Origin of the sequence: Alcaligenes sp. HNGD-HTN06 (assembly GCF_049932565.1) — a bacterium.
In the GTDB taxonomy this organism is placed as follows: Bacteria; Pseudomonadota; Gammaproteobacteria; order Burkholderiales; family Burkholderiaceae_B; genus Alcaligenes; species Alcaligenes ammonioxydans.
Map to the genome: position 1 here is coordinate 113,812 of NZ_CP187782.1, position 57,671 is coordinate 171,482.

Sequence of the window (57,671 nt, forward strand, 5' to 3'; positions counted from 1 at the left end):
CTGGGAGCTCAAACGCATCATGCGCACGGGAACGGTGGCGTCCATTGATAACCGCAACTGGGAGCTGCGGGATCACCACGAGCCGGTACGACGCCTGTCGCAGTCGCGGGCGATTGCGCTGGATATGGAGTCGGCCACGATTGCCGCCAACGGTTTCCGCTTCCGTGTGCCGTATGGCACCTTGCTGTGTGTGTCGGACAAGCCTTTGCATGGCGAGTTGAAACTGCCGGGCATGGCCAGCGAGTTTTACGCGCGCCAGGTTGGCCAACATTTGCATATCGGTATCCGGGCACTGGAGCTGCTGCGTGACATGCCTAAAGAAAGACTGCATTCGCGCAAGCTGCGCAGCTTTCTGGAAACGGCATTTCAATAATAGTTTGCCGGGGCCGCCTCTGGCGGCCAGTCAGAGCGGGTAGAAACCCGGTTTTGTCGTCATGCCCAGTTTGGCGGCCCGGTATCAGGCCGTACTGTCCCCAAGGATCAGGTCTTTTCGGCTCTGCTCAAGGCATCCGGCAGCGGCGGGCAGGAGGTCGGTCAGGATCGCATCCCTTCTGACCTGTCGCTGCCCCTTTTTCAATCGGCCCAGACCAGCTGCTTAGCGGCTGGCGGCAATCGCGTCGCGTGCCTTCTGCACCAGATCCTCACCAATGGTCTTGGTCCATTTCTCAACGACGCCTTCTGTGGCTTTGGCAAAGGCTGCGTGTTGATCTGGCGTCAGGGTGGTGATCTTCACGCCGTGGCTCTCGATTTCTTTGAGCAAGGAAGGGTCCTGGGGCGTGATGCCTTTACGGGCGATTTCGATTTCGCGCTTGCCAGCCTCGATCGCGGCTTCGCGTACGATCTTCTGGTCTTCTTCGCTCCAGGATTTCCACACCTCGCGGTTGACCACAAACACCAGTGGGTCAGACACGTAGTTCCACAAGGTCAGGTATTGCTGCTGCACGTCGTACAGTTTGGCGCCGGCGTAAATGGACAAGGGGTTTTCCTGGCCGTCCACGGCCTTATTGGCCAGGGCGGGCTGCGCATCGGCCCAGCTCATTTGCGTGGGATTGGCACCCAGTGCGCTGAACGTGTCCATGTACAGGGGCGAGCCCACCACACGCAGTTTCAGGCCCTTCATGTCTTCGGGTTTGCTGACTTCGTGCTTGGAGTTGCTGAGCTGGCGAAAGCCGTTTTCCCCCCAGGCCAGCGGCACGACGCCCGCTTTCTCAATGTAGCCGAACAGGTCCTTGCCCACTTCGCCGTGGATCAGGGCGTCGGTGGCCTTGGAATCGGGCTGCAGGAAGGGCAAGGAAAACAGGTTCAGTTGCTTGATCTGCGGGGACCAGTTGATCGTGGAGCCCACCGCCATATCAATCATGCCCTGCCGAATGGCAGTGAACTCGCGCGTCTGGTCGCCTTGTACCAGCGAGGTGCCGGGGTAGATCTTGATGTTGATGCGCCCGTCGGTGCGCTCGCGCACCAGGTCGGACCAGATCACCGCCCCCTGGCCCCACGGGAAGGAAGTGCCCACCACAATGGATAGTTTGTACTCGGATTTGTAAGCGGCCTGGGCCGCTGGAACCACGGCCACAGTGGCAGCCGTACAGGCCAGAGCAGCCAGAATATGACGTATTTTCATGGATCAGGTCTCCCTTTCGATGAGTGGATGTGCAGTAATGCGGTTTTAGTTAAAGCCTAGGTAGCGGGGTAGCCACAAGGCGATGTCGGGCTCGATGATGACTAGCAGCATGGTGGTACCCATACCCAGCAGCAGCCAGCCGACCCAGCGCAAGGTGCTTTCCATTGGTACACCGGCAATCCGGCAGGCCACCATCAGGTTCACGGCGACCGGTGGCGTGAACTGGCCCAGGGCTACGTTCAGGGTCAGCAGCACGCCAAACCAGACGGGGTGCCAGCCAAAGTTGTAGGCGATCGGCATAAACAGCGGAACAAAAATCAGGAAGATTGAAATGCCGTCCAGGAACATGCCCAGCACAATCAGCATGACGATCATCAGGGCCAGAATGCCGTACTCACCCAGACCGGAGTGGATGATTGCATCTGTGACCGGGTCAATAATGCTCAGGGTGGACAGCGCCCAGGCAAAGATGCCGGCCAGTGCGACCACCATCATGATGACAGCCGATAATTCGGCCGCTTCGCGCAAGATCAAGAACAGGTCGCGAAATTGGATGGTGCGATGGATAACCATGCCTACGAACAGGCCGTAGAACACGGCCACCACAGCGGCTTCGGTGGGGGTGAACAGACCCAGGCGCATACCACCCAGAATGATGACCGGTGCGATCAGTCCCCAGGCGGCTTCGCGCAAGCTGCGCCAGAAGGGCGGCCGGGGCAGTTCGGCCTCGGCCAGGCCCAGTTTGTGGCGGCGCGAGAGCCAGATCGCCGGGATGATCAGGCCGATACCGGCCAGAATGCCCGGGAACATGCCTGCGGCAAACAGGGCGGGAACCGAGGCTTCAGGCACCAGCACCGAGTAAATGATAAAAGCGATGGAAGGCGGGATCAGGATGTCGGTGGCGGCACCGGCGCCCACAATACTGGCGGCAAAGGGGCCAGGGTAGCCGGCGCGCTTCATGGCGCCGATCATGACCGCACCCACCGCGGCGGCACAGGCCGGCCCGGAGCCGGAAATCCCCCCCAGGAACATGGCCACTCCAATCGCCACGACGGGTAACATGCCTGGGCCACGGCCGACCAGGGCAACCGCAAAGTTCACCAGGCGACTGGCCACCCCGGAGCGGTCAAAAATAGAGCCCACCAGAACGAACATGGGGATGGCCAGCAGGGGGTACTTGGCCAGGCCGGCATAAAAGCTTTGTGGTACGGCCATCAGGCCAAACCAGTGCGTATCCAGATTGGACATCAGGATGGCAAAAGCCCCGCCTATGCCCAGGGACACGCCCACGGGCACGCCTGCCAGCATCAGGCCGATGAAGATGACAAACAGCAAGGTAGCAATCATGACTTGGCCCGCCAGCGACGCATCCACATGCCCAGCAAGCGCAGGCTCAGGGTGGTGGACAAAATGGGCAGCCACATGCTGTACCACCAGGTCGGCACGCCAATCGAAGGAGAGGTATCGCCCCATTCGAATTCATCCAGTGCCATACGCCCGGACAGCACGGCCAGGCCAATGAAGAACAGCAGGCTCATGCCAATGCCGAACAAGGCCAGCCGGCGTTGACGGCGCTGAGTCCCCGCATCAGCAAAGACTTCGATACGGATATGGAGGTGTCGTACACAAGCGCTGGCCCCGGCATTCATGGTCAGGACCACCAGCAAGAAGATGGAGATTTCCTCGGTCCAGGCAAAAGAGCTATCGGTCAGATAGCGCACAAACACGTTGGCAAAGGTAATCAGCGCCAAGGTCGCCATGATCAGGACCGAAGCCCAGTCTTCCAGTTGCAAGGGAACGCGTGGACCTGGTTCGGTCGGCGCGCTGGCGGGATGGGTAGATATATCTGTAGAACTTGAATCCATGAGGTCTGTCAGATCGGGCAATAAAGCTACATGCTAGCGGTCAGGGACGGGGCTGGCAGTGAGTAATTTCCCCCGGTGCAAACGCAGCCGCGGGCCAGGATTGGCCGGGGACGAAACGATAGGGATAGGGGCGAATACACACGCGATAGGGGGTGGTGTGTCGCCTGGCTGATGAGGTGTAAAACCTGGCCCGGCACGACAGATAGGCCTGTGTGTGGCGCTCTGGAAGAGCCCGGCAGGGGTGTTGCCGGGCCTGCTGTGCGGGTGTTCAGCAAGGGTGCAGGCGGCCGGTAAGGCTGCCTGGGCTAATGCAAGCTGGGGGACAGCTTACTCTTTTTTGCGATCTTTTTTCCCTTTTTTGCCTTCTTTGTCCTTTTTGGAGGACTTTTTGTCCTTGTTTTTATCCTTATTTTTGGCCTTTTCTTTCTTCTTCTTTTTGTCTTTTTTGCTCTTTTTGTCCTTGTCGCTTGAGTTTGACGTGTCCTGCAGCGTAGCGTCAGGTGCCTCTTGATCCCTTGTGTCTTCTTGCAGCGCCGGGTGCTCATCAGTCTGCGGGTCCGCTGCGCGTTGCCTGGACGAGACCGGTGCCCTGCGTGCCTGCTCCATTTCCGCATCCAGCTCGGCGGCGACCTCGCGCAGCTCTTCTGCAACTGCTTGGGCACGGTCCTCGGGCAGCGCGATCATGGTGCCCCGACATTGGGGGGCACCACACAGACAGCGATAGTTCTGCTTGAGCTCCTCGGTAATGTCATCGTCGATGACCAGCGAGTAGTCGTACAAAAGCTCTTCCCCGGCCGGGATATCGCGCATGGCCACAATGAAGACACGCGAGCCGTCAGCATTCTCGTGCCCTTCACAGTTGGGGGCGCAGGAGTGATTGATCCAGCGTGAATCGTTGCCCCCCTGGCCACCGTCCACGATCTTGCCGTTGCTCAGGGCAAAGAAAAAGGTGTGAAAAGGCTCGTCGGGATTGACTGGAAACAAGGCATCGGCCTGTTCGGGCGTCAGTCGCTTGCCGGCGTATTGCAGGATGCGTGTCCCGGCAGGGATATCGCGTAGCGCAAACACGCCATTGCCATGCAGTTTGGATGGTTTGACGACGTGCCAGGGTTGGCGTTGAGTGACCATGGGGAATCAGCCTGTAAAAGGGGATAAACTGGACGGCGATCTCTATCTTACAAAACATGCAGGGCTACGCAACCATGTCACTTGAAACGACCGCCCACAACGGCGCGCAAATCTTGCTCGAAACCTTGATCGCTCAGGGTGTAGATACCATTTTTGGTTATCCTGGCGGAGCGGTGTTACCGCTCTATGATGCTCTGCATGCCCAACCGCGAATTCGTCATATTCTGGTCCGTCACGAGCAAGCTGCGGTGCATGCAGCGGAAGGGTATGCCCGCAGTACCGGTAAGCCCGGCGTGGTGCTGGTGACATCGGGCCCGGGTATGGCCAATACCACCTCCGGTTTGCTCGATGCCTTGTGTGATTCTATTCCTGTCCTGTGCATTAGTGGACAAGTGGCGACGACGGCAATTGGTACCGCCGCGTTTCAGGAGTGTGATGCCATCGGCATTTCACGTCCTGTGACCAAGTGGAATGCGCAGGTACGGCGCATTGAGGATGTGGCTTCGCTGACCGCCAAGGCCTTGCGCCTGTGTACCCAGGGTCGTCCTGGCCCGGTACTGCTGGATTTTCCTAAAGACATTCAGATTGCTACCTTGCCTGCTGCCAGCAGCGAGGCACCTGCCCAGGACGAGGCCGACAGTCTGCTGGCCCGGGCAGCGCCGGCGCCTGCTCAGGAAGCGGCCATCAAACGTGCCGCTGCCATGATTGCGCATGCGCGACGCCCCGTGTTTTATGGTGGTGGCGGGCTGATCAATTCCGGTGCGGATGCCAGCCATGCCTTCACCAGCCTGGTGCAGGAAACCGGCGCTCCCTGCACGCTGACCTTGATGGGCCTGGGTGCTTATCCTGCGCGTGATGAGCAGTTCGTGGGCATGCTGGGCATGCACGGGACGCTGGAGGCCAATCTGGCCATGCACCATGCCGATTTGATTATCTGCGTGGGCGCGCGTTTCGACGACCGCATTACCGGCCGCCTGTCCGATTTCTGCCCGCACGCCAGCAAGATTCATATTGATATCGACCCCGGTTCCATCGACAAGGTGGTGCGTGCTGATGTGGCTTTGGTGGGTGATTGCTACCCCTTGTTGCGCGCCTTGCGCAAGGAACTGTCCCACCACGACTTGCCCGAAGGCCGTCTGAATGACTGGTGGCAACGCATCGGCGTGTGGCGTGCGCAGGAATGCCTGAAAGTTACCCCGCGCAGCGATGCCATTTTGCCGCAAGATTTGCTGCAGCGCCTGGATGCGCACCTGGAAGGTCGCGACGCCATCGTGTCCACGGACGTCGGTCAGCACCAGATGTGGGCAGCGCAGTACATCAAGTTTGATCGTCCCCGCCGTTGGTTGACCTCAGGGGGGGCGGGCACCATGGGTTATGGCATACCCGCTGCTTTTGGGGCGCAGATTGCACATCCGGACAAGCTGGTGGTGTGTGTCAGTGGGGACGCGTCGGTACTGATGAATATTCAGGAACTGGCCAGTGCGGTGCAGCATCGCACGCCGATCAAGGTGATTCTGTGCAATAACCGCCACATGGGTATGGTGCGTCAGTGGCAAGAGCTGATTCATGATGGTCGTTATAGCCATAGCTATAACGAAGCCATGCCGGATTTTGTGGCCTTGTCGCGCGCCTTTGGTTGGGAAGCCGAGCGCGTGGAGCATCCCGATCAGCTGGATGCGGCGCTGGAGCGTTGCCTGGCCCACGACGGCCCGTTCTTTCTGAACGTGGAGGTGCTGGCGCTGGAGAACTGCTTCCCCATGATGCCTGCCGGCTATGGGCATCAACAGGTGATGTTGTCCGAAGATAACTGGTATGTAGAAGAATAAAGTGCCTGGTGGGGACACGGGCGTAAAAACCCCTATGTCCCCGCCCGGGTACTGCGCATTAAATACACTGATCCATTCAGACAGGAGGGGCATGCATGATGTACCGTCACATGAAGAACCGTCTTTTGGCCGCGGGATTGATGCTGGGCTTGGGCCTGGCGATGGGGGTGGCGTCGGCCCAGACCCCACTGAAACTGGCTTACGCCTTGTCCACCAGCTCCCACTATGGGGCCGGTGCCAAGGCCTTTGCCAGCGCACTGGAAAAGGATGGCAATTACACCATCGAGGCCTTTCCGAACAGTGCCTTGGGCGGCGAGCGCGAAGTTATTGAAGGCTTGCAGCTGGGTACGATTGATCTGGCCATTGTCTCTACCGGCGCAACCCTGAACTTTGTGCCCAAGACCGGCGTGTTCGATATTCCTTTTCTGTTTCGCGATCTCCAGCATGCCCGTCATGTGCTCGATGGCAAGATTGGACAGGACATGCTGGCGGAGTTTCCCAAGCGCGGAATTGTGGCACTGGCCTGGGGAGAGCAAGGCTTCCGTCACCTGACCAATAATGTGCGTCCTGTCACTACCCCGGCCGATGCCAAGGGCTTGAAGATCCGCACCACAGAAAACCCCATTCATATCGCGGCTTTCCGGGAAATCGGTATTTTGGCGACCCCGATGGCCTGGCCCGAAGTGGCAACCGCTTTGCAACAAGGCACGATTGATGGGCAGGAAAATCCCTTGTCAGTCATTGTGTCGGCCAAGCTGCCGCAATTGCAGAAGTACCTGTCGCTGACGGCGCACGTGTATGGCCCTGCCCTGGTGCTGATGTCGCCCGCGGTGTATGACGGCCTGTCCGATCAGGACAAGCAGCTGATGCGCGATGCCGGCATTTCCGCGGCCCAGGCCATGCGCGATTATGTGGACGATATTGAAAAAACCGGCGTGGATGCGGTCAAGGCCGAGGGCATGCAGGTCAATACGGTCGATCACGCGGCGTTTGCCAAAGCGGTGGAGCCGGTTTACCCCCAGTATTACAAACAGTTCGGCCAGGAACTGGTCGAGGCCATTCGTCAGACTCCCTAAGCGATCCGCATCATGAAAGCACTGCTGTTCATGCTGGATAAGGGCGTGTTCCGGCTGGTGTCCTGGGTGACGCAGTTATTGCTGCTCTCGGCGGTGGCGGCAGCGTTTTATCAGGTCGTGGCCCGCTTTGTTCTCCAGTCGCCTGCCGACTGGAGCGAAGCCTGGTCGCGCGCCGCCCTGATCTGGACCGTCATGCTGGGATTGTGTCTGGCCTTGCGCCAGGGGGCCATGCTCAGTGTCGATGTGGTGCGATTATGGGTGGGCACGCGAACGCAGCATTGGCTGGATGTGGCCGTGCTGCTGTCTTGCCTGGGCTTTTTTGGCCTGCTGGCCTGGTTGGGGGGACAGATGGCATGGCGGGTTCGCTTTCAAACCATGCCCAGTCTGGAGTGGTCCATTTCCTGGGTATATATTGCCATTCCGATCGGGGCGGTACTGGCCATGCTGGGGCTGCTGGCCCGATGGATGGAAAAGCCGCCGGCGGCCGTGGTGGACGCCACGCAACTCTGATTCAAGACTTGATGGCAGGCTTGTAAGGCATCCCCGAACGGGGCAAGCCAGACGGGACGCTGCTTAGACCGGAGACCCTATCGTGTCCCAGATCATGCTGGTATCGATGCTGCTGTTTTTTGTATTGACGGTGCCCGTGGCCATTGCTGTGGGGCTGGCCAATATGGTGGGGGTGGCGTGGGACGGGCGTATGACTTTTCTGGTTATCGCCCAGCAGTTGTATGCGGCCTTGGATAAATACCCTCTGGTAGCGGTGCCCTTCTTCATTTTGGCGGGCAACCTGATGGAGGCCGGTGGCATGTCCAACCGCATGGTGGAGTTCGCCAAAAGTCTGGTGGGCGGCGTGCAAGGCGGTTTGGCGTGCAGCTGTGTGCTGACCTGCATGATCTTTGCAGCCGTGGCCGGTTCCAGTGTGGCGACCACATTTGCGGTGGGGGCGATTTTGATTCCGGCGATGGTGCGTCATGGTTACCCGGCACCGTTTGCAGCATCTTTGCAGGCCTCGGCGGCGGAGCTGGGGGTGATCGTGCCGCCCTCCATCCCCATGATTTTGTTTGCGGTGTCCACCGATACCTCGGTAGGCGAGCTGTTTGTGGCCGGCCTTGGTCCCGGCTTGCTGATTGGTTGCGCCCTGATGCTCTATGTCTGGTTGTATGCCCGCCGCCACGGCCTGGGTTTGCAGGATGGGCACGGCCGGCTGGGAGTCTGGACCGCATTTCGCCAGTCCTGGCTGGCCTTGTTGATGCCGGTCATCATTCTTGGCGGCATTTACGGCGGTGTCTTCACGCCCACCGAGGCCTCGGCGGTCGCGGTCGTCTATGCCCTGGTCGTGGGGCTGTTTGTCTACCGCAGCGTGAGCTGGCGGGACCTGTCCAAGGTGCTGCACCGTTCGGTGGTATCGACAGCAGTCATCATGTTTATCATCGCCAATGCGGGTGTGTTTGGCTTTTTGCTGAACCGCACCGGCATCCCGGCCGCTTTCGGGGCGTGGCTGGGGGACGTATTCAGCAGCCCCGTCCTGTTTCTGCTGGGGGTCAATGCCGCTTTGTTTGTCGTGGGCATGTTTATTGAAACCTCAGCCTCCATCGTGGTGCTGGCCCCGTTGCTGCTGCCGGTGGCCATACAGTTTGGTATTGATCCTGCGCACTTTGGCGTGCTCATGGTGGTCAACCTGGCGTTGGGCATGGTGACCCCGCCCTTTGGCGTGAATCTGTTTGCGGCCTGCTCGGTGGCGGGTATTTCCCTGGAAAAACTGGTGCGGCCCCTGATCCCGTTTGTGCTGGTGGTGGTGGCGTGCTTGATGCTGATCAGCTATGTGCCAGAAGTCAGTTTGTGGGCTCGGGACCTGGTGTACCGTTGATAAATTGTCTGCCTTGTTGAGCATTGTCCATGACGTATTTTGCCCTCTTGCTGGTGCACCTTCTGGCTGCGATTTTTTTTATTGGCACGGTCTTTTTCGAGGTGCTGATGCTGACTCCCCTGGCGCGTCAGGTGTCCCGCCCGGCCATGCGGGAATTTGAGTATGCCTTGGGGCGGCGGGCCCGCCGCATCATGCCCTGGGTTCTGTTACTGCTTTATGGAGCAGGTTTGAGTCTGGCCTGGCAGCATCGGGCCCTGTTTGAGGTGGGTGGCGCCCGTGCCTGGATTCTGGGCTTGAAAATCACCCTGGCGCTCAGCGTATTTGGGCACTTTCTGACGGTCATGGTGATGAGCCGGCGCAAAACCATGACGGCGCGCCGGTCCCGCATTATTCACCTGAGTGTTTTTGTTCACGTTTTATTGATCGTGGTGTTGGCCAAGGCGCTGTTTTACTGGCCGCTTTGAGGCGTGGGGTCAAAACACAGCAGCCCCACGGATTCGTCCTGCAGCTCTTGTCCTTTAGCAGGGTTCTTCAAGGACACGTAGACGCGTCCAGTGCGTGTATCCAGCGCCAGACTGTTGGTGAGTTTGTCGGTGGTGGCAGCGGCCACCGGGCGCAAGGTATCCAAGGAGTAGACGGCCACCCGTCGCTCGCTACGCTCGGACACGTAGGCCAGGCCCGCCGCCGTATCAAGACGGATTGCCAGCGGATTGCCCTGAACGGGCTGAGCCGCGAGAATCTGCCCGTCCGTGGCATCGAGCATCAACACTTGCTGGCGTGAGCCGCTCCAGTCGCGCTTGGGTAAAAGCCGTTGTTGCCAGGGGGTAATGGAATCCAGCCCTTGGTCAGTTACGTACAGGCGGCCCTGATAGTAGGCCAGATTGATGGGTTGATGCACGCCGGGCAGGGTCCAGCGTTCTTGGATACGCAGGGCCCGGGTGTCGATCACCACGATTTCCCCTGCCATGGTGGACACATAGAGTCGCCCGCCTTGCTCATCCAGCGCCAGCCCGGTGGGATAAAAGCCCAGGTCGGGAATACGGGTCTTTAGCGCGAGGTTCCGACTATCCAGCACGAAAAGCACGCTCTGGCCGGCAGACAGGCCGGGGACAAACAGCAGGCCCTGGGACTTGTCCAGAATAAGGCCGCGCAGGTCATGTTCATAGCGCTTGCCATCCGGTCGGAGCTGGCTTAGCTGTACTGTGTGCAGCCTGCGATTGCGCTGTGTATCGATTACGCTGATGCGTCCTTGCAGGGAGTGCCCCACGTACAGACGATTAGCCTGATCGTCCAGAGCCAGTCCGAAGGCGCGATAAGGCAAGAGCAGGCGGCTTTGTTCCTGCAAGGTGGCGGCGTCCAGCTGTACCAGGCTGCTCGGTGGCGCGTCGTCGTTGAAACCACCGGCCACGGCCGCATAGACGGCGTCTTGGCGAGGGCTGTAGGCCAGCTCGTAAACGCCCGGCCCAACGACTGTCTGTACGTGGCTCGTGGTGGGGCTGCACAGGCGCTGGGCCTGTACTGGCAAGGCCAGGGCGCTGCTGGTGGCCAGCAGCGCGAAGATCCAATGGGTTTTCATAGAAACAATCCTTAGTATTGCAGCGTGTAGGTCAGCGCGTAAGTACGCCCTTGGCCGCGGAAATCCAGCACGCTGGGGGCAATGATGCCGCTGTAGATCAGCTTGGCCTGCTGGCCCCACCGTGTTTCATAGGATTTGTTGAACAGGTTTTGAATCCCCAGCGACAGCGTGCCCTTGACCTGTGCGCTGTGATCGAACTGGTAGCGTCCCAGCAGGTCCACCAGGGTCAGACTGGGCAGGGATTCCTGTTGCTGGCCGCCCCCGACACTGGGGATGTCGCTGCGCAGTTTCATCGAGTGGGCTACCTGCGCGCGGACTGCCCAGTTACTGCCCTGCTTGCCGATATAGGCGGTAGCCTTGGAGGGGCTGGAGTAGTAAATGCCGCGCCGCTGCCAGCGGCCGTCTTTCAGCTCTTCATTGCGAATCAGCAGCAGGCTGGCCCCGGTGCTCCAGCCGTGGTTCAGGCGCAGATCCAGTTGCCCTTCCAGACCGTAGTTACGCACTTTGGAGTCCACCAGCGAGATATTCAGCGTGTTGCGGTCCAGGGCGATCGACTTGTCAGATTGCGAATGAAACAGAGCGACCTGGGTAGAGAGCGGGCCATCGTTGTATCGCCAGCCCACTTCGGTGGAGCGGGTTTTGATGGCTGCCATGCTGGAGTCCGCCACGCTGATGTGGCGACCCAGCGCCCAGTGATTGTCGATCAGTGAATAGCTGGCGCCCGTTCCGTAGTACTTGGCGGGGTCTGCCAGCTCGAACCCTTCGGAATAATTGGCCCACACTTGCTGGGCCGGGCTGAGCTTGTAGATCAGACCGGCATTGAACAAGGTCGTGCCGTAGCTGTTGCGCCCGCCTGGAATGGCATCGGCCGACTGTCCGTAGCCGGCCAGAACCAGACGTTGTTGTATGCCCTGAACAAAGTCGTCCACCTGCACACGGACGTGTTGCTTGCGCAGCCCGGCGCTCAGACTCAGCTTGTCAGTCAGATGCAGGTCAGCCTGTGCAAAGGCTCCCAGTATGTGATTGCGAAAGCCGGGGTAGCGCGGCAGGCGGGCCACCTTGTCAAACTCCAGCCCCCCACTATCCATCGCCTTGTTGATGTCGAACATGGTCTGGGTGGCCTTGAAGGTTTCGTGATCGTAATCCACGCCATAATTCAGGCTGAAGCGGTCCCAGTCCTTGTTGAGCATGGCTTTCAGGCCGAATGTCTCGGTTTCCTGTGTGGACACACTCCAGTTGTAGATGCGTTTGCCGGGGACGAGCGGGTTGGCGTCTGAATCCGGGTAGGGATAAAAACGCATGGACTCATTGCGATAGTAGGCCTTCAGATACAGATCCTGGCCGCCCAGCACATCACTTTTGTAATAGTCGGCCGCCAGAATCTGGCGTTCGGTGCGGGGTTTGTAGTTCGAGTCAAACCCGCTGCGTATATCCAGTTCAGAGGGATTGAGGATATTGTCGTTGGGGCCCGGGCGCAGCCATAGCGCTTTGCCCGGTTTGAAGCCGGAGTCGTAATACTGGGCCAGCAGGCGCAGTTCGCCCGCCTCTTGCAGATCCACATTCAAGGTGCCCATCAGGTCCAGAGAGCGGTTCCACTGCAGGTCTGTCTGGGTAATGTCGGGCAGGACACGATCGCCCTGGCTGTCATAGGCGCCGCCATTGCGGGTCAGAGACAAGGCCAAACGCCCTTGAACGGTCTCGTTGCCGCCTTCGACGGACTGCGACAAGGTGGTGTTCAGGTCATCGCCTGCTTGCAGACCGCTTCGTACTCCCAGCTCGGAGACAAATCGTGCCGGACCGGGTTCGGCGCGTTTGGTAATGATATTGATGATCCCGCCTGTGGCATTGCCGCCGTGAATGGCTGTGGCTCCCGACAAGACCTCGATGCGTTCGATATTGAAGGGGTCAATCGAATCAAACTGCCGGCTCAGTTGACGCGAGCCGTTCAGGGAAATGCCGTCGATCATGACCTGCGTGGGTCGGCCCCGCAGGTACTGACCCGCATTGGTGCGGGATTGTCCCCCCAGGTCCAGGCCGGGGATCAGTTGCCCGAGCATTTGCTTCAGGGACACGCCGCCTCGGGTCTGTTCCGCAATCTGCTCTGAGTCAATGACCCAGACGGTGTTGGCTGTCTCATCAATGGATTTTGGGGTGCGCGAGGCGACAACGGTCACTGCGGCCAGTGTTTCCCCTTGCCGGATGGGAGCGTCCTGGGTCTTGGGCTGTGACGGGGCAGTCTGCAAAGTGTAGGAGCCAGCGCCGACTTGACGGGGTGCCAGCCCCGAGCCATTCAGGACGCTTTGCAAAGCCTGGGTAGCGGTGTAGCTGCCGTGTAAAGGAGGTGCCAGGCGGTGCTCGACCAGATCTTGAGTGAAAATAACTTGTATGCCGGCCTGACTGGCAATCTGGGTTAGCGCGGTGCCTAAGGGCTGGGCGGGCAGATTGAAGTTCAGAGTCTGGGCATGAGCAGCCGTGCTGATGCTGACCACGGTCAGGGCAGCCAAGGGGGTAGAGAGCGTCAGGCGCATGAACAAAGTACCTTGAAAAGGAGGACTGATAGAGCGAAGCCGTTTTAAAACAGCCGTACCCCTACCTCCTTTACAAATAATTACTTTTTGGCGGGCAGCAGCAACAGGCTGCCATCAGCCTGTTGTTGAAGCTCGACCGACCAGACCTTGGGCAGCAGGGTGGGCAGTTGGTCCAGAGCTGCAAGCTGGAAAACGGCGCTGACTCGGCGTTGGGCCAAGGCCGGGTCAGATACCCGCAGGGTTTGAGGCAGATAGGCTTGCAGTTGATGGACGGCTTGTTCCAGAGGCAAATCGTTGATCAGCAGTTGACCGCGTTGCCAGGCCAGCAGCGTGTCGGCCTGCACCGTTTCAATCGGCCCTACTCCGGCAGCATCGACTTGTAGCCGTTCATCCGCCTGCAAGATATGGTTGACGGTCGGCTGATGGGCCTGGTCGCGCACCTGTACCCGCCCCTGCTCTACGGTCACGACAAGAGCGTCGGGCTCGTGTTCAACTGCAAAGCGCGTGCCCAGCACGCGCACTTGCACGGTGCCCGCCTGCACCTGGAAAGGACGCCAGGCTGAGTGGCTGACATCGAAATACGCCCGCCCCTGCTCCAGCTGGATGTCCCGGCTGCGTAGTCGCCAGGTGGCAGACAGGCGGGTGTTGCGGTCCAGGGTGGCGACGGAACCATCGAACAGGGTAAGGCGTTGCTGAGTATGGGCCGTAGTGCTGATCGTTTCGTGCCGCCAGGCCGGGTTCCAGTACCATAAGCCGGTTGCCATCATTGCCAGAACCAGCAGGGCCGAGCCGGCCCGACGTTTCTCTCGTTGTCGTTTACGCTCGCTGGCCTGCCGGGCCAGTTGCTCCAGATCGGGCAACGGAAACTGCTCCCGCAGCGTTGTCTGATGCTGGCTGAGCAGCTCGTCCAAGGGGGAATCAGCGGCGTGATCGTGAGTGGGCGGAACCGGATCAGCGGTGGAATTCATTTAGCAGCGCTCCATGTGGCGACGGCAGTGTTCCATGCCCAACCGTATATGTTTTTCAACGGTTTTGACTGAGATGGCCTGCAGACGAGCGACTTCTGTTTGGCTGATATGGTGAATTTTGTGCAAGATGAACACTTCTTTGCAGCGAGGCGGCAAACTGTGAATCGCTTGCATCAGGTGATTTAATGCCTGACGGGCGCTCACCTGCTGTTCGGGTGTCGCTGCCGGGCATGGGTGGTCTTCGGGACGCAGGTGAACCTCGTGATGGCTGCAGCGACGCTGGTCGCTGCGGTAGCGGTCGATCGCCAGATGGTGCAGGATGCGGCGCAACAAGGCCAGAGGGGAACGAGGTTCGGGGCGCGAAGGGCGCTCTAGCAAACGCAGGCAGACGTCGTGCAGAACATCTTGCGCAAAATGCTGAGCACCAAAACGTCGGCGTAATTGACCCAGCAGATCCTCGTAGTGTTCACATAAGGCATCGACCAACGCATTGCGCCGATGGTGGGAAGAAGCACGGGGTTTTGTCGGCATGGGCGGAAGATGCCTGCGGGGCAAAAGTAGAGTTGGAATTAGTAAAGCAAATAAAAACGATTCTTATTTTAATATAAGTCGGCTGACCGTCAAAACACGGGTGTATCCGGTGGGTAGGCATCATGAGACGGGACATGAAAAAGGCCTCCCGAGTGGGAGGCCTGGTTGCTGCGGATAAAGCGGGCTGAACAATCAGTCTGCCGTGTTGGCCGCTGTCTTTTTTGCAGCTGTCTTTTTAGCGGCGGTCTTTTTGGCCGCTGTTTTCTTGACGGCGGTCTTTTTCGCGGCTGCTTTGGTCGCCGTTTTCTTGGCCGCCGTTTTGCGGGCCGGTTTCTCGGGCCGCGGCTCGAACTCAAAGCCGATCTTGCCGTCGGCCTGACGAACCAGGAAGGCCTTGAACTTGCGATTGGTGCGCGAGGACACAAAACCATCGAGCAGGTCTGTCTTACCCTCGCCCAGCAATTTGGCCATCTGTTCGCGGGTGATCTCCTGTTGCAAGATCACCTTGCCACTACGGAAATCACAGCTTTTGGATGGGCCAACGGACTTCTCGCACAAGTAGCGCAAACCGTGTTCAAAGACGGAGGACTGGCACTTGGGGCAAGGGCCGACCGGGGTCTGGCCGCTGAAATCCAGCGTTTCGTCGTCTTCGTCGTCGTTCTGGCCAAAGTCGAACTCCAGCTTGTACTCGTCGGTAATGCGCAAGAGTGCCGCAAAGGGACGTCCCATCTTGCTGATGAAGCCGGGCAATGGCCCTAGCTCTTTCTTGGCCAGCAGTTCTTCCACTTCGGGCAGCTCAAAGGTGCGGCCTCCGGGGTGCTTGCCAATCGAAAAATCGCAAGCCGTGCAGGCGTAACGACGGTAATTTTCTTTGACCACGCCGCCACATTTCGGACATGGCGTTTGCAAGGTTGCGTAATCACCAGGAACCGTGTCGCGTTCGTACTCTTTCGCGCGTTTGACAATCACTTGCGTCATTTGCGCGATTTCACGCATGAACACATCGCGGTCCAGCTGACGCTGCTCGATCTGCTTGAGCTGGTGCTCCCACTCGCCGGTCAGCTCGGGCGAAGTCAGTTCGCTAACGCCCAGACCGGACAACAAAGTCATCAATTGGCGCGCCTTGGCGCTAGGCACCAGTTCGCGGCCTTCCCGACGCAGATAGGCTTCGTTCAGCAGACCTTCGATAATGGCTGCACGCGTGGCAGGCGTGCCCAGTCCGCGTTCGGACATGGCTTCGCGCAGGGCTTCATCGTCCACCAGCTTGCCGGCGCTTTCCATGGCCGACAACAAGGTCGCTTCTGTAAAGCGTGCGGGCGGCTTGGTGGCCAGGGCCTTGGTGTTCACGTCTTCGGTGCGCACCTTCTCGCCATCGGCAACGGGCACCAGGGACGCATCTTCACCCTGGGCATCGCGACCGTAAATAGCCAGCCAGCCCGGTTTGACCAGTACTTTGCCTTCGGTCTTGAAGTGGTGGCCGGACACCTGCGTGATACGCGTGGTGACGCGGAACTCCGCGGCCGGGAAGAACACGGCCAGGAAGCGACGGCTGATCAGCTCATAAATCTTGTGTTCGGCATCACTCAGCTCCCGAGGCACCTGCAAGGTGGGGATGATGGCAAAGTGATCCGAGACCTTCTTGTTGTCAAAGATCCGACGGTTGGGTTTCACCCATTTTTGCTCGACCACTTCCTGGGCGAAGGGCTGTACTGAGGCGCTGGCAGGCGTGCCGCTGTCTGCCAGCGCACGCATGGTCTCTTGCACCGTACTGATATAGTCTTCGGGCAGATAGCGCGAATCGGTACGGGGGTACGTCAGTGCCTTGTGGCGTTCGTACAAGGTCTGTGCCAGGGACAAGGTGGTCTTGGCAGAAAAACCGAAGCGCGAGTTGGCTTCCCGTTGCAGCGAGGTCAAATCAAACAGCGCGGGCGACATCTGCGTGCTGGGCTTGGATTCCTCGGTGACCACACCAGGCTGTTCGCGGCAGGCAGCCACAATCGTTTGAGCCGCGGTCAGGGACCACAGACGCGAGTCTTTTTTCTCGGGGTCGTGCTCGTCCTTGACGAATTTGGGGTCAAACCAGCGGCCCGTGTACAGACCGGCAGCAGCGATAAAGTCTGCGTGTACTTCCCAGTAATCGCGTGACACGAACTGACGAATCCGGTTCTCGCGTTCGTTGACGATAGCCAGCGTGGGAGTTTGCACACGGCCCACAGGGGTTTTGAAGAAACCGCCGTCCTTGCTGTTGAAGGCCGTCATGGCACGAGTGCCATTGATGCCCACCAGCCAGTCGGCCTCGGCACGCGAACGGGCTGCCGCCTCCAGCGGTTTCATGTCCTCGTCGTCACGCAGGTTTTCAAAGGCCTCGCGGATCGCCGATTGAGTCATCGAACGTAACCAAAGCCGTTGCACCGGTTTTTTCGTTCCGGCGTACTGCATAATGTAGCGAAAAATCAGCTCACCCTCGCGTCCCGCGTCACAGGCATTAATTACCGCGGTGACATCTTTCCGCTTGATCAGCTTGACCAGCAGTTTCAGGCGTTCAGTCGATTTTTTGTCGGTAGGGTTGAGCTCAAATTGAGGGGGGATGACGGGTAAATGCGTGAAGCTCCACTTGCCGCGGACCGGATCATTAGGGGCCACCAGGCTCAGCAGATGGCCAATGCTGGAGGCCAGCACGTAGCGATCGCTTTCAAAATAATCACCTTCTCGAGTGAAACCGCCCAATGCCCGCGAGATATCTACGGCGACTGAAGGTTTCTCGGCAATGATTAGTGTTTTATCCATATGATTCCAGTGACAGCAACTGCGCTGCAATGCGCGAAATGATACGAGGTGCTTATCCCTCTATGCAAGTTATGAGACCTGACAAGACTAACGTATGGCCAACGGACTGGCGAGTGTTTCTCACAAAACTCGCCTGGGGCCTGGCTGTTTTGCTGCTCGCCAGCGGACTGGTGACCTGGGTGGCGGCCCATTGGGACGACTGGGGAAATGGTGCCAAATTTGCCCTGGCCCAAGGCGCGGTGCTGGTTTCTGCCGGGCTGGCCTGGCTGTTTCGCCGACGCGCCGGTGGCTGGGGTCATGATCTGGGCGTGCCCGCTGCCCTGACGGGCTTGGCCGCCGTAGCTACGGGCGGCTTGCTGGCGCTGATCGGCCAGACTTATCAGACTGGCGCAGACCCCTGGCAGCTTTTCGCATTGTGGACTGTGCTGATCATACCTTGGGTATTGGCCGTGCGCAGTGTCTTTCTGTCAGTGCTGTTCGTGGTGCTTCTCAATACCGCCCTGTACTTATGGATTGATGTCGCCCGCCTGGACTGGTTCGGTCGGGGGAGCACGACACAGACCTTGCTGGCGCTGGCAGTTAACGCGCTTTTATTGCTGGCAGCCGAGACGATCTGGCGTGCCCGACGTGATCCGTGGCGTATCTTGCCGCGAGTCGCTGGCATTGCCGTGGGTTTTTTCATGGGCATGCAGGTTCTGGAGGGCGATTTCCTGCTGGGACTGATCCTGTTTCTGGCGCTCTACGCTATTTACCATTACCGGCGCCCGGACTTGTTGATCATGTCACTGGCATCGTTCGGCGCGTATGGTGCGTTGAGCATGTTGATTATCGAATATGCCGGGAACGCCTTTTTGTTGATCGTGGTGGTGATTGTGGGCCTGGGTCTGGGCTTGCTGCGTTTCTTGCAGCAACAGGTCATCCATTGGCGGCGCACGCAAGGATCGGTTTGGGCAGCGGACGCTGCGCATGCTGCAAGCACGGTCGCGGGAACGACGGAGACGCGGGTTAAGGCAGCGTTGGGCGTTCAAGCAGATGCTGGTTTGCCGGCTCACGACACGGCTCAGGCTGACTCCATCGCGCTTCAGGATACGGACGAGCACCACCCTTGGTATCTGCGCTTGATCAAGCTGTTTCTTTATTTGCTCTTGCCGCTGCTTGTCCTGCTGTACCTGGCGATTTCTCTGGATCTGAGTCTGGAGGCTCTGGGTGTTCTGGGTGGCATCATGGCCCTGGCTTCGCCCGCGCTCTTTGCCAAGGCTCATACGGTACAGAGTCGGGATCTGGTGGGCGGCTGGGTGGCGTGTGCGCTGCTTTTGCTCAGCGTACCCATTGTCGAGGCGCGCTATCCCTGGCCGCCCGAGATCAGTGCCTTGTTGGCGCTTGTGATCAGCACGGTGTTGTACAGGTTGGCCAAGGGCCAGTTTGTATTGCGCATGCTGCTGGTGCTCTGGGCCTTGGCGGCCATCGAGTTCCTGGTGGTTGAGCGCCTGTTTGAGCGCTGGACGACGCTGCCTTATTGGGTATTGGAGCTGCCTGCTGCCTTGATGTTCTTTGGCGCACTGTTGCTTGGTCACTTCCAGTTGCGTGGTGAACGCAAGCCCCACTTCTGGCTGCCCCTGTTCTGGTCCTTGCTGCTGGTGTCCCAGCTTCATCTGGCCTCGGCCGGCGCACTGTTTTATTCCATGCCCTTTTGGGGCGAGCCGCGGCCTTATCTGACCGCGACCGGTTTCCTGCTGGCGATGGCGCCCGTTGCCATCCTGGCATTCTATTGGCGCGCCTGGCGTGAGCAAACGCGGGTCTTTGGCATCGCTTTGCTGGGCGTGGCGGCTTTGTGTGCGGTCTGGACACCCTACCCGCCGCTTGCCCTGGCCCTGAGCTGGATTCTGGTGGCGTATGCCTGGCGCTACCTGAGTCTGCTGGCCGTGGCCGTTGTGATGGGCCTGTTTTGTCTGTGGCGCCTGTATTACATCCTGAACATCAGCTTGTTGGATAAGGCCGAGCTATTGCTGGCCACGGGCTTGGGCTGCGTGGTGTTTGCCTATCTGGGGCAGTTAAGTCGCAAGCCGGCCGGAGCGGGTACCGTGCTTCAGGCTCCTCCCAAAGGCGTGGTGGCCAGCGTGCTGTTGGGGACGGTGCTGGTGCTGGGCGTGGCAAACGTGGCGATTGTGCAAAAGGAACGGATTTTGCGCGATGGTCAGACGGTATTGCTGGAGCTGGCTCCCGTGGACCCGCGCTCCTTGATGCAGGGTGATTACATGTCCCTGAACTTCGCCCTGTCACAAAGCCTGTCAGCCCTTTCCTGGAGTTTGCCCAAAGCGGCACAGGCCAAAATGAATGCCCAGCAGTGGGTTCTGGTGGGGGTACAGCTCGATGAGCACAAGGTGGCTCAACTCAAAGGGGTGTATCTGGATCTGGATGGTCAGGAACGTCTGTGGAATGACGCTGGGCCGGTGGCTGAGCCAGATGAGGTGATGCGCTTGCGCATGCGGCGTCACCGCAATAACTGGACGCCGGGTACCGATGCCTGGTTCTTTGCAGAAGGTTCGGCAGATCGCTTTGATGCAGCCCGCTATGGCGAATTTGCGGTGGTCGAAGATGGCCAGAGCCTGTTGCGTGCAATGCTGGACAAGGACAGGCAGGCTATTCAATAAGTCCGGGCTTATCGGTCGCACGCATGAAGCGGTAGTCGGATTGCCTTTCATCAAGACAGTCCGACGTGCCATCAGTCCTTGCATCGGGCTTTTATAGCGACGCTCAAGCCGATGCCCTCGAAGACAGCAAGAACCATCAAAAAGGCCCGAATCCGATCTGGGATCGAATTCGGGCCTGCGTTCTTGAGATGAAGGAAAGGCCTCTTTTGATGGGGGCCGTTGCGACAAATAAAAACGAGTTCCTGTGTATTCGCTTAATGGGACTGACGGGTGGAGTCGTCGCTGAGCAGCTCTTCAAAGATCAGATGATCGATTTCGGCTTCGTGGCTCCACAAAACCATCAGGGCGACAATTTTTATTTTGTCCAAAGAGACCGGGCTTTCATCCACCGCCATAGCGCTTTCAATCAGAATTTCGCGCAGGTGGGCGGTCAGGGCGCCGGAATTTTGCAAAAAGGTGATGAAACCCATGGCGTCAGCGCCCAGCACATGTTGTTCGTGCTCGGAAAAAATACGCTGACTGTTGGGGCTGAGTTGAGCGGTAGGCTGACACTGTTGCGAGGTCTCGCCCAGTGCATGTAGCCAGCCCAGTGCGTCGTTGATGTCCTCGTCTTCAAAGCCAATAGCCGCCAGCTTGTGGGCCAGAACCTCCGCCTTGGGACAGGACTGGGGGTTGTAATACGTCTCGAATAGATAAACCAGGATATCAAACATGGATATAAGGTTGCCGTCCTAAGTGATTAAAAAAACTGCGTGATTTCGGTAACCAGTGACCAAACTTTACGCTGATTTGCGGTAGGGGGCAAATGGGGTGTTCAGGGCTTGGGTGGGTTCTGCCGTGAGCAGCAAGGCCGTTTTTTACCGGGTTTTGCTCTGGCAGACGCCCTGTGCGACCGGGCGTCTTCATGATTGAAACATAAATCGATTGTTAGGGTAGAAACTGTCGTTTATTTGAAACCTTGACGCTTGTCCGGCAGCGGGAAACGCTGTGCCCAGGCACGGGTAGCCTGGCTCCAGAATGCGTCCAGCGTGCTAGCCGCAACAGGTGCAAAGCCCAGAAAGGCCCAAACCCGTTGCAGTGTCTCCAAGGGATGCTCCAGATCGAAGGCCGGGGCATGGTTCTGTTTGGAGAGCTTGCGGCCTTGGCTGTCGCAGGCCAGCGGCACATGCAAGGTGCGCGGGACAGGCAGTCCCAGCATGCCTTGCAGAACGCGCTGGCGTGCCGTGGAACTTAACAGATCTGCACCTCGTACCACATCGGTGATCTGGCTGTCTGCATCATCAATGACCACTACAAACTGATAGGCCCAGAGCTTGTCGGCGCGTTTAATAATGTAGTCCCCGACTTCTTGGGCGACATCTTGCTGCTGCGGCCCGGCCCAGCGATCGGTGAAGCTCTCCACCCCTTTGGGGACGCGCAGCCGCCAGGCGCGGATGCTGCGGCCTGCGGCAATGCCATGTCGGCAGGTGCCTGCATAGGGATGGTCCGTGGCTTCCGGGCTGACAGGGAGGGAAGCGGCCAGAATTTCCTGGCGTGTGCAGGCACAGCCGTAAACCAGATTCTGCTCGCGCAGGCTGTCGAACACCTCCTGATAACGGGCCAGACGCTGACTTTGCCAAACCACCTCGCCGTCCCAGTGCATGCCCAGGCCTTGCAATTGCTGCATGATGAGCTGGTCTGCCCCTTTCACAACGCGTGGCGTGTCTATATCTTCAATGCGCAATAACCAGCGCCCGTTCTGGGCGCGTGCATCCAGGTAGCTGGCCATGGCGGCAACCAGCGAACCCTCGTGCAAGGGACCACTGGGACTAGGCGCAAAGCGACCACAGTAAGGGGTAAGGGGCTGGGCGGTCATGAGTCGTTCTTAACGGCAAGAGCCCCTGGACGGGGGCTCTTGTTAGTGCGACTTTACGCCTATTTTTCCGGCCCGGCAATCCGTCTTGCTCGGGCCTAACGGGGATGGTTTTCAGCTCTCCATCGTGACCAGCTCCGCCCCTTCGGCGACCTGATCGCCCACGGCAAAGAACAGTTCGGCCACGATGCCATCAGCGGGTGCCTGAATGGAGTGCTCCATTTTCATGGCTTCCATGACCAGCAGCACATCGCCTTGCTTGACGCTGTCGCCAGCGCCCACATTCAGGGCAATGATTTTGCCCGGCATGGGGGCAGTCAGGCGTCCGCCGTGCGCTTCCTGGCTGCTGGTGCCGGCGTTGGCCAGGGTATCGACCACGCTCAAGGTCCAGTCCGAACCCCCCTGGGCCACTTGCAGATGCTCGCCATCGCGCAGCACCTGGGCGCGATATTCGGTCTGACCCAGCCACAAGCGCAGCGTCAGGGTATCAGCCAGATCGGCGGCTTGGGCAGCCTGCCAGCGCAAGGCATGCTGTTCGTCGCCCAGTGTGATCTGCCACTGGCTTTCACGACGCTGCAGCAGGATTTCATGCGCTTGCTCGCCCCGTTGCACATGGACCTTCTGGTCGTAATCGCCGCTCAGGCGCCAGCCGTCATGGACGCCCCAGGGGTCCGTGTTGGTGGACGGTGCGCCCATGCCCTGGTGCGTCAGCACCGCGCAGGCGGCGAAAGCCAGCACCGAAGCCGGCACATCCTGATCGCGGGGGAACAGCGCATCGTGACGGCGTGGAATCAGGCCGGTGTCCAGATCGGCCTGGGCAAAGGCTTCATCGCCCAGCAGACGTTGCAGGAAGGTCTTGTTGGTGTGTACACCCGCCACCTGAGTGTCGGCCAGCGTGCGAATCAGGCGACGACGTGCTTGCTCGCGGTCCGCACCATGGGTGATGACCTTGGCAATCATGGGGTCGTAGAACGGGCTGATGACGCTACCCTCACGCACGCCACTGTCGATACGGACCTCACCGCAGGTGAAGGAGGCATGGGCAGGGTATCGCAGGCTGCGCAGCGTACCGATGGAAGGCAGGAAATCCTTATCGGGGTTTTCGGCGTAAATCCGCACTTCGATGGCATGTCCATGGATGCTCAGCGCGTCTTGTTTGGCCGGCAAAGGCTGGCCATCGGCCACGCGCAATTGCCATTCCACCAGATCGTGGCCCGTAATCAGTTCGGTGACGGGGTGTTCCACCTGCAGGCGGGTGTTCATTTCCATGAAGTAAAAACGTCCGTCCTGCTCGGCAATGAACTCCACGGTGCCAGCACCGACGTAGTTCACGGCGCGGGCTGCCGCAATGGCGGCCTCCCCCATGGCCTGACGACGTTCGGGCGTCATGCCGGGAGCGGGGGCTTCTTCAATCACTTTCTGGTGACGGCGCTGCACCGAGCAATCGCGCTCGAATAGATACACGTACTCGCCGTGCTGGTCACCAAAGACTTGGATTTCGATGTGGCGTGGCTTGGTGATGTAGCGTTCAATCAGCACGCGGTCGTCGCTAAAGCTGCTGGCGGCTTCGCGCTGGCAAGAGCGCAAGGCCTCCAGGAATGCGCCGGATTCTTCCACAATACGCATGCCTTTGCCGCCACCACCGGCACTGGCCTTGATCAGCACGGGGTAGCCGATATTGTCGGCTTGCTGGTGCAGGAAGTCGGGGTCCTGGTTGTCGCCGTGGTAACCGGGCACCAACGGCACACCGGCTTTTTCCATCAAGGATTTGGCGGCGGATTTGCTGCCCATGGCGGCAATCGCCTGGGCGGGCGGCCCTACAAAAATAATGCCGGCTTGTTCACAAGCGCGAGCAAAATGCTCGTTCTCGGATAGAAAACCATAGCCAGGGTGGATGGCATTCGCGCCAGTGGCGCGGGCGGCTTCCAGAATGGCGTCGATCTTCAAATAACTGTCGCGTGGCTCGGGGCCACCGATGCGCACAGCTTGATCACAAGCACGGACGTGCTGGGCGTCGGCGTCCGCGTCGGAGTAAACCGCAACGGTACGCATCCCCAGGCGGCGGGCAGTGGCGGCCACCCGGCAGGCAATTTCACCGCGATTGGCTATCAGCAGGGTCTGAAACACAGTGTCTCCTTGTCTTACATGCGGAACACGCCAAAGCGGGTGTCTTCAATAGGGGCGTTCAAGGCGGCGGACAGGCCCAGGGCCAGAACGCGCCGGGTATCCGAGGGTTGGATGATGCCGTCATCCCATAGACGCGCCGTGGCGTAGTAGGGATGGCCTTCATGTTCGTACTGGGCGCGGATCGGGGCCTTGAACGCCTCTTCTTCCTCGGCGCTCCAGGTCTGGCCACGAGCTTCCAGTCCATCACGGCGCACGGTAGCCAGTACGCTGGCAGCCTGCTCACCACCCATGACCGAGATACGGGCATTGGGCCAGAGAAACAGCAGGCGCGGGCTGAAGGCACGGCCACACATGCCGTAGTTACCGGCACCGAAAGAGCCGCCCAGAATCACGGTGAACTTGGGTACGGCAGCCGTGGATACGGCGGTGACCAGTTTGGCGCCGTGGCGGGCAATCCCTTCGTTTTCGTACTTGCGGCCCACCATGAAGCCGGTAATGTTCTGCAGGAACACCAAAGGTGTCTTGCGCTGGCAGCACAGTTCAATGAAGTGGGCGCCTTTCTGGGCCGCTTCCGAGAACAGAATGCCGTTGTTGGCGATGATGCCCACGGGCATGCCGTGGATATGGGCAAAGCCGGTCACCAGCGTGGTGCCAAAGCGGGCTTTGAATTCATCAAAGTCCGAGTCATCCACGATGCGGGCGATCACTTCGCGCACATCGTAGGGCTTGCGGGTATCGGCGGGGATGATGCCGTTCAGCTCTTGCGGGTCGTAGCGCGGTTCGCGCACTTCTTTCAGCGGCCAGGGTAGTTTTTTCTCGCGGTTCAGGCGGCCGACACAGCGGCGTGCCAGTTCCAGCGCATGCAGATCGTTCTCGGCCAGATGGTCGGCCACGCCGGACAGACGGGTGTGCACATCGCCACCACCCAGGTCTTCGGCGCTGACTTCTTCACCGGTTGCGGCTTTGACCAGTGGCGGCCCACCCAGGAAGATGGTGCCCTGGTCGCGCACGATGATGGACTCATCGCTCATGGCCGGCACGTAGGCACCGCCAGCGGTACATGAACCCATCACGACAGCAATCTGCGCAATGCCTTGGGCCGACATATTGGCCTGGTTGTAGAAGATGCGGCCAAAGTGGTCCCGATCCGGGAATACGTCTTCCTGATTGGGCAGGTTGGCCCCGCCCGAGTCCACCAGATATACGCAAGGCAGATTGTTCTGTTGGGCAATTTCCTGGGCACGCAAATGCTTCTTCACAGTCAGCGGATAGTAGGTCCCGCCCTTGACCGTAGCGTCGTTGCAGACCACCACGCATTCAATGCCGGCAATGCGGCCAATGCCCGTGATGATGCCCGCGCCAGGAGACTCGTTGTTATAGACATCCTGGGCAGCCAGAGGCGAGAGCTCCAGAAAAGGCGTACCGGGATCAAGCAGACGTTCGACGCGTTCGCGCGGCAGCAGCTTGCCGCGTCCCACATGGCGTTGCCGGGCGGATTCGGACCCACCCAAGGCGGTTTTCTGTAGCTTTTGGCGCAGATCAAGGATCAGGGCCTGCATGATCGAGGCGTTGTCCTGAAAGTCTTGGGAACGCGGATTGATGCGGGATTCAATAACTGACATGGCGTGCCTGGAAAGAGAACAGAGAAAAGCCCATAAAATCAGCCGGGCCGCAGCCCGGCTGATGAGCTTGCTTTAGACCAGCTCGACGGCCAGCGCGACGGCTTCGCCGCCGCCAATGCACAGCGAGGCAATGCCGCGCTTGCCGCCTGTTTTACGCAGGGCGCCAATCAGGGTGGCCAGCAGGCGCGCACCCGATGCCCCGATGGGGTGACCCAGGGCCGTGGCGCCACCGTGGATATTGACCTTGTCGTGCGGGATGTTCAGCTCTTTCATGGCGGCCATGGTGACCACGGCAAAGGCTTCGTTGATCTCGAACAGATCTACATCAGCCACGCTCCAGCCGGTTTTATCCAGCAGCTTCTGGATGGCGGCTACGGGTGCAGTCGTGAACCAGGCGGGCTCCTGAGCGTGCTGGGTGTGAGCCACAATACGCGCCAGTGGCGTGGCGCCCAGTTCCTTGGCTTTCTCTTCGGTGGTGATCACCATGGCGGCGGCACCGTCCGAAATGGACGAGGCGTTGGCCGCGGTAATCGTGCCATCTTTTTTGAAGGCGGGACGCAGCGTGGGGATCTTTTCGGGCATGGCTTTGGTGGGGGCCTCGTCCTTGGCAATGACTACATCGCCTTTGCGGCCCGCAATCGTTACCGGAGCGATTTCCCAGTCAAAACTGCCGTCTTCGCTGGCCTGACGAGCGCGGCGCAGCGATTCCAGTGCATAGGCATCCTGCTCTTCGCGGCTGAACTCGTACTTGCTGGCGCAGTCTTCCGCAAACACACCCATGGCGGTACCACGGCTGTACGCGTCTTCCAGTCCATCCATGGCCATATGGTCATACACGGTGGAATGGCCGTAGCGGTAGCCCTGGCGGCCCTTGAGCAGCAGATAAGGGGCATTGCTCATGCTTTCCTGGCCCCCAGCCACGACGACGTCCACGCTGCCAGCCTTGAGCAGGTCGTGGGCAAACATGGCCGCTTTCAGGCCGGAACCGCAAACCTTGTGGATGGTGGTGCAAGCCACGCCCTGGGGCAGACCGGCCCCCAGGGCCGCCTGGCGCGCAGGGGCCTGGCCCTGACCAGCTTGCAGCACGTTACCCATGATCACTTCGTCGATCTGGTCGGCCTGGATGCCCGAGCGCTCCACGGCCGCCTTGATGGCGACCGCGCCCAGTTCGTGAGCGGCCAGATCGGACAGACTACCCATCATGCCGCCCATCGGGGTGCGGGCGATCGAGACGATGACAACGGAATTAGTCATGAAAGACTCCTGGTTGCAAAGAGGAGACCGGTGCGCGCTTGGCAAACTCGTGCAGCTGCCGATCTTTGTTATACGGAAAAATATTTTCGATCCGACCTTGCGTTACCCGCAAGCGACATTGAGACCACCATTCAGGCTCCAGCAATTCTGCATGGTGGGCCATGAAGGCTTTGCGAATGCGTGGGTCGGTCAATAGAAAGTAGCCGAATTCTTCGGGAAATACATCGTTTGGGCCAATCGGATACCAAGGTTCGCTCGCCATTTCGGCTTCTTCGTTCGGTGCGGGCGGAATGGCGCGGAAATTCATCTCGCGCATATGCTGGATTTCGTCGTAGTCATAAAAGACGACGCGGCCCAGACGGGTCACCCCAAAGTTCTTGAACAACATGTCGCCGGGGAAAATGTCGGCGGCCGCCAGCTCGCGGATTGCCTTGCCGTACTGGTCGACAGCGGCGTTCAGGGCGGGATCGCTGGCCTTGTTCAGGTACAGGTTCAGGGGAGTCATGCGCCGTTCGATATAGACGTGGCGCAGCAAGATGGTGTCTTCGGACTCTTCCAGCAGGCTGGGCACTTCGCGCCGCAACTCTTCCAGCAAGGCTTGTGAAAAGCGGGCCTTGGGCAAGGCAACCTGCGCGTAATCCCAGGTGTCAGCCATGCGCCCGACACGATCATGCTTTTTGACCAGCTGGTATTTGCTGCGCACCGTGGCATGATCCATGCCCTGCTTTTGAATGTGGTCGCGAATCAGCTTGAAGACATAAGGGTAAGACGGCAGCGTAAAGACGGTCATCACCATACCGGCAATACCGGGAGCCAGATCAAAGTGATCGTGCGAGTGCGACAGGTGGTGCAGAAAGTCGCGGTAGAACAGCGTCTTGCCCTGCTTTTGCAGACCGATGGCGGTATAAAGCTCGGCCTTGGGCTTGCGTGGCAGCAGGCTGGACAGGAAGTCCACATAGGCCGACGGGGCTTCCATATCGACCAGGAAGTAGGCGCGCGTAAAGCTGAACAGCGTGGACAGGTCGTCCGTGGTGTGCAGCAAGGCGTCGATGTACAAATGTCCGGAGGGGCGATGCAAAATGGCCAGCGAAAAAGGCAGCACTTCGCCTTGATTGATCAGGCGGCCCACCACATAGGCCCCCTTGTTGCGAAAGAACAGGGAGTTCAGCACCTGAATCTGGCAGTCTGAGCCAATGCGCGAACCATAGCCCCGTGGCAGACGGCGACACAGCTGACGCACCGCCATGCGAGCCAGCGTGCGCACATCGCGTGGCAGGTCGGCAAAGGGGGCGGCCAGACCGAAGTCGGCCAGCATACTGGTTAGACTGGCTTCCAGACCTTCTTCGGTGGGGTAATAGACCCGATACGAAGGCAGCGCGCCGTCCAGATAATCCGTGGCAACGGCTGGGCGCACGAAAATGAATTCGTTGCGAAAGTAGTGCCGATGCAAGACGCGGCAGGAGACGGAGTTAAAGAACGTCTCGGCGCATTCCGGCTGTCGGTGACCCGAGAGCAGGCGTACAAACTCTGCCTTGGCCTGTAGCCACAATTGCTGCTGGGCCTCGTCCAGGTGGGCCGGTGCCGACGGTGTCGGTTGATGCAGACGCAGATTCTGGCTGAGCATGGCCGCGCACTCGCGCACTCGCGTGGCGTAATACTCGATACGCTCACGGGACAGTTGCTGGATGCCATGCCAGTCCCCCGATTCGTACAAGGACTTGGCGCGCTGGGCGCTATAGCGAAACAGCGCATAGTGGCGATTGAAACCATCCAGCATGGCCTGAGCGACCTGGGTCGCGGTCATCGCCGGTTTTTGAACCGGAGTGATGACCGTGGTTTCGCCAAAATCAGGGTTGGACATGCCTCTGCCTTTTTAGGCGGTTTCAGCGAACAGTTCGCGGCCAATCAGCATGCGGCGGATTTCACTGGTGCCCGCGCCGATCTCGTACAGCTTGGCATCGCGCCACAGGCGGCCTGTGGGGAATTCGTTGATGTAGCCGTTGCCGCCCAGAATCTGGATGCCTTCGCCGGCCATCCAGGTGGCTTTTTCAGCGCTGTACAGGATGGCGGCCGCGCAGTCTTTACGCACGGAGCGCACGTGAGCGGCGCCCAGACGATCCAGGTTCTTGCCCACGGCATAGCACAGGGCGCGGCTGGCTTGAAGGGTGGTGTACATATCGGCCACCTTGCCTTGAATCAGTTGAAATTCGCCAATGGCCTGGCCGAACTGCTTGCGGTCGTGGATGTAGGGAATGACGACGTCCATGACGGCTTGCATGATGCCCAGCGGGCCACCGGCCAGTACGGCGCGTTCGTAGTCCAGGCCGGACATCAGCACTTTGACGCCGCCATTGAGCTGGCCCAACACGTTTTCTTCAGGCACTTCACAGTCCTGGAACACCAGTTCGCCCGTGTGGCTGCCGCGCATGCCTAGTTTGTCCAGCTTCTGGGCGACGGAAAAACCGGCAAAATCCTTTTCGATCAGAAAGGCGGTAATGCCGCGTGCGCCGGCTTGCGGGTCCGTTTTGGCGTACACCACCAGGGTGTCAGCGTCCGGACCGTTGGTAATCCACATTTTGGAGCCATTGAGCACGTAGCGATCGCCTTTCTTTTCGGCGCGCAGCTTCATGCTGACCACGTCCGAACCAGCACCGGGCTCACTCATGGCCAGGGCACCGATATGCTCGCCGCTGATCAGTTTGGGCAGGTATTTCTGCTTCTGGGCTTCTGTCCCGTTGCGGTTGATCTGGTTCACACAGAGGTTGGAGTGCGCGCCGTAGGACAGGGCTACCGAGGCGCTGGCACGGGAGATTTCCTCCATCGCGATCATGTGGGCCAGATAACCCAGGTTCGCACCACCGTATTCTTCGCTGACGGTCATGCCCAGCAAACCCATCTCACCGAACTTCTTCCACAAGTGCATGGGGAACTGGTCATCGTGATCCAGTTGAGCCGCTAAGGGGGCAATTTCGGCCTGGGAGAAGTCGGCGACAGCGTCGCGCAGCATGTCCAGGTCGGAGCCAAGATCGAAATTCAGGCCGGGCAGGCTCATGAGACACTCCGTGGAAATAAATGGGTTGTAGAATCCTATTTATATTACGTTTACGTAAACGTCATATATATGGGTTTTCCCTTATCGGGATTCCTGCTTTAACTGTTCACTCATGGTGTGACAGATGTCGAGCTGATCCTGAATTTCCTGCAAGGTCTGATCCAGGTCCTGCCGCTGCCGCTCCAGGCGCAGGCGATGCTCGTTTAGCACTTCCTGATAATGCTTAAGCTGCGAAGCGGTGTCCATCGGGGATTCATACATATTGATCAGCCGCAGGATCTCCGATAACTGCAGTCCCAGCCGTTTGCCGCGCAGGGCCAGCTTCAGGCGGGCACGATCGCGGGGCTGATAAATGCGCTGGGTACCTTGGCGCAGCGGGCTCAAGATTCCTTGGTCTTCATAGAAACGCAGGGTTCGGGGCGTAATGCCGAACTCATGCGCCAGATCCGATATTGTCCAGGTTGTCGTTGTCATTTTTAGTGTGATTTACGTAAACGTAAACTATCATGCCATAGAGCCAGGGTGCGAACCAGGGTCTGTGAGGCTTCTTTTACGCTTAACAGGCCCTAGCCTTTTAGTATGGACAGCCCTTACGTCTTGCAAGAGCTATTCATTGGAGTGAGCATGAATCCTAACGAACAAAAATTGAATTATCCCTGGGCAGATACCCTGCCCCCACCGGGTGGCAGCCTGGAGGTCGCACCGGGGGTGCGATGGTTGCGCATGCCTTTGCCCTTTGCGCTGGATCACATCAATCTGTGGCTGTTGCGCGACCAGATCGAGGGTCGCGACGGTTGGACTATTGTGGACTGTGGTGTCGCCCGCCCTGAAGTGCGCGCGCTGTGGGAACAGGTTTTTCAGCATGAACTGGACGGTTTGCCTGTCCTGCGCGTGATCGTGACTCATATGCACCCTGACCACATTGGCTTGGCCGACTGGTTATGCCAGCGTTGGAATGCTCCTTTGTGGATCAGCATGACCGATTACGCCACGGCTCGCTTGTGGTCGGGTGCGGGTGGACGACAGACGGGTGCGGAAGCGGGCGGCCCGAATGGTGTGGCGGCAGAGGCGCATTTTGTCCGTCACGGTCTGCAAGATGAGAAAGCCCGTGAGCAGATTCGCAGCCGGGGCGATTACTACCCTTCGATGGTGCCTTCAGTGCCCGAGCGTTTTGTGCGCTTGATGGATGGTCAGCGTGTGGTGATCGCCGGTCGCCCCTGGCGTTTGATCGTGGGTTACGGCCATGCGCCCGAGCATATGTCCTTGTACTGCGAAGCGCTGAAGGTGCTGATTTCCGGTGACATGCTCTTGCCGCGTATCTCCACCAATATCAGCGTGTTCGATACCGAGCCCTTTGCCAATCCTTTGCCCTTGTACCTGAATTCCTTGCTGTCTTATCAGGATCTGGCCGCGGATACCCTGGTGCTGCCCTCACATGGCAAACCTTTCCGTGGCATGCATGAGCGCATTCGTCAGCAGCAGGAACATCATGCCGAGCGACTGGAAGAGGTCCTGCAAGCGTGTGACCAGCCCTGTACGGCAGCCGACATCTTGCCGGTGCTGTTTCATCGCAAGCTCGATTCGCATCAGATGACTTTTGCCATGGGCGAGGCCATTGCTCACTTGCACGCCTTGTACTTTGACGGCCGTTTGTGTCGCCAGATGGGCGAGGACGGGGTGTACCGCTTCCAGCGCACATGAAGAACGAGTCCGCTCCTTAATAAGGACCGGCAATATAGTGATTGAAAGCAGGGGCGACCCGCTCTGTCGGCCTGTGGTAGCGTAGAGTTTTTCTTGCTACCGCCTGCCGACACTATGAGTTCTGATCTCGACCTGGACACCGCCCTGCAACATACTGGTCTGGCACCGTTCGATCCGCACACGGATGCGGCGCCGGTGGCCGTACCGATCATGCGCACCAGTACGGTGCGCTTTCGCAATCTGGATGCTTTGGACCGCGCTCAGGCTGACAAGGCCGATCCAGAAAAACGCTCGGTCACCTATGGGCGCTCGGGCATGGATACCCACGCCGCCCTGGAGCAGGTGTTCTGTCAGCTTGAGTCTGCCACCCAGGCCTTGCTGGCGCCCTCGGGCATGGCGGCCATTACCCTGGCTTTGCTGGCCTTGCTGGATTCGGGCGATCATGTGCTGATTGCGGACAGCGCCTATGGTCCGGTCCGCTATCTGGAAAAGACGGTGCTGCGTCGCATGGGCATACAGGCCACGTTCTGCGCGCCGACCCCTGAGGAAATGGAACGCCATCTGCAAGCCAACACCCGCATGGTGTACGTGGAATCGCCTGGTTCCCTGCTCATGCAGATGCTGGATATGCCCGCCTTGGCCGCGTTTGGACGCCAGCACAATTTGTTGCTGGTCACGGACAATACGTGGGGCTCGGGTTATATCTACCGTCCGCTGGCGTTGGGCTTTGATGTCTCCATCGTGGCGGGAACCAAGTATGTGGCAGGTCACTCCGACCTGATGCTGGGCGCGGTCATGTCGGCCGATCCGCAACTGAACAAGCGCTTGCACGACAACCATTATGCTCTGGGGTTTTCCATCAGTGCGGACGATGCCTGGCTGGCCTTGCGGGGCGCGCGCACCCTGCCCATCCGCATGCGTGAAAGTGCTGCCAATGCGCTGGCCGTGTGCCAGTTTCTTGACAGTCGTCCTGAAGTCACTCGGATCTATCACCCTGCCTGGCCTCACGACCCCGGCCATGCTTTGTGGCAGCGAGACTGTACGGGCTCCAACGGGATGTTGTCGGTCCAACTGGCACTGAACCCTGTGCAGGCGCGTGTGTTTGTGGATGCCCTGACATTGTTCGGTATCGGCTTTTCCTGGGGCGGCTTTGAAAGTCTGGTGCAACTGGTGGATACGGCATTCCTGAGCGGCCACACGTACTGGGAACACAGTCAGGACAGTTTGGTGCGTTTGCATATTGGGCTGGAGTCGCCCAAGGATTTGTGCGCGGATCTGACGCAGGCTTTTGAGCAGGCCGCGCAGGGTTGAGGCTAGCTGACACGGGATAAAGCAGACAGGCGCGTCCGCTGGGTGGGACGTTGCGTGCATGGGGCGGCCGACTTCTCGGACAAATGGCGGTCAGCGCCGTGGCGGCTTATGGACGCGGTATGGCCAGACCCGCGGTCACAGCGATAAAAACGGCAACGGCCCTCAAGATCGGAATGTATTCCGTCTTGAGGGCCGTTGCTGCTATGGCGTGCCCAGCGTGCTGATTAGCGGCTGGTGACCATTTTCACCAGCTCCTGGGCCTTGGTGATGCTTTCGTCGTAGCCATTGGCCAAGGAAGGCGACGTCACGAATTTGCCCCCCACAGCCAGGCTAGGTGTGCCCTGAATCTGGTAGGTATTGGACAGTTCATTGGCTTTGTTGGCCTTGGTCTGGACGCCAAAGGAGTTGAAGGTCTGCTCGAAGCGATCCTTGTCCACACCTTGCTTGGCCACCCAGGCCGAGATGGTTTTGGCATCGAAGATGCGTTCACGTTTTTGGTGAATCGCATCAAACACCTTGGGGTGCAGGTCCAGGCGGTCCATGGCCTCCAGGGTGTAGTAGAGCTTTTGCAGGTCGGTCATGCCGGCATTGAAGGCAACCGGCACACGGCGCAGCACGACATTGTCAGGCAGGGTCTTGGCCCAGGCTTCAACCTTGGGTTCGAGGATGGCGCAATGTGGGCAGCTGTAGGAGAAAAACTCCAGCACTTCGGTTTTGCCGACGCTGTCCGAGGGCTGAGCCGCAGGCAGGGTAACGTAGCCTTGGTTGGCTTGTTGAGCCAGCGCGCTGGTGGTGGGCAGCAAGCTTGCCCCGGCCAACAGACTGGCACCGACCAGGGATCGTACAAACAATGCGTTCAGCTTCATGAATCAATTTCCTTAAGGGGGAAGATGAGGTCTATGACCTGTGCAAGGGAGGAAAAGTTCACCTCGGGCCCGTTTTCATCGTTAAGGGCTCAGGGCCGTACGACGGAGGTGTCAATTTTTTCCTCGGCCAGCCGGCTGCGTGCCCGGTTCATTTCGTCTATGCCCTTGAAGGGCCCCAGGCGTACCCGGTTTACCGTCCCGCCATTGACCTGAGCACTTTGCACGGACGCATTAAAGCCCAGCATCAGCAGGCGGGCCTTCATGGCTTCTGCATCGGCTGTGTTGCGAAATGCGCCCGCCTGCAGGTAATAAGGGGTCGAGGTCGTGGCGGGCTTGGCGGCCGCAGGGGGGGCGGCCGGTGCTGGTGCGGCCGGTTTGCTGGCAGCCGGTGCCGGGGCGCTTGGCGCGGACGGTGTGACTGCCGGAGCGGCCACCGTTGGCGCCGGTGTCCGGCGTGCCTCAGGCTGGCCGGCAGACTCGGACCCTATGGAAGGCAAGGTCGCAATCAGGTCGCCCAAGGCATCGGGCGCAGCGGGTTTGGGCACATTGGGCAAATTGACGGGAGGCAGGGTCAAGCCGGGAATCGTGCCGCCCGGTGGCGGCGTCTGCCCGCTGGAGCTGCCATACAGATCCCGGTTCGGGTCCAGTAAATCCCGCCCTTCAGGCAAGGCAACGGTAGGTTTGTCCCGACTGGCCTTGTCGACAAAGGGCATGGGCACTTTGGTGACAAACAGGGCCACCGCCACTGCGGCGCCCAGGCCCAGAATCAGGCCAATCAGAATGCCGGTATACGTACCGCCGGAACTGCCGGATTTTTTTCGTGCTCTTGCCATATCTGCCTATGGGTTTACATACGTTCAGGTGCCGATACACCCAGCAGGTTCAGACCATTGCGGATGACCTGGGCGCAGGCCTGGGCCAGACGAAGGCGAGCCAGACGCAAGGCAGTGTCGTCTACCGACACGCGCTCGGCGTTGTACCAGGAGTGGAAGTCCGCGGCGCAGTCGCGCAGCCAGAACGCAATGTGATGAGGTGCCAGTTCGCGGGCGGACTGGGCCAGCACGGCGGGGTATTCGGACAGGCGTTGCAGCAAGGCAATCTCGGTGGGGGCGGTCAGGGGCGTGATGTCGGCCCCCGGTACCTGATCGAGCAGCTCTGCCGACTGGTTCAACACGGAGTTGATGCGGGCATGAGCGTACTGGATGTAATAGACCGGGTTTTCTTCGCTCTTGGACAAGGCCAGATCGATATCGAATACGAATTCGGAGTCGGCACGACGCTGGATCAGGAAGAAACGCACGGCATCCTGGCCCACCCATTCGATCAGATCACGCAAGGTGACGTAACTGCCGGCACGTTTGGAGATTTTCACTTCCTGGCCATTGCGCACGACTTTCACCATCTTGTGCAGAATATAGGCTGGAAATTCCTTGGGGATACCCAGTCCCAGCCCTTGCAGGCCGGCGCGCACCCGGGCGATGGTGCCATGATGGTCGGTGCCCTGGATATTGATTACGTGGTGAAAGCCGCGCTCCCATTTGGTCACGTGGTAGGCCACATCGGGGACGAAGTAGGTATAGCCGCCTTCGGACTTGCGCATTACGCGGTCTTTATCGTCCCCTGTCCCCAGTTCGGTGGTGCGCAGCCATAGCGCGCCGTCCAGCTCGTAGGTGTGACCGGCGTCGATCAGGGCCTGCACGGTTTTCTCAACCTTGCCGGAGGTGTACAGCGAGCTTTCCAGGTAGAAATTGTCAAACTTCAGACCAAAGGCTTGCAGGTCCAAGTCTTGCTCACGGCGCAAATAGGCCACAGCAAAGCGACGGATGTCTTCCAGATTGTCCAGATCACCGCTGGCCGTGACAGACTTGCCATCAGCGGCCTGAACCGTTGCACCAGCCTGGTAATCGCGGGCGATATCCAGAATGTAGTCACCCTTGTAGCCATCAGCGGGAAACTGCTCGCTGTCGGGTTCAATGCCCCGCGCACGGGCCTGTACGCTGGTGGTCAGATTGTCGATCTGGTTGCCAGCGTCGTTGTAGTAGAACTCCCGTGTCACGTCATAGCCTTGCGAGCTGAACACGCGACACAGTGAGTCACCCAGGGCGGCTTGACGGGCATGACCGACGTGCAGGGGGCCGGTAGGATTGGCCGACACGAACTCCACCATCAGTTTTTCATGGGTGGGCGCGGCGTGACCGAAATGCTCACCCTGCTCGGCGATGGCGTGCAGGACGGCCTGATGGGTGGCGGTGGACAGACGGAAGTTGATAAAGCCTGGGCCAGCAATTTCCGCGCCAGCCAGCAAGGCGGCGGCGTTCGGATCGGCCATCAGGGTATCGACGATTTGCTGAGCCAGCTCGCGCGGGTTGCGCCCGGCCGGTTTGGCCAGTTGCATGGCAATATTGCAGGCGGCATCACCGTGCGCGGCCACTTTGGGGCGCTCTAGCGTAATGGTCGGCTCAGCCTGGGGCAAGATGGCACGGACGGCAGCCTGAAGGCAGGCGATTAATTGAGATTGTTGCTCAGCAAGCATAGGAAAGGTCTGGATTGGTAGAAAGACAACCGGGACGAGTTGGTCAGGCCCCGGATGGAAGGCGCGGCATCGGCCCGCCGGATAGCCCCACATGATAGCGTGATTTGACACCAAATTCTTTTCAAGAAGCCTAGCGCTCCCATCCCAGGTGGTTCTGTAACCACGTATCGTAAGCGTCCATGTCTACCCAGGCCACCTGATTGCCGCCGCGCACGCGCCAGTCATCAAAGCGCGTGAGCAGACGCTCCATGCTTTTGCGCACGTCCCGGCCCAGGGCAGGATGGGAGTCCTGATACAGCAGGTCCTGACCATGGCCATGGTAGTCAATGCGCCGGACACCATGCGTGGTCAGGCGCAGGCCGGGTGGCCGCATGTCTTGCACGATAGGGTGCCTGACCTGTAGATCCGTTTGAGGCAATTCGGCCAGCGTCAAACCGGCTGCCGTGGCTTGCCAATGCATCCAGGCCAGAGCCACTTTGTCCAGGTCGCTGACGGCGGTCCTGTCATCGGGCAGCACACCGCCGCCAATTTGGCTATGAGCACCGATAAAGGGCATCTCCACGGTGTTCATGGCCTGGGCCAGGCCGCTTAAGGGAAAGAGCAGTCGGTGCTCGTGCATGGCCACGGCATGGGCGACCCAGTTCCAGGCGTCCGACACACCCAGTCGATAGTGGGTGTTGCTCCAGCCCCCCAGCCCAAACTGCGCCACGGTATCAAAAAGGCCCAAAAATCGGGGGGTGATACAGGCCCGGATGGCACCGCGCTGCGGGTCATTCAAGACAAACCAGCCTTGATGGAGGTGATCCATAATGCGATTGGAAAAGTCGCGTGCCAGTGCAGCCCCGCGTGAAAAACCCAGCAGGTCTACCGGCTCAGCAACAGCCGCAGGCCCCCGCTCCTGCATGCGGTTCAGAAAGTGCTTCCATTGTGATTCCAGAATGCGACCCGCCCGCCAGGCAGTCAGCGCATCCAGATCGACAGTCAAAGGATTGCCGGGGCCGTCGCTGTAGTGCACGGCTCCATCCTGATACAACTGCGACAGTTTCCACACATTGCTAGTGGTGATGGGCGCCTGCCTTGTGCCATCAAACGCGAACAGCAGCAGGCCGGTGGGATCGATATGACGCAAGGGCTGCTGGTGGGCGTAGCCCACGGCCTGGCTCTGGGGCCAAGGCCCCAGCGGGTCCGCTTCCAGATAGTGGCCATGATCGGGCAAATAGGTCCGCAACAGGTTGTCATGCCAGCCTGTTGCGGACTCGGCATAGTGCCCTGGCAGGCGCAGATTGAATTCCAGGTCCTCCCGCAAAATCTCGGCTTGCCCCAAGGGGTTCAGGTCTGCGCCCCAGACCAGTTTGGCATGCTGATCGCTAATCAGCCGCACCGCTCCCATCAGATCGCCATGCAGGTAGTACAAGCGCCCTTGCCCGTCGGGCTGGTAAACAATCATGCCTACCGGTGTGAGGCCCGCGTACAGGTAGCGTCGGGATAGGCGCAGGCCAGGCGCGGCGGGCAAATCCAGCTCGGCCATCAACTGCTGGCCATGAAAGAAAAAGGCGCGTTCCTGATGACCTTGTTTGCGCCAGATACGTTGACCAAAGGCGTCATGCCGGTACTGGACCAGCGTGGCCTCGGCGGTATGTACACGCCGCAAGCGGCGGTTGGGGCCGTAGTCCAGGCGCATGGTGCCGACTGTGGTTGGGGTTCCGCTGGGCATGCGTCCAATCGGCGTAACGGCTTGCGGTGTGCGCGCCGCAAGTGAGCCGTCCGGGTTCCAGGCCAGCCATTGCGCCGGTTCTGTCGTGCCCTGCCGCAACGCGATCAAACGGCGTTGAGCGTCATAGTGCAGATTCCAGTGACGCGTGTGTTGCAGCAGCGGGTACTCATGACGCTCTTCCAGCACATTGCCTTGCTCATCCAGACGGCGGGCCTGGGTCCAGACCGCTTGGCCATCGGCCTGCAAAAGCATGGCATCCACCGTCTGCCCGGTGCTGTTCGCATGGCTGATCAAGTGCAGGCCGTTGCCCCAGGCGTAGCCGGTCTCCTGGGCGCGAATCACAGTTTGTGCCTGCCCGGATTGCCCGATCCATTGCAGCGATTGCAAACGTCCCTGCGCATCCCAGCGGTAGCGAAGTTGCCCTCCTTCGGGCAAGGTGTGGTGTGTGAGCCGGCCTTGCTTGTCGTACTCAAAGCGTTCGATCCAGATCTGGCCGGGGCTATGTGCCCGTTCCAGACGACGCTCCCTCAGCAGACCGGCGCGCAAAGTGAGCCATTGCGTTTCAGTGGGGTGACGAATGCGCAGCGCCCCCGGGCCCAGCCAGTCCAGTTCGCTGCGCTCCGTGTCCTGGCCTTGCCGGTGCTCAAGACGGCTTAATCGCCCCTGTTGATCGTATTGAATATCCAGCGAACCCTCTTGGGCGTAGTCAATACGCGTGAGCTTGCCACTCGCGTTCCAGTAGCGCATTTGACTGCCGTGCAGGCTGCTCGCCCACTGTGTTAAACGTCCTTTCTCATCCAGCCCCAGGCGCAGCATCCCCCAGCCGCCCTGATCCTGCTCTAACTGTGACAGCGTTCCATTTGCACGACGCCGTGCCGACCACGGGCCGGCCTGCAGCCAGCGCCCCTGCGGGTCGTACTGCCAGTGCGTGCGATGGGTCGGGCAGGATTCGCACAAGCGGCTTTCCAGGGTTTGCAGTCGCCGTTGGCCTTGATAGTCGCGATAGTGGAAATGATGCTGCTCCGCGCCGATGAACCATTTACTGATGCCTGGCTCATGGGTGGCCGTCCATTCCTGCTCGAAAGCGTAGGAGATCAGGCGACGGATACGGCCCTGGGCGTCATACTCCCAATGCTGCATCTGGTGCGGGGCTTGTCCGGGCGCCTGCAGGCTGCTGCCTCCCAAGTCATGTCTCCCCGGCGTGGGATGGTAGAGGCGTTGCATGCCGTCGGGGCGGCTGACCTTGGCCAGCCAGATCTGCAGATCGCCTTGCTCCAGAAACCAGTGAAAGGGGCCGGCTGGCGTCTGAATATGGATGACGGTGGCACTTGATGTGGTGGGGGCCTGGATGGCTGTCTGGTTTTGCGCCCGCTCTGGTGACGAGTCCGGTTTCTGCGCCGGGGCTTGCCAGTCAAATACCAGTGTTTGTCCTAGATGGTTACGCACGGTCTGCACAGCGTGCGCCCGCGGATGGCTGGCCGTAAAGCGCTCTATATCCAGCCATTGCCGGCTGCCGATACGTACCTGGATCAACCAGCCCTGTTCATTAAAACGCAGGGCCAAGCCATTGGGGCCTTGCCAGAGCCAAGCGGCGCCTTGTGCCCGGGCCGGTGGGTATAAGCGGGTCTGTCGCCCATCGGGCATAAATAAGGCATGGCCTTGCTGCCGGATGCGCAGATCGTAGTTCAAGGCCCAGCCTGTTGAACCGAGTGTAGGCGTGGGATTGCGTCCCTGCCCGTTCCAGTGACGCTGTAGCTGGAGCAATGGCCATGCCTGGCTGAGGGGCAGATCGATATCGCTTTGTTGTTTGCGTCCGCCCAGCAGGTCTACCGGATTGAGCAAACCCATATCCGGCGCAGGCTCGGGCAGGTCCCCCAGGGCAGCCGCCGGTGCGCAGCGTGTGGGGGTCGGGGGCAAGGAGCATTCCAGTGAGCCGTGTGACCAGACCGGAGACGGCGCCAGGATCAAAAGCGGGATTAAGCAGTACAGCGCAGCGACAGGCATGAAGGACTCTCCAAGAGGGGGAAAATCCTGCTATCTTGCAGGGGTGTGTATCCTGAAAGTCGAATCGGAAACACAAAGATCCATAAGGAGAAACCGTATGCTAGTCGTCTTTAAAAGCAAAGCCGCCGCCGATGTTCTGATGTTCTCTGAACATGCCATGCCTATTCTCCGGGCCGCAGGGCGCTCCTATCCCGATGGTTTGCCCGAGCGTGGCGTCTTCACGCCCGAGCAGTTGTCCGAAGCCATTGGCAATATTGAGCGAGCGATCGGGCAAGACCGGGAAAACAAGCACTCGCCCCACGAGGACGAAGACGAGGACAAGGAGCATCCGATGTCCCAGGCCGTCAGTTTTGGCCAGCGGGCTTACCCCTTGCTCGATATGCTGCGTCAGGCCAACAACACGGGGGTTCCGGTAATGTGGGAGCCGGCAGACAGTTCCTGGTAGGGTCTGAAATGTCGGCCTGCCGACAATTTGGCAGGCCTTCTTTGCTTAAGCTCCACAGTTGATCCAATTTTTTCGGAGATCGTCTATGAGCGCTATGGTGCTTGTGATCTTTAGTCCTCGCCAGCACATAGAGCTGGTCACTCCAATACAAACCATCGATCCTGAAAGCGGCAAACAATCTCGTGATTGGTTTGATCGCACCTGGCAGGAACTGGGCTGTGAACCCATGCGGGCCAGCGGCAAAGTGCTGCTGCTCGATAAAATCATGGGTGTTGCCGATGCCCTGGGTTATACCTTGCTGACGCAAGACGAAGAACGCGCCCAGGAGTTTGCACGCCATTGTTTGCAAGCGGTCGGTTCCATGCAGGTCACCGTGGATTTGCCAGGTTTGGCGGTTACTTACTGATCAGGTTCAAGACAATGGAAGACCGGCTCCTTGGGGTCGGTTTTGTTATTCCTTTTTAGCGCGACTGGACAACTGAACGGGTGTTGAAAATTTTGAGCATGTTCGCCCAAAACCCTCCGTCGTGAACTTCCATCCCTCAGCAGGCGGAATATAGCCGATCGATGAGTGCAAACGTTTATGGTTGAACCAGGCAACCCCTCCCAAGCTCGCCAAGTTGCTGAACTGCCAGGCTGAATCTGCCGTCAGGCTCAGTCTTTCCACGAAAGGTCGCATTTTCACAAAAAGACCGAGCCTTGCTCAAGTTAGGCGTGCTTGGCAACCGAGGTTAGAGGGTGATCTTGCCTACGTACAACAACCACAGCACCACGACATCGGCGATCAGCAAGATGGCGACATACAGTTTTTCCAGCCTCTCAAAGATTGGCTTACCGTCGTTCTTTTCCTTACGTGACCAAATGAATACGGGCAGACCGCAAGTCAGAAGGATCGGAACGAGTGCCAGGTAGTTCAGTGAGCTGGCGTAGAAGATGAAAAGGCAGAAAAGTACGCCCATCACGCCGCTGACGAGCGCAAGCGTCATGCCTGTTGAAGAATACTTCTTGTATTCGTGAGTCAGGCACAGCTTGGTTATGTAAAGCGTGGTTGTGATATAGGCAGGCACCACCATGAGGGCGCTGATGTTGTACATCGTGTTCCAGGCATTGTTGGAGAAATACACCAACAGCATGGCCGCCTGCATGATGCCGCTGCTTACCCAAAGCGAGATGCTGGCTGCGTCGTTCTTGTTGGTCCGGGAAAACGCCTTGGGAAATGCACCGTTTTGCCCAGCTGCCATGGGAATTTCAGCGCACAGCATGGTCCATGCTAGCCATCCAGCCAGAACTGAAATGATCAACCCCACATTCATCAACCAACTGCCCCATTGCGCGCCCACGACGTGTTCCAGCACGCCGGAGGTAGACGGGTTGGCCACTTGAGCGAGCTCTGGCTGCGTCATGGCGCCAAAGGGCAAGACCGATAACAAGATATAAATAATCAGGGCAATCAAGAAGCCCAGCAGGGTGGCCTTCCCCACGTCGCTTCTTTTGCGGGCGCGGCCAGAGAGCACCACGGCACCTTCTACGCCAATAAATGCCCACAGGGTAACGGTCATGGGTGCCATGATCTGTGCTGTCAGCGAAACCGGGGTGCCCTTGTCTCCGGGACCGCTGAGCACTTGAGGCGAGGAGCCCCAGATATTGCTGAGCAACTGGGAGTAGTCGATCAAGAAGCCCAAAAGGAACACGAACAGCACCAGGGGCACGAGCTTGGCAATGGTGCCTAGAGTGTTGATGAAGCCGGCCACTTTGGTGCCGGAGAGAACGAGATAGTTGTAGCCCCATATCAAGATGGAGCCGCAAATAATCGAGTTGAGGTTATTGCCGTTTGTGAATACGCCGGGAAATATCTGGTCGAACGCATCCATGAGAATGACGGCAAAGGCTACGTTGCCAAAGCACGTCATCAACCAATAGCCCCATGCCACGTTAAAGCCAATGAAAGAGCCGAAACCCTCCTGGGCATACATGTAGACCCCGGCCTGCAGGTCTGGACGCAAATCGGACAGCATGCGAAAAGCGTTGGCAATGAAGTAAACGCCAATGCCGGCGATGATCCAGGCAATGACAACAGGCCCCACTGCCGATGTGGCCGCCGTGTTCTGCGGCAAGCTGTAAACGCCGCCGCCCAACATTGAGCCCACCACAATCGCGATAAGGGCCAGCATGCCAAGCTTTGCTCCAGCTGGGCCTGCGCTCGGCGTAGCGTCGGCACTTGCACTTACTTGAGATTTATCAGTCATGTCTTTTCTCGCACCTTAGAAGAAAATGTCGCCCAAACATCGGACGGCCACCTTATTTATTGCCTTCCCTTCTTGATTGAAGAAACGCGGGGCGCCTTGAAGTTAATGTGCTTAGGTGTGGGATGAGGCTGTCTGTCTTCCTCGACGATGGCTCGGACCCAATAATCTCCGTTCTGATCGATGCTGACGCCCTGAATTTCATGCTCGAATCCGGGGAAGCGCTTGTCGAATTCCTGCAGCGCTTCGAGGTAGCCGGTAATGCCGGTGTCGTCGGCCGGCAGGCGCTCGCCCGGCATCAGAACAGGAATGCCCGGGGGGTAAGGCACCAGCATGCTGGCGGCGATCCGATTGGCAAAATCAGCCACTTTGACGCGTTCAGTTTGATAGCGCACCACCTTTTGGTAGGCCTCAGCGGGTGTGAGCACAGGTTCGGGTATGGAACTCACAGCATCGCTGCTGTGCTTCATCAGGTTCAGCTCTTGCATGGTGTCGTGCATCTGCTGGCACAACGCTTTGAGTGTCATCGACGCATACTTGGGTGACATGCGGGCCAGAGATGGGATGGCGTCTGTTGCCTTGGCACCCTTGTCGTAGAGCTTCTTGAACTCCAGCAGGCTCTCGATCAGTGTGCCCCATTTGCCCTTGGTGGTGCCCACCGAGAACAGAATGAGGAGGGTGTAATCGCCAGTTCGGGCAACTTCGATGCGGCGATCATCGAGGAACTTGCTGACGATACTGCCCGGGATGCCGTGGGTCAGGTGCTGGCCGTCGGGCGTGATGCCGGGGCAAGTGATGCTTACCTTCACCGGGTCGAGCATGCAGTCCGCTTCGCCGATGTCTTGTGCAGCAAAGCCGTGCCAGTTGTCGCCGGCATTGAGACGCCACAGTTCAGGCGTCTGGCTCAGCAGCTTGATCGGTGCCTTATGAAAGGCGTGAACCTCGCCGCTGGCAGGATCTTTGACTTCAGTGGGCTGCAGCACATCAAAGAACCACGATGACTCACCGTCTTCTTCGGCGAGCTCTTGCTTGACGTTAACAACCGCTTGGCGGAAAGCGATGGCTTCTTCGATGGATTCCTGCACCAGTGAATAACCGCCCCTGCCCTGCATCATCGCCACGGCCACGTCGATGGAGGCAATGATGGGATAGAACGGCGACGTCGTGCCGTGCATCATGAACGAATCGTTGAAGTCGTCAAAGTCCAGCGGGGCACGCTCGCTGGGTTTGACGTGAATCATCGAGGCCATGGAAAGCGCCGGCAGCATCTTGTGCGTGGAATGCACCGCGAACAACGTGGGGCGGTTGGGCATGTCGTCGTCTACATCCATGGCAAACCGACCGCGATAGAGCGGATGGAACTTGGCGTAGGCGTACCAAGCCTCATCGAAGTGAATGCGTGGCACGCTTTCGCTAAGCTGGCCCACTACCTGATGGACGTTGTAGATGAAGCCGTCATACGTGCAATTGGTGACTACCGCATAGCTGGGGTCCGGACTGACCGCGCCGGCGGTCAAGGCACTCGACTGGATGAGCTGGCGGATGCTGTTTTTTTGTAAACGCTGTGCCGGGATGGGGCCGATCAAACCGTAGCCGTTACGGCTGGGCGTCAGGTAAACCGGCCGAGCTTGCGAGAGCGTAAGTCCATGATTGAGGGACTTGTGGCAGTTGCGGTCTACCACGGCAATCTCGTTGGCACCAATAGCGCCTTGCGCCACCACGCGGTTCGAGCCCGACGAGCCGGCCACGCCGTAGAAAGTCCATTTGGCACCAAACAGCTCGGCGGCGATTTCTTCGGATTGCTTGGGTGGCCCAGAGTGGATCAGGTAGTCACCCATTTCGGCTGTGGCGACCCCAATGTCCGCCCGCATCATGTTTTCACCGAAGAAATTGATGAACTCGACGCCGACCGGATGCTTGGTATAAGCCATGCCGCCCATGTGCCCCGGGCAATCCCAGTAGTAATCGCCGTCCTCAGTGAAGTTCTTCAGAGTAGCAAAATAAGGAGGGAGCAGCTTCTGAGCGTAGCGATGAACCGCCGTGTACACTCGGTTCGCCGTGAATTCGGCGGTTTCAGAGTACAGATAAACGTACTCGTTAATTTCTCTCAGTATGGAAACAGGAATGCCGTTGACGGTTTCCTCTTCCGAAAGCAAAAAAATGGGAACCGTGTCGTTGCGTTCGCGTATCTGCTGGATAAGTTGCTGGCTCTCGCTAACGATGGCGGGATTGCGGGTATCCCACAAAAGAGCGATGAAGCTGTAATGCGGGCTCTGCTGAATGTAGGTAAGGCCGGCCTTGGGGTTAGCGGCAAGCTGGACGTTAAAGCCTCTTTCGATGACCGCCGTCTCTAAGGCCTTGAGGGCCTGGGCGGCGGGTAGACCCGGGGTCAAACTATCGGAAACCACCACTAGCGCATTGTGATTAAATTTCATTTCAAAGCTCTACGGTTAGGTTGGCCGGTGCGTCCGGCATTTGATACTGACGCTTGAACGTCAGTACGAGAAAACCTTTTACAGCTTGATATGCCCCATTAAATAGAGCGCAATGACCAAGATATCGATAGTTAGTAGAAGCATTAGCGCAACGCGTTCGCCCTTACCCAGCGCAACCTGAGAGGGATGATCCTGGTTACGTGCCCAAAAGAACAAAGGAAGGCCTAGCGTAAGCAGCAGCGGAGTCATCGCGACATACCGAATATCGCTTGCGTACAGCATGAACAGGCAAAAGCCAGCCCCCACCAAGCTGCTGAACAGCGCCAGCCCACGTCCCGCAGGCTGGCGTCGGCTGAATTCGCCGTTCATGCAGGTCTTGATCAGATAGGCGGCCGAAGCGAAATAGGCGGGCAGCACGCAGATGGCTGAGATGGCCAATAGCGTGAGCCAGGCATGGTGTGAGAAATACACCATCACCATTACGGATTGCATAATCCCGCTACTGACCCACAGGGCGATGGATGCGGAGCCCTTGTTATTCTCAGTGGCAAACACTTTGGGGAAGGTGCCGTTGCGGGCTGCCACCTGTGGAATCTCGGCGCAGATCATGGTCCATGCCAGCCAACTGACGAGAATTGAAATAAGAACCCCGATGTTGATCAGCCACTCTCCCCAAGCGCCGGTGAGATGATTCATGACGCCAGCGGTGGACGGGTTGGGGATCTGGCTCAGGGTTTGTTGCGATAAGGTGCCAAAGGGAAGCACCGACACGATCATGCAGATGATCAGGCCCAACACGAAGCCGACCAGCGTGGCGCGCCCCACGTCCTTTTTGTTCCGGGCCCGCGCCGATAATGCAACGGCGCCTTCAACGCCGATGAAGCACCACAGAGCCACATACATGGGTGAAAGCGTTTGCGACAGAATGGAGCCAAGCGGCTTGGCGCCTGGCACGGGATGGTGGCCCCAGATATCGGCGGTTAACTGGGCGTGGTTGAGAAAGTAGCTCACTACCCCGACAAAAATTACCAGCGGAATGAGCTTCACAAAGGTACCGATGGTATTAATCATCCCCGCCGTTTTGGTGCCGGACAGCACCAGGGTATGAAAGCCCCAGATCAGGATGGAAGCGCCAACGATAGAGGTGATGTTGTTGCCACCGGTGAAGTCGCCCGGGATAAAGTAATTAAGCGTATCCATCACCATTACAGCAAACGCCACGTTGCTGAATATGGTCATGAGCCAGTAGCCCCATGCCACGACGAAGGCACTGAGAGGACCGAAACCCTCTCTGGCATACATGTAAACACCAGACTCGAGATCTGGCCGAAGATCAGAAAGCGCAACAAACGTCTTGGCGATAAAAAACATACCAAAACCGCTAACGAGCCAGGCAATGACCACCGGTCCGAGAGCTGAAGTTTCCGCCATGTTTTGCGGCAGGCTGTCTACACCGCTTCCTATCATTGAACTGACAACGATGGCAATCAGTGCCACAAGGCTGAGTTTCTGGTCGGTAGACTTAGTGCTCATACGCTCTCATTGGTTATTTCGGCGCAGTTGCCGCTCTTGATGGGGTGCCAATGGATGGAGGAAACGGACCATACAATCGATGTATCTCAGTTCGTATGGCTTAGACCGACTGCAGCAAAGATACCAGAGTAATTCACTTACCGTTGAACGGATATCTTCAATCTTAAAATAATTTAATACGACGTATGGATGATACAAATGGCGCACGATCCGACTGTGCACGATGCGGTTTAACGTCAATGATGTGGAGGGCAGCAGTGGCGTTAACAGGGTTGAGTGGACAAGGGTGTGATCAGACTGGACTGCCCCGATAATCCCAGGCATGTCAGGCTTACGATTTGAGCATGAGGGGTAGTCCATGAGTACTCAGTGTTTTCCCCCTTGAATTCAAGAAGGAGGCCGTTCGACAAATCGTTGCCTGGGGGTATTCAGTGGCAGAGGTTGTTGCCCGGATCGGCGTGTCGGCCCATCGCCTTGCTAGGTTGTAGTCGTGATAAGGCCGTGAGGCCCGATAATTCGGAGAAACGCGCTACCGAACTTGTCGAGGCCAAGCGCGGTCTTCTGCCTCTGCGGGTCGGCATGCGATCCTCACATTCTCGCAGCTATGCGCCCACGCCTTAGACTGCGTTCTGGCTCTTGGCATGCGTACTGCCCACCCAGTGGGCAGGCAATCCACCATCGCGCTTGAGGGCACCTTGTCCCTGAATCTAGAAGGTTTGATAGATAGTTTCGTGAGAGATGCGCACCGATTTATCCTCCTGAAAATCGGAAGTCGGTTGGCAATCTGTGCGGGCGACCAGCCCTTTACCCATTTGTGGTCCCCGCGATGTGGTTTATTCCATCCATTAAGCGGCGACTGCCGAGAGTGTTCGATCTCACACTGAAGCACCTATGCGATACCTAACCGGAAAAGCAGCATGCGCACACGGTGGTCGAAATCTGGCCTAACCTGCCCCGTCCTACTTTTCATGGCGCGGCATGATCCCGCAAAAGGCTTGATAGCAGACATTTTTTAGGAGCGAATGGAGATGGCCTCTTGAGTCGCCCACGAAAAACCCGCCTTGTGGGCGGGTTGCGGGCAGAGCGACGATAAGCCGGGCTGCGAAAGCGGGTCAGGCGCGGCCGGGATAGACCGGGCGGGCGCTGGAGCGGGATCACCCCTCCAGCGACGACATGAAGACGATTTAGGCCGTCGTGGCTTCAGCTTCCTGCTGGGCGCTGGTGTGGCGGTTGACGGCGCTCAGGATTGCCAGGAAAGACGAGGTCACGATATCGGCGTGGATACCGACCCCGAAACCCGAGGGGCTGTCGCCGATACGCATTTCCACGTAAGTGGCGGCGCGGGTCTCAGCGCCCGAGCCGATGGCGTGCTCGTTGTAGTCCATGATCTTGATCGCCAGGTCCAAGGCATTCACAAAGGCAGAGATCGCGCCTTCGCCCGAGCCTTTCAAGGTGCGTACCTGGCCGTCGTGCTCAACATCCACCTCAATGGTGAACTGCTGGCCACTGTCGGCATGAGGCTGGCTGATGATGTTGTGCTTGAGCAGCTTGTAGTGTTTTTTGCAGTTCAGGTACTCAGACTCGAAAATGCCGTATACGTCGGCCGGTGTCACTTCCTTGCCGGTGGAGTCGGTCACGCGCTGAATGGCGCGGCTAAATTCGATTTGCATGCGACGTGGCAAGACCAGACCGTGTTCCTGTTCCAGCAGGTAGGACACCCCTCCCTTGCCGGACTGGCTGTTGACGCGGATCACCGCATCGTAGCTGCGGCCCAGATCGGCCGGGTCGATGGGCAGGTAAGGCACTTCCCAGAGCTCGTCGGATTTTTGCTGGGCCAGACCCTTTTTGATGGCGTCCTGGTGGGAGCCGGAGAACGCGGTAAAGACCAGATCACCCGCGTAAGGGTGACGTGGATGGACTGGCAACTGGTTGCAGTACTCGGCGGTGCGGCGCACTTCGTCGATATCGGAGAAGTCCAGCTCAGGGTCCACACCCTGGGTGTACAGGTTCAGGGCCAAGGTGACCAGGCAGACATTGCCGGTACGCTCACCGCTACCGAACAGGCAGCCTTCAATACGATCCGCGCCAGCCATTACGGCCAGCTCAGCTGCTGCCACGGCAGTGCCACGGTCATTGTGCGGGTGTACGCTCAAGATGACGTTGTCGCGTTGTTCCAGATTGTTGTGCATCCATTCGATCTGGTCGGCGTACATATTGGGCGTGGTGGCCTCAATGGTAGCGGGCAGGTTCAAAATAACGCGCTCGTCCTTGGCCGGACCCCAGGTCTTGACGACGGCGTTGCACACATCCAGGGCAAATTCGGGCTCGGTGGTGCTGAATACTTCGGGCGAGTACTCGTAGCCCCATTGGGTTTGCGGGTACTTGGCCACTTCGCTTTTGACCAGACGCGTGCCGGTCAAGGCAATTTCCTTGATCTCGTCTTTACTCAGGTTAAAGACAATCTTGCGAAAGGCAGGAGCGCAGGCGTTGTACAGGTGAATGATGGCGCGCTTGGCTCCTGCGGCCGCCTCGACCGTGCGTTTGATCAGGTCTTCACGCGACTGCGTCAGCACAATGATGGTGACGTCGTCGGGAATGCGGTTCTCGTCAATCAGCTTGCGAACGAAATCGAAGTCGGTCTGCGACGCGGAAGGGAAACCGACCTCGATTTCCTTGAAACCGATTTTGACGAGCTGCTCGAAAAAGCGCAGTTTACGAGCCACATTCATGGGTTCGATCAAGGACTGATTGCCATCGCGCAGGTCAGTGCTCATCCAGATGGGCGCTTTGGTAATGCGCTTGGACGGCCAGGTGCGTTCAGCAAAGTCGCGATCAAAGGCGACAAAAGGACGATACTTTTGAGAGGGGTTTTTCAGCATTGCCATGGGGATACCTGTCGGACAAAAAGTGTGGATTACTTCTTGCCGTCACCAGCGATTGCAGCATTTACGTAGGCCGGTGGCGGCACAAATGACGTAGATGTGGCTGAGTATTGGCTGCCGAACTGCCACGGGACACTAGGCCCGGCAACCGGACGCTAGTAGTAGCAGGCAGGATAGGCTGGAGACAGGGGCCGAAAAGCGGCCTTCACGCACGGAACGCGACAAGGCTGCTTCAGCGGCGGGGCTGAAACCTTGGCATGCGTAGGAGGATGGGCGTGCGTAAGTCATGACCGTAAGTCAAACACAAAAAAAACAGGAAGGCAAGCGTTACGCCTGCGGTTCATGGCGTTCGTAGTCGGCTTGAAGCAGGCGACTTTGCTGCTGAGCCAGTTCTATTTTGCCAAAGCGACCGGCACGCAGTTCGCGATGGGCGCGTTGTAAATCACCCACAGTCAACGGGCTGCGTTGGTCGGGCCAGGTCCATAAAATGACTTCCCGAGCCGGGCGGCTGAGGGATCGGGCCAGTTGGGCCACCGTAGCCTCGTCAATAATGCGTTGCTGGTTGCGTCGCATGACCGCTTGTACGAAGCCATACAAAAGATAGGCAATAATGAGGGTTATGACGCCCACGACCGTCCACCAGAAAAACGGGTTGTATTGCTTGATCAGCGCCAGGTTCTGAATGCTCAGGGCCTGCAGGCCGGAGTAATCCAGACCACGCCCAAAGCTGATAAGACGGTTGAGCAGGTCCCACCAGATAATGGCGACCACGATAGTGACTACGGTGCAGATAATAGTGGCCGTGGCGCACAGTTTGAACAGTGTGTTGCGCAGAGCCTGACTATCGTTGGCGGTGGGTGTCTGGGCGTTGTCAGTTTTCATGGAAACGATTGTACCTATGCTTACGCGTCAGTCACTAGATTTACGCCAGCAGCAAACGCTGGTTTTGACGCCGCAATTGCAACAGTCTATTAAAGTGTTGCAGCTATCGGGTGCCGAGCTGGAGCAGGAATTGGCTCAGGCTTTGCTGGAGAATCCGTTGCTGGAGCGTTTGGACGTGCAGGCGGATGTCGCCGCCGATCCATTGCCGGAAGCCGTTTCGGGTGAGGCGGAATCCTCGTGGGCGAGCCTGGAGTTTCCAAAGCATCTGGGCGACAAGGAGGACCCGGACTGGACGCCGGAGTCGGCCATGGATCAGGACCTGGTGGCTTACCTGGTCGAGCAGTTGGGCTTGTTGCGTTTGAGCGACCGTGACCGGGCCTTGGCGCAAATCTTGATCGAAGAACTGGACGATAACGGCTACCTGCCGATGTCACTGGACGAGGTGCTGGCGTGCCTGCCTGCCGAGCTGGGCATTGATGACAGTGACTTGCGCTGCGCACTGGCCCACGTGCAATCCCTGGACCCCGCCGGTGTCGGCGCTCGGGACCTGTCTGAATGTTTGAGCTTGCAACTGCTGCACCAGGCCAGACAGCTCGAACCCGCCTTGCTGGAGTGTGCCCTTTATCTGGTGCGCGAGCATGTCAGCGTCCTGGCCTCTCCCAGCCAGTTGCGACAGCGTTGCGCTGGCCGTTATTCGGCTGAACTGGTTGAGCGTGCCCATCATCTGGTCTTGAGGCTGGACCCCAAACCGGGCCGTGCCTGGACGCAGAATGTCTCGGCTTATGTCGTGCCCGATGTGTTGCTGGTTCGGGGCAAGGACCGCTGGCAAGCGGCCCTCAATCCCTTGGCTGTGCCACGGCTGCAATTGGTCAAGCTGCACGACTATGACATCGAGACACACCCAGCCTTGTTGGCGGAACGGCAAAAGGCCACTGGCCTGCTGCGCAGTGTGAACAGCCGCTTTGTGACGATATTGCGGGTGGCGCAAGCGATTGTGCAAATGCAGCAGGACTTCTTTACCCAGGGCATTGCCGCCTTAAAACCCATGCAATTGGCGGATCTGGCAGCAGAGTTGGATTTGCACGAGTCCACGATCTCACGTGCGACGCGGCAAAAGTACATGCAAACCCCGCATGGCGTGATGGAACTCAAGCAGTTCTTTACCGTGGGCTTGAGCAGTACGGACGGCAAAGCCGATATGTCGGCCGCCTCGGTACGAGCCCAGATTGTGCAGATGATTCGCGAAGAGTCGCCTGCCAAGCCTTTGTCGGACCAGCAGATTACCGATCTTTTGCAGGCCCAGGGCTTGACGTTGGCACGCCGCACGGTAGCCAAGTATCGGGAGGCGGAAGGGTTGGCCCCGGCTTCACAGCGCAAGATGCGGGCAGCTGCCGGGGTTTAGCTGCGAGGGCCGCGTATCTGCCTTCGTGGGGCGATTGCGGTGACGATCCGGCGCTGACACGTGCTGGCCTGCCTCCTGCCAGACGCATGCCGGGGCGTTTCCTAGCTGAACAGCCAGGGCTCCTGCCGTTTGCGCTTTTCCTCGTAGGCCTGGATCATTGCCTGCTTTTGCTCGGTGATGCTGATGTCATCCAGGGCCAGTAGCAGACGGCGTCGGCGTTCGGGCTCCACGTGGAAAAGGATGGGTGGTTGGGGGCCGCTCAGCGTGCAAGCCTGTAGATCCACTGTCCATTCATCCCAGGGATGACGGGCGACGGTGGCAAACAGGGCGTCTACCTGAGCGGTACTGAGCGTTATGGGTAATAAGCCATTTTTAAAGCAGTTATTGCGGAAAATGTCGGCAAAAGAAGGCGCAATCAGTACGACAATGCCCAAATCCTTCAGCGCCCATACCGCGTGCTCGCGGCTGGAGCCGCAGCCAAAGTTCTCCCGTGTCAGCAAAATACGCGCTCCTTGCGCACTGGGCTGATTCAGGCAAAAACGGCTGTTCGGCTCGCGTTCGGCCCGTGGTTTGCCCGGATAGCCGATGTCAGCGTATCGCCAGTTGTCAAAGGCATAAGGGCCAAAGCCGGTGCGTGACAACGAGGTCATATATTGCTTGGGCAAAATGGCATCGGTATCCACATTGGCGCGGTCCAGTGCAATCAGGCGCGAGCGTACGGACGTAAATGCGGTGTTGAGGCTCATGGGGTCTCCCAATGTCGGATATCAACCAGGTGGCCCGCAATTGCGGCTGCGGCGGCCATGGCCGGACTCATCAGGTGGGTGCGCCCCAAGGCGCCCTGCCGCCCTTCGAAATTGCGGTTGGAGGTGGAGGCGCAGCGCTCGCCCGGCTTTAAGCGATCCTCGTTCATGCCCAGGCACATGGAGCAGCCTGGCTCGCGCCATTCAAAACCGGCTTGCATGAAAATCTGGTCCAAGCCCTCTTGCTCGGCCTGACGACGCACCAGACCCGAGCCGGGGACCACCAAGGCTTGCAGCACGGTGCTGGCCACGCGCTTGCCCTTGACCATGGCGGCCGCACTGCGCAGATCCTCAATGCGCGCATTGGTACAGGAACCAATAAACACCCGGTCTATGGCGATACCCGCCAGCGGCTGGCCGGCCTGTAAAGCCATATAGTTCAAGGCGCGTTGCGCATCAGCTTGTTTGCCCGTGGCGGCGGTCAAGGGGTCAGGCACACGCTGGTCGATGGCCAACGCCATATCGGGGGAGGTCCCCCACGTAACAGTGGGGGCGACCTGCGTGGCGTCGATCTGCAAGTGCTGATCGTATTGGCAGCCCTCATCGCTGACCAGTGTGCGCCAGTACGATTCCGCCTTGTTCCAGGCTTCGTCTTTCGGTGCCAAGGGACGACCGCGCACATAGTCCAGAGTCTTGTCGTCCACAGCGACCAGGCCAATACGGGCACCCGCTTCGATCGCCATATTGCACAAGGTCATGCGCCCTTCCATGGACAAGGCGCGGATGGCAGGGCCGGTAAATTCAATGGCACAGTCCCGCCCGCCATCCGCGCCCAGGCGGGCAATGATGTGCAGGATCAGATCCTTGGCGGTGCTGGTGGCTGGCAGTTCGCCTTGCACATCTACTTGCAGGCTGCGCATGCGTTTTGCGGCCAGACATTGCGTGGCCAGAACATGCTCCACCTCGGAAGTGCCAATGCCAAAGGCCAAGGCCGCAAATGCGCCATGCGTGCTGGTATGGGAATCGCCGGCCACGATGCTGGAACCGGGCAAGCTCATGCCCTGTTCGGGTCCGATCACGTGGATGATGCCTTGGCGCTCGTCATCCAGCCCGAAGTAGCGCAGCCCAAACTCCCGGCTGTTGATCTCCATCTGGTCAATTTGCGCCTGGGCCAGGGGGTCTGCCAGACGCTGATTGCGGCGACGAGTGGGCACGTTGTGGTCGACCGTGCTCAGTGCGGTTTCCGGGCGACGCACGTGACGCCCGGCCAGACGCAAACTCTCGAAGGCTTGCGGACTGGTGACTTCGTACAACAACTGGCGGTCTATGTAGATCAGATCATGCTCATCGTCTAACGCTGCCACGCGATGTGTATCCCAGAGCTTTTGAAACAGGGTGCGGGCGGGGTTCATGACGGGGACACCTTCAAGGCATAAGCCGGGCCGGCTTTGTGCAGACGACTCTGAATCGGCTCGTGGGTCAGGGCGGCGATTTCTTCAGCCAGTGCTTGCAGCTTTTCCAGATTCAAACCGGTTTCCACGCCGCTGATCTGGAACATATGCGCCAGATCTTCCAGGCTGGCATTGCCGCTGGCACCCGGGGCATAAGGGCAGCCGCCCAAACCGGCCAGTGCTGCATCGAAACGACGCCCTCCTTCGCGGTACGCCGCCCAGGCATTGGCCAGCGCCAGACCGCGGGTGTCATGAAAATGGCCGGTGACGCCCTGCTCGCCATACAGGCTCAAAGCGGCTTGGGTCAGGCGCTCTACATCCACGGGCGAACCCATGCCGGTGGTATCGCACAGGCTGACGGAGCTGGCCCCCATACGCTGTACTTCTTGCATCAAGGCAATCACGTGTGCGGAGGCGACGGAGCCGCTAAAGGGGCAGCCAAAAGCGGTGGACAGGGACACGTTGACGGGCGTGTTGCCCGCTGCTTCCAGGACCTGCTCCAGCTGGGCCAGTGATTGCGCAATCGTCATGCGCAGATTGGCCTGGTTATGCGCTTCAGAGGCCGAAAATACAAAGTTCAGCTCATCCATACTGGCCGCTAAAGCCCGTTGCGCACCGCGCAGATTGGGAACCAGGGCGGTGTAACAGACGTGAGGGTCGCGTGCGGTCAGGCTGGCCAGCTCGTCGGCATCCGCCAGGGAGGGAATGGCTTTGGGCGAGGTAAAGGATGTCAGCTCGATCTTGCGCACGCCGCATTCAGGCAGGGCGTGCGCGATACGCAGCTTGTCCGGGGTAGGCACCCAGCGCGGCACGATTTGCAGGCCGTCACGCAAGGTGACGTCGCTGATCAATACGGTACTCATTCCACGATTCCTTGTTCACGCAGTGTTCGGCAGCGCTCCGGGCTCATGCCCAGTTCTTGCAGGATGCTGTCCGTGTGTTCGCCCAACTCCGGCCCCAACCACTGGGTGGCGCCGGGGCTGCGGCTGAGCTTGGGCACGATGCCGGGTATGGTCAGTTCCTGGCCGTCCTCCAATGTGTGTTTTTCCAGCATGCCGCGGGCCTGGTAGTGTGGGTCATTCAGAATGTCGGCAGCAGTGTAGATGCTGCCGCTGGGAACTTCGGCCTGCTCCAATGCCGTCAGCACGTCGGTCAGGCTGCGAGCGCCGGTCCAGTCGCCAATGGTCTGGTCCAGCATGGCGCTGTGTTCCACGCGTCCGGCGTTGTCCGACAGGCGTGGGTCGCTGGCCAGATCGGGGCGGCCCATGGCCTGCATCAGGCGAATGAAGATGGCATCGCTATTGGCCGCAATCACCACCCACTTGCCGTCACCGGTAGGATAGGTGTTGGAGGGGGCAATGCCGGGCAGGCTCGCTCCGGTGCGTTCGCGTTGATGACCGTTCAGTTGATAGTCCGGAATCAGGCTTTCCATGATGGCAAAGACCGATTCGTACAAGGCCACATCAATCATTTGGCCCTGCCCGCCTGACTGATGCAGATGGTGCATGGCCAGCAGCGCCCCAATGGTGCCGTACAGCGAAGCCAGCGTATCGCCCAGGCTGACACCGGCCCGTACGGGAGGACGATCCGGGTAGCCGGTGCCATAACGCAGGCCGCCCATACATTCTGCGATGGCTGCAAAGCCAGGGCGTCGGTGATAGGGACCGTCCTGCCCGTAGCCGGAGACGCGCACCATGATCAGGCGCGGGTTCAGTGCATGCAGTGTTTCCCAGCCCAGACCCCAGCGTTCCAGCACGCCGGGGCGAAAATTCTCAATAACGATATCGCTTTGCAGGGCCAGTTCACGGGCAATGTCCTGGCCTTCGGGCTGGCGCAGGTCCAGTGCAATGGAACGCTTGTTGCGGCTTTGCACGCGCCACCACAGGGAGGTGTCCTTGTGCAGTTGCCGCCAGCGGCGTAGCGGGTCGCCCTTGCCGGGCGGTTCAATCTTGATGACATCGGCCCCGAATTGGGCCAGCAGGCTACCGGCATAGGGGCCGGCAATCAGTGAGCCCAGCTCCAGGACTTTGATGCCTTTGAGCGGGGGGGCGGTAAAGCTGTTTTTATCCATTTCTGTTTCCTCCAATGATTGATTCTGGAATAGAAAAAGAAAGTGGAAAAGCAATGAAATATTATGCTGCCATCGTAAAAAACGTGGATGGAAGATAAATAAAAACCCGCATGAAGCGGGTCTTTTTTTAAATTGTTCTGGGAAGCCAAAGAATAATATCGGGAAAGATGGTCAGAATAATAATGGCCAGAATTTCCAATGCTACAAAAGGCAAGGCTCCTCGTGTAATTTGCTGTAGCGAGATCTGTGGTGCAATGCCCTTGATGACATACAAATTCAATCCGACAGGAGGGGTAATGACCGCCATTTCGCAGGCGATAATCATGACAATCCCAAACCACAAAGGGTCATAACCCAGAGCCACAATAACCGGCAATAAAACAGGCGTGGCAATCAGAATCAGGGAGACAATATCCAGGAACATGCCGACCGCAATTAAGAACAGCAGCACGAACAGCAAAATAAGCCAGGCCGGCTGAGACGAAGTCGTAATTAAGGACACCAGCTTTTGCGGAATCATCAGGCGCGTCATGATATAGCCAAATAGCAGCGCCGCAGCCAGAATGAGCAGGATCATGCCACTGGTCACCGCAGTGGAGCGCAGAATTTGCAAGGCGACGCGCCAGTTCATTTCCTTGTAGGCGATGGCGATGATAAAGGCGCCCGCAGCACCAATGCCTGCTGCTTCTGTTGGCGTGGCAATACCCATGTAAATCGTGCCCAGCACCAGCAGGATCAGCAGCGCGGCGGCCCAGATGTCTTTCAGGGCAGTCAGCTTCTGAGTCCAGGTGACGACTTCGGCATTGCGGGGAGCTGCTTCGGGTTTGAACACCGCAACCAGCGCTACATAGATCACCATCATGATGGTTACCATCAATGCAGGCAGCAAGGCGCCAATGAATAGTTTGCCGATGGACTGGTCCGCCATTTCGCCATAGAGCACAAAACCGATGCTGGGTGGAATCAGCAGGGCCAAGGCACCAGCGGCGGCAATTGTTCCGCCCGACAGGCTAGGCGAGTAACCGCGCTTGAGCATTTCAGGAATGGCAAAGCGACCAATCGTGGCGGCCCCCGCTACGCTGACGCCGCTCATGGCACCGAAAACGGCCGAGCTGCCCACA

43 protein-coding genes and 1 pseudogene (2 of these 44 only partly in view) are annotated in these 57,671 nt (G+C 58.9%); 12 read left to right on the plus strand and 32 right to left on the minus strand.

The genetic code is table 11. The features are described 5' to 3' along the window. On the plus strand, nucleotides 1-373 hold the 3' end of the coding sequence (locus ACOZ42_RS00515; protein WP_003800581.1) for an AMP nucleosidase. It extends 1,130 nt beyond the left edge of the window; only the last 373 of its 1,503 coding nucleotides appear in the window; its start codon lies beyond the left edge, outside the window; it ends in the stop codon at nucleotides 371-373. Nucleotides 374-595: 222 nt separating this feature from the next. Here the strand turns inward: ACOZ42_RS00515 and ACOZ42_RS00520 are convergent, their stop codons facing one another. The 4 genes from ACOZ42_RS00520 to ACOZ42_RS00535 all read right to left on the minus strand — a co-directional run bounded on the left by ACOZ42_RS00520 (nucleotide 596) and on the right by ACOZ42_RS00535 (nucleotide 4,614). Beyond that, entirely contained in the window at nucleotides 596-1,621 is a 1,026-nt protein-coding gene (locus ACOZ42_RS00520) for a DctP family TRAP transporter solute-binding subunit (protein ID WP_003800580.1), read from the minus strand. A gap of 45 nt (nucleotides 1,622-1,666) precedes the next feature. Next, nucleotides 1,667-2,968 (minus strand): TRAP transporter large permease, encoded by a 1,302-nt coding sequence (locus ACOZ42_RS00525; RefSeq protein WP_415302034.1) that lies wholly within the window; start codon nucleotides 2,966-2,968, stop codon nucleotides 1,667-1,669. Next, nucleotides 2,965-3,486 (minus strand): TRAP transporter small permease, encoded by a 522-nt coding sequence (locus tag ACOZ42_RS00530; RefSeq protein WP_131071141.1) that lies wholly within the window; start codon nucleotides 3,484-3,486, stop codon nucleotides 2,965-2,967. Before ACOZ42_RS00530 ends, ACOZ42_RS00525 begins: the two co-directional genes overlap by 4 nt. A 327-nt stretch (nucleotides 3,487-3,813) precedes the next feature. Then, nucleotides 3,814-4,614, minus strand: coding sequence for an SET domain-containing protein (locus ACOZ42_RS00535; protein WP_426345422.1), 801 nt, complete (start codon nucleotides 4,612-4,614; stop codon nucleotides 3,814-3,816). A gap of 56 nt (nucleotides 4,615-4,670) precedes the next feature. Here ACOZ42_RS00535 and ilvB point away from each other — a divergent pair, with 56 nt between their 5' ends. From ilvB to ACOZ42_RS00560, 5 genes are all read left to right on the plus strand, one after another. Further along, the gene (gene ilvB / locus ACOZ42_RS00540; protein ID WP_426345423.1) at nucleotides 4,671-6,440 is read left to right on the plus strand and encodes a biosynthetic-type acetolactate synthase large subunit; all 1,770 of its coding nucleotides are present in this window, start codon (nucleotides 4,671-4,673) and stop codon (nucleotides 6,438-6,440) included. A 110-nt stretch (nucleotides 6,441-6,550) separates the two neighbouring features. Then, the gene (locus tag ACOZ42_RS00545; RefSeq protein ID WP_039943153.1) at nucleotides 6,551-7,516 is read left to right on the plus strand and encodes a TRAP transporter substrate-binding protein; all 966 of its coding nucleotides are present in this window, start codon (nucleotides 6,551-6,553) and stop codon (nucleotides 7,514-7,516) included. 12 nt (nucleotides 7,517-7,528) lie between these two features. After that, on the plus strand, nucleotides 7,529-8,026 hold the full coding sequence (locus ACOZ42_RS00550; RefSeq protein WP_003800574.1) for a TRAP transporter small permease: 498 nt from the start codon (nucleotides 7,529-7,531) through the stop codon (nucleotides 8,024-8,026). A gap of 82 nt (nucleotides 8,027-8,108) precedes the next feature. Next, nucleotides 8,109-9,386 carry a TRAP transporter large permease gene (locus ACOZ42_RS00555; RefSeq protein ID WP_003800573.1) on the plus strand — a complete coding sequence of 426 codons (1,278 nt, stop codon included), beginning with the start codon at nucleotides 8,109-8,111 and terminating at the stop codon, nucleotides 9,384-9,386. 29 nt (nucleotides 9,387-9,415) lie between these two features. After that, on the plus strand, nucleotides 9,416-9,850 hold the full coding sequence (locus tag ACOZ42_RS00560; RefSeq protein WP_003800572.1) for a CopD family copper resistance protein: 435 nt from the start codon (nucleotides 9,416-9,418) through the stop codon (nucleotides 9,848-9,850). Here ACOZ42_RS00560 and ACOZ42_RS00565 read toward each other — a convergent pair. From ACOZ42_RS00565 to ACOZ42_RS00585, 5 genes are all read right to left on the minus strand, one after another. Continuing rightward, nucleotides 9,835-10,962: a YncE family protein gene (locus ACOZ42_RS00565; RefSeq protein ID WP_415302035.1), complete on the minus strand. Its 1,128-nt coding sequence runs from the start codon at nucleotides 10,960-10,962 to the stop codon at nucleotides 9,835-9,837. The two genes, ACOZ42_RS00560 and ACOZ42_RS00565, sit on opposite strands and share 16 nt — an antisense overlap. Before the next feature lie 11 nt (nucleotides 10,963-10,973). Continuing rightward, nucleotides 10,974-13,490, minus strand: coding sequence for a TonB-dependent receptor (locus ACOZ42_RS00570; protein ID WP_059318389.1), 2,517 nt, complete (start codon nucleotides 13,488-13,490; stop codon nucleotides 10,974-10,976). 80 nt (nucleotides 13,491-13,570) lie between these two features. Then, nucleotides 13,571-14,458 carry a FecR family protein gene (locus ACOZ42_RS00575; RefSeq protein ID WP_059318388.1) on the minus strand — a complete coding sequence of 296 codons (888 nt, stop codon included), beginning with the start codon at nucleotides 14,456-14,458 and terminating at the stop codon, nucleotides 13,571-13,573. Continuing rightward, complete coding sequence (locus tag ACOZ42_RS00580) at nucleotides 14,459-14,989, minus strand: RNA polymerase sigma factor (RefSeq protein WP_426345424.1); 531 nt, start codon at nucleotides 14,987-14,989, stop codon at nucleotides 14,459-14,461. It abuts the gene before it with no gap. 192 nt (nucleotides 14,990-15,181) lie between these two features. Beyond that, entirely contained in the window at nucleotides 15,182-17,776 is a 2,595-nt protein-coding gene (locus tag ACOZ42_RS00585; RefSeq protein ID WP_003800563.1) for a DNA topoisomerase III, read from the minus strand. Nucleotides 17,777-17,889: 113 nt separating this feature from the next. Here ACOZ42_RS00585 and ACOZ42_RS00590 point away from each other — a divergent pair, with 113 nt between their 5' ends. Next, nucleotides 17,890-20,427 carry a GDYXXLXY domain-containing protein gene (locus ACOZ42_RS00590; RefSeq protein ID WP_426345425.1) on the plus strand — a complete coding sequence of 846 codons (2,538 nt, stop codon included), beginning with the start codon at nucleotides 17,890-17,892 and terminating at the stop codon, nucleotides 20,425-20,427. 254 nt (nucleotides 20,428-20,681) lie between these two features. Here ACOZ42_RS00590 and ACOZ42_RS00595 read toward each other — a convergent pair whose 3' ends face one another. The 8 genes from ACOZ42_RS00595 to ACOZ42_RS00630 form a co-directional block, all read right to left on the minus strand. Next, on the minus strand, nucleotides 20,682-21,140 hold the full coding sequence (locus ACOZ42_RS00595; protein WP_003800559.1) for a DUF494 family protein: 459 nt from the start codon (nucleotides 21,138-21,140) through the stop codon (nucleotides 20,682-20,684). Between the two features lie 233 nt (nucleotides 21,141-21,373). Then, nucleotides 21,374-22,282: a tRNA glutamyl-Q(34) synthetase GluQRS gene (gene gluQRS, locus ACOZ42_RS00600; RefSeq protein ID WP_003800558.1), complete on the minus strand. Its 909-nt coding sequence runs from the start codon at nucleotides 22,280-22,282 to the stop codon at nucleotides 21,374-21,376. Between the two features lie 111 nt (nucleotides 22,283-22,393). After that, complete coding sequence (locus ACOZ42_RS00605) at nucleotides 22,394-24,406, minus strand: acetyl/propionyl/methylcrotonyl-CoA carboxylase subunit alpha (protein ID WP_426345426.1); 2,013 nt, start codon at nucleotides 24,404-24,406, stop codon at nucleotides 22,394-22,396. Between the two features lie 14 nt (nucleotides 24,407-24,420). Beyond that, nucleotides 24,421-26,028, minus strand: a complete 1,608-nt coding sequence (locus ACOZ42_RS00610) for a carboxyl transferase domain-containing protein (RefSeq protein WP_003800553.1) — start codon at nucleotides 26,026-26,028, stop codon at nucleotides 24,421-24,423. A gap of 72 nt (nucleotides 26,029-26,100) precedes the next feature. Beyond that, complete coding sequence (locus tag ACOZ42_RS00615) at nucleotides 26,101-27,282, minus strand: acetyl-CoA C-acyltransferase (RefSeq protein ID WP_003800551.1); 1,182 nt, start codon at nucleotides 27,280-27,282, stop codon at nucleotides 26,101-26,103. Next, nucleotides 27,275-29,086 (minus strand): bifunctional isocitrate dehydrogenase kinase/phosphatase, encoded by a 1,812-nt coding sequence (gene aceK, locus ACOZ42_RS00620; RefSeq protein ID WP_426345863.1) that lies wholly within the window; start codon nucleotides 29,084-29,086, stop codon nucleotides 27,275-27,277. The genes ACOZ42_RS00615 and aceK overlap by 8 nt, the downstream gene beginning before the upstream one ends. Nucleotides 29,087-29,155: 69 nt before the next feature. After that, the gene (locus ACOZ42_RS00625) at nucleotides 29,156-30,334 is read right to left on the minus strand and encodes an isovaleryl-CoA dehydrogenase (protein ID WP_003800548.1); all 1,179 of its coding nucleotides are present in this window, start codon (nucleotides 30,332-30,334) and stop codon (nucleotides 29,156-29,158) included. An 81-nt stretch (nucleotides 30,335-30,415) separates the two neighbouring features. After that, nucleotides 30,416-30,808: a MerR family transcriptional regulator gene (locus ACOZ42_RS00630; protein WP_003800546.1), complete on the minus strand. Its 393-nt coding sequence runs from the start codon at nucleotides 30,806-30,808 to the stop codon at nucleotides 30,416-30,418. Between the two features lie 150 nt (nucleotides 30,809-30,958). Between ACOZ42_RS00630 and ACOZ42_RS00635 the strand changes: the two genes are divergently transcribed. Continuing rightward, on the plus strand, nucleotides 30,959-32,035 hold the full coding sequence (locus tag ACOZ42_RS00635) for an MBL fold metallo-hydrolase (RefSeq protein WP_059318446.1): 1,077 nt from the start codon (nucleotides 30,959-30,961) through the stop codon (nucleotides 32,033-32,035). A 114-nt stretch (nucleotides 32,036-32,149) separates the two neighbouring features. Continuing rightward, nucleotides 32,150-33,346 (plus strand): cystathionine beta-lyase, encoded by a 1,197-nt coding sequence (gene metC, locus ACOZ42_RS00640; protein ID WP_415302042.1) that lies wholly within the window; start codon nucleotides 32,150-32,152, stop codon nucleotides 33,344-33,346. Nucleotides 33,347-33,570: 224 nt separating this feature from the next. Here the strand turns inward: metC and ACOZ42_RS00645 are convergent, their stop codons facing one another. From ACOZ42_RS00645 to ACOZ42_RS00660, 4 genes are all read right to left on the minus strand, one after another. Then, nucleotides 33,571-34,212: a thiol:disulfide interchange protein DsbA/DsbL gene (locus tag ACOZ42_RS00645; protein ID WP_003800541.1), complete on the minus strand. Its 642-nt coding sequence runs from the start codon at nucleotides 34,210-34,212 to the stop codon at nucleotides 33,571-33,573. Between the two features lie 89 nt (nucleotides 34,213-34,301). Further along, nucleotides 34,302-35,045, minus strand: coding sequence for an SPOR domain-containing protein (locus ACOZ42_RS00650; RefSeq protein WP_003800538.1), 744 nt, complete (start codon nucleotides 35,043-35,045; stop codon nucleotides 34,302-34,304). Nucleotides 35,046-35,059: 14 nt separating this feature from the next. Continuing rightward, entirely contained in the window at nucleotides 35,060-36,745 is a 1,686-nt protein-coding gene (argS, locus tag ACOZ42_RS00655; RefSeq protein ID WP_240209182.1) for an arginine--tRNA ligase, read from the minus strand. A gap of 130 nt (nucleotides 36,746-36,875) precedes the next feature. Further along, entirely contained in the window at nucleotides 36,876-40,463 is a 3,588-nt protein-coding gene (locus ACOZ42_RS00660) for a phospholipase effector Tle1 domain-containing protein (RefSeq protein WP_415302043.1), read from the minus strand. A 97-nt stretch (nucleotides 40,464-40,560) separates the two neighbouring features. On the opposite strand from ACOZ42_RS00660, the gene ACOZ42_RS00665 reads away from it, so the two are divergent. Beyond that, nucleotides 40,561-40,908 carry a DUF1840 domain-containing protein gene (locus ACOZ42_RS00665; RefSeq protein WP_003800531.1) on the plus strand — a complete coding sequence of 116 codons (348 nt, stop codon included), beginning with the start codon at nucleotides 40,561-40,563 and terminating at the stop codon, nucleotides 40,906-40,908. A gap of 85 nt (nucleotides 40,909-40,993) precedes the next feature. Further along, entirely contained in the window at nucleotides 40,994-41,314 is a 321-nt protein-coding gene (locus tag ACOZ42_RS00670; protein WP_003800530.1) for a hypothetical protein, read from the plus strand. A gap of 325 nt (nucleotides 41,315-41,639) precedes the next feature. Here ACOZ42_RS00670 and ACOZ42_RS00675 read toward each other — a convergent pair whose 3' ends face one another. The 6 genes and pseudogenes from ACOZ42_RS00675 to ACOZ42_RS00700 form a co-directional block, all read right to left on the minus strand. Then, nucleotides 41,640-43,079 carry a basic amino acid/polyamine antiporter gene (locus tag ACOZ42_RS00675; RefSeq protein WP_003800528.1) on the minus strand — a complete coding sequence of 480 codons (1,440 nt, stop codon included), beginning with the start codon at nucleotides 43,077-43,079 and terminating at the stop codon, nucleotides 41,640-41,642. 131 nt (nucleotides 43,080-43,210) lie between these two features. After that, on the minus strand, nucleotides 43,211-45,586 hold the full coding sequence (locus ACOZ42_RS00680; RefSeq protein ID WP_426345427.1) for an Orn/Lys/Arg decarboxylase N-terminal domain-containing protein: 2,376 nt from the start codon (nucleotides 45,584-45,586) through the stop codon (nucleotides 43,211-43,213). A 78-nt stretch (nucleotides 45,587-45,664) separates the two neighbouring features. Further along, nucleotides 45,665-47,119, minus strand: a complete 1,455-nt coding sequence (locus ACOZ42_RS00685; protein ID WP_415302045.1) for a basic amino acid/polyamine antiporter — start codon at nucleotides 47,117-47,119, stop codon at nucleotides 45,665-45,667. A 544-nt stretch (nucleotides 47,120-47,663) separates the two neighbouring features. After that, nucleotides 47,664-47,996, minus strand: a pseudogene (locus ACOZ42_RS00690) (IS30 family transposase); the annotation flags it as partial. A gap of 307 nt (nucleotides 47,997-48,303) precedes the next feature. Continuing rightward, nucleotides 48,304-49,998 (minus strand): 2-isopropylmalate synthase, encoded by a 1,695-nt coding sequence (gene leuA, locus ACOZ42_RS00695; RefSeq protein WP_426345864.1) that lies wholly within the window; start codon nucleotides 49,996-49,998, stop codon nucleotides 48,304-48,306. Between the two features lie 330 nt (nucleotides 49,999-50,328). Further along, complete coding sequence (locus ACOZ42_RS00700; RefSeq protein WP_003800519.1) at nucleotides 50,329-50,883, minus strand: hypothetical protein; 555 nt, start codon at nucleotides 50,881-50,883, stop codon at nucleotides 50,329-50,331. Between the two features lie 16 nt (nucleotides 50,884-50,899). On the opposite strand from ACOZ42_RS00700, the gene rpoN reads away from it, so the two are divergent. After that, a complete protein-coding gene (rpoN, locus tag ACOZ42_RS00705; protein WP_131071154.1) occupies nucleotides 50,900-52,285 on the plus strand; it encodes an RNA polymerase factor sigma-54 in 1,386 nt (461 codons plus the stop codon). 101 nt (nucleotides 52,286-52,386) lie between these two features. Here the strand turns inward: rpoN and leuD are convergent, their stop codons facing one another. The 5 genes from leuD to ACOZ42_RS00730 form a co-directional block, all read right to left on the minus strand. Then, a complete protein-coding gene (leuD, locus tag ACOZ42_RS00710; RefSeq protein WP_003800516.1) occupies nucleotides 52,387-53,031 on the minus strand; it encodes a 3-isopropylmalate dehydratase small subunit in 645 nt (214 codons plus the stop codon). Further along, nucleotides 53,028-54,440 carry a 3-isopropylmalate dehydratase large subunit gene (gene leuC, locus ACOZ42_RS00715; protein WP_003800514.1) on the minus strand — a complete coding sequence of 471 codons (1,413 nt, stop codon included), beginning with the start codon at nucleotides 54,438-54,440 and terminating at the stop codon, nucleotides 53,028-53,030. The genes leuD and leuC overlap by 4 nt, the downstream gene beginning before the upstream one ends. Continuing rightward, entirely contained in the window at nucleotides 54,437-55,342 is a 906-nt protein-coding gene (locus tag ACOZ42_RS00720; RefSeq protein ID WP_003800511.1) for a hydroxymethylglutaryl-CoA lyase, read from the minus strand. The genes leuC and ACOZ42_RS00720 overlap by 4 nt, the downstream gene beginning before the upstream one ends. Continuing rightward, nucleotides 55,339-56,550 carry a CaiB/BaiF CoA transferase family protein gene (locus tag ACOZ42_RS00725; protein WP_003800509.1) on the minus strand — a complete coding sequence of 404 codons (1,212 nt, stop codon included), beginning with the start codon at nucleotides 56,548-56,550 and terminating at the stop codon, nucleotides 55,339-55,341. Before ACOZ42_RS00725 ends, ACOZ42_RS00720 begins: the two co-directional genes overlap by 4 nt. Before the next feature lie 127 nt (nucleotides 56,551-56,677). Further along, nucleotides 56,678-57,671, minus strand: the 3' portion of a protein-coding gene (locus tag ACOZ42_RS00730; protein WP_426345428.1) for a TRAP transporter large permease. 305 nt of this gene lie beyond the right edge of the window; the window shows 994 of its 1,299 coding nt (coding positions 306-1,299); the start codon falls outside the window, past its right edge; it ends in the stop codon at nucleotides 56,678-56,680.

Coding starts and splice junctions, on each gene's coding strand:
- ACOZ42_RS00580 (WP_426345424.1), bottom strand. CDS start 14,989: ATGCCGACAAAACCCCGTGCTTCTTCCCACCATCGGCGCAATGCGTTG.
- ilvB (WP_426345423.1), top strand. CDS start 4,671: ATGCAGGGCTACGCAACCATGTCACTTGAAACGACCGCCCACAACGGC.
- ACOZ42_RS00680 (WP_426345427.1), bottom strand. CDS start 45,586: ATGAAATTTAATCACAATGCGCTAGTGGTGGTTTCCGATAGTTTGACC.
- ACOZ42_RS00685 (WP_415302045.1), bottom strand. CDS start 47,119: ATGAGCACTAAGTCTACCGACCAGAAACTCAGCCTTGTGGCACTGATT.
- ACOZ42_RS00585 (WP_003800563.1), bottom strand. CDS start 17,776: ATGGATAAAACACTAATCATTGCCGAGAAACCTTCAGTCGCCGTAGAT.
- ACOZ42_RS00560 (WP_003800572.1), top strand. CDS start 9,416: ATGACGTATTTTGCCCTCTTGCTGGTGCACCTTCTGGCTGCGATTTTT.
- ACOZ42_RS00610 (WP_003800553.1), bottom strand. CDS start 26,028: ATGTCAGTTATTGAATCCCGCATCAATCCGCGTTCCCAAGACTTTCAG.
- ACOZ42_RS00530 (WP_131071141.1), bottom strand. CDS start 3,486: ATGGATTCAAGTTCTACAGATATATCTACCCATCCCGCCAGCGCGCCG.
- ACOZ42_RS00665 (WP_003800531.1), top strand. CDS start 40,561: ATGCTAGTCGTCTTTAAAAGCAAAGCCGCCGCCGATGTTCTGATGTTC.
- aceK (WP_426345863.1), bottom strand. CDS start 29,086: ATGACCGCGACCCAGGTCGCTCAGGCCATGCTGGATGGTTTCAATCGC.
- ACOZ42_RS00550 (WP_003800574.1), top strand. CDS start 7,529: ATGAAAGCACTGCTGTTCATGCTGGATAAGGGCGTGTTCCGGCTGGTG.
- ACOZ42_RS00575 (WP_059318388.1), bottom strand. CDS start 14,458: ATGAATTCCACCGCTGATCCGGTTCCGCCCACTCACGATCACGCCGCT.
- ACOZ42_RS00660 (WP_415302043.1), bottom strand. CDS start 40,463: ATGCCTGTCGCTGCGCTGTACTGCTTAATCCCGCTTTTGATCCTGGCG.
- ACOZ42_RS00595 (WP_003800559.1), bottom strand. CDS start 21,140: ATGTTTGATATCCTGGTTTATCTATTCGAGACGTATTACAACCCCCAG.
- ACOZ42_RS00625 (WP_003800548.1), bottom strand. CDS start 30,334: ATGAGCCTGCCCGGCCTGAATTTCGATCTTGGCTCCGACCTGGACATG.
- gluQRS (WP_003800558.1), bottom strand. CDS start 22,282: ATGACCGCCCAGCCCCTTACCCCTTACTGTGGTCGCTTTGCGCCTAGT.
- ACOZ42_RS00635 (WP_059318446.1), top strand. CDS start 30,959: ATGAATCCTAACGAACAAAAATTGAATTATCCCTGGGCAGATACCCTG.
- ACOZ42_RS00725 (WP_003800509.1), bottom strand. CDS start 56,550: ATGGATAAAAACAGCTTTACCGCCCCCCCGCTCAAAGGCATCAAAGTC.
- ACOZ42_RS00545 (WP_039943153.1), top strand. CDS start 6,551: ATGAAGAACCGTCTTTTGGCCGCGGGATTGATGCTGGGCTTGGGCCTG.
- ACOZ42_RS00520 (WP_003800580.1), bottom strand. CDS start 1,621: ATGAAAATACGTCATATTCTGGCTGCTCTGGCCTGTACGGCTGCCACT.
- leuD (WP_003800516.1), bottom strand. CDS start 53,031: ATGAGCCTCAACACCGCATTTACGTCCGTACGCTCGCGCCTGATTGCA.
- ACOZ42_RS00675 (WP_003800528.1), bottom strand. CDS start 43,079: ATGCTGGCCCTTATCGCGATTGTGGTGGGCTCAATGTTGGGCGGCGGC.
- ACOZ42_RS00650 (WP_003800538.1), bottom strand. CDS start 35,045: ATGGCAAGAGCACGAAAAAAATCCGGCAGTTCCGGCGGTACGTATACC.
- ACOZ42_RS00535 (WP_426345422.1), bottom strand. CDS start 4,614: ATGGTCACTCAACGCCAACCCTGGCACGTCGTCAAACCATCCAAACTG.
- leuC (WP_003800514.1), bottom strand. CDS start 54,440: ATGAACCCCGCCCGCACCCTGTTTCAAAAGCTCTGGGATACACATCGC.
- ACOZ42_RS00525 (WP_415302034.1), bottom strand. CDS start 2,968: ATGATTGCTACCTTGCTGTTTGTCATCTTCATCGGCCTGATGCTGGCA.
- ACOZ42_RS00615 (WP_003800551.1), bottom strand. CDS start 27,282: ATGACTAATTCCGTTGTCATCGTCTCGATCGCCCGCACCCCGATGGGC.
- argS (WP_240209182.1), bottom strand. CDS start 36,745: ATGCTTGCTGAGCAACAATCTCAATTAATCGCCTGCCTTCAGGCTGCC.
- ACOZ42_RS00700 (WP_003800519.1), bottom strand. CDS start 50,883: ATGAAAACTGACAACGCCCAGACACCCACCGCCAACGATAGTCAGGCT.
- leuA (WP_426345864.1), bottom strand. CDS start 49,998: ATGCTGAAAAACCCCTCTCAAAAGTATCGTCCTTTTGTCGCCTTTGAT.
- ACOZ42_RS00565 (WP_415302035.1), bottom strand. CDS start 10,962: ATGAAAACCCATTGGATCTTCGCGCTGCTGGCCACCAGCAGCGCCCTG.
- rpoN (WP_131071154.1), top strand. CDS start 50,900: ATGCTTACGCGTCAGTCACTAGATTTACGCCAGCAGCAAACGCTGGTT.
- ACOZ42_RS00670 (WP_003800530.1), top strand. CDS start 40,994: ATGAGCGCTATGGTGCTTGTGATCTTTAGTCCTCGCCAGCACATAGAG.
- ACOZ42_RS00645 (WP_003800541.1), bottom strand. CDS start 34,212: ATGAAGCTGAACGCATTGTTTGTACGATCCCTGGTCGGTGCCAGTCTG.
- ACOZ42_RS00720 (WP_003800511.1), bottom strand. CDS start 55,342: ATGAGTACCGTATTGATCAGCGACGTCACCTTGCGTGACGGCCTGCAA.
- ACOZ42_RS00630 (WP_003800546.1), bottom strand. CDS start 30,808: ATGACAACGACAACCTGGACAATATCGGATCTGGCGCATGAGTTCGGC.
- ACOZ42_RS00570 (WP_059318389.1), bottom strand. CDS start 13,490: ATGCGCCTGACGCTCTCTACCCCCTTGGCTGCCCTGACCGTGGTCAGC.
- metC (WP_415302042.1), top strand. CDS start 32,150: ATGAGTTCTGATCTCGACCTGGACACCGCCCTGCAACATACTGGTCTG.